The organism is Pyxidicoccus caerfyrddinensis (assembly GCF_010894405.1).
In the GTDB taxonomy this organism is placed as follows: domain Bacteria; phylum Myxococcota; class Myxococcia; order Myxococcales; family Myxococcaceae; genus Myxococcus; species Myxococcus caerfyrddinensis.
This window is the reverse complement of the sequence record NZ_JAAIYA010000009.1, coordinates 227,971-285,641: the sequence shown is the minus strand read 5'-3', so window position 1 is coordinate 285,641 and position 57,671 is coordinate 227,971. Positions and strand designations below refer to the sequence as shown.

General features: G+C 70.8%; 39 protein-coding genes (2 of these 39 only partly in view). 15 read left to right on the top strand and 24 right to left on the bottom strand.

The features are described 5' to 3' along the window. Positions 1–8,966 carry part of the coding region annotated (locus tag G4D86_RS53860) for a non-ribosomal peptide synthetase (protein WP_163996202.1) on the top strand (this coding region is incomplete at its 5' end). The annotated region extends 815 nt beyond the left edge of the window, so 8,966 of the 9,781 annotated nt are shown. On the opposite strand, the gene G4D86_RS23325 is transcribed toward G4D86_RS53860, so the two are convergent. Further along, positions 8,963–12,724: a type I polyketide synthase gene (locus tag G4D86_RS23325; RefSeq protein WP_163996201.1), complete on the bottom strand. Its 3,762-nt coding sequence runs from the start codon at positions 12,722–12,724 to the stop codon at positions 8,963–8,965. The two genes, G4D86_RS53860 and G4D86_RS23325, sit on opposite strands and share 4 nt — an antisense overlap. 219 nt (positions 12,725–12,943) lie before the next feature. Between G4D86_RS23325 and G4D86_RS23320 the strand changes: the two genes are divergently transcribed. Next, positions 12,944–16,876, top strand: coding sequence for an amino acid adenylation domain-containing protein (locus G4D86_RS23320; RefSeq protein ID WP_163996200.1), 3,933 nt, complete (start codon positions 12,944–12,946; stop codon positions 16,874–16,876). A 9-nt stretch (positions 16,877–16,885) separates the two neighbouring features. Here G4D86_RS23320 and G4D86_RS23315 read toward each other — a convergent pair whose 3' ends face one another. After that, a complete protein-coding gene (locus G4D86_RS23315; RefSeq protein ID WP_163996380.1) occupies positions 16,886–17,326 on the bottom strand; it encodes a winged helix-turn-helix domain-containing protein in 441 nt (146 codons plus the stop codon). Between the two features lie 125 nt (positions 17,327–17,451). Further along, positions 17,452–19,104: a GTPase HflX gene (gene hflX, locus G4D86_RS23310; RefSeq protein WP_205519695.1), complete on the bottom strand. Its 1,653-nt coding sequence runs from the start codon at positions 19,102–19,104 to the stop codon at positions 17,452–17,454. Positions 19,105–19,265: 161 nt separating this feature from the next. On the opposite strand from hflX, the gene proB reads away from it, so the two are divergent. Further along, positions 19,266–20,399 (top strand): glutamate 5-kinase, encoded by a 1,134-nt coding sequence (proB, locus tag G4D86_RS23305; protein ID WP_163996198.1) that lies wholly within the window; start codon positions 19,266–19,268, stop codon positions 20,397–20,399. Positions 20,400–20,424: 25 nt separating this feature from the next. On the opposite strand, the gene G4D86_RS23300 is transcribed toward proB, so the two are convergent. Further along, positions 20,425–20,895 (bottom strand): hypothetical protein, encoded by a 471-nt coding sequence (locus tag G4D86_RS23300; protein WP_163996197.1) that lies wholly within the window; start codon positions 20,893–20,895, stop codon positions 20,425–20,427. A gap of 313 nt (positions 20,896–21,208) precedes the next feature. On the opposite strand from G4D86_RS23300, the gene G4D86_RS23295 reads away from it, so the two are divergent. The 5 genes from G4D86_RS23295 to acnA all read left to right on the top strand — a co-directional run bounded on the left by G4D86_RS23295 (position 21,209) and on the right by acnA (position 29,096). After that, a complete protein-coding gene (locus G4D86_RS23295) occupies positions 21,209–22,231 on the top strand; it encodes a helix-turn-helix transcriptional regulator (protein ID WP_163996196.1) in 1,023 nt (340 codons plus the stop codon). Further along, positions 22,228–23,154 carry a helix-turn-helix transcriptional regulator gene (locus G4D86_RS23290; RefSeq protein ID WP_163996195.1) on the top strand — a complete coding sequence of 309 codons (927 nt, stop codon included), beginning with the start codon at positions 22,228–22,230 and terminating at the stop codon, positions 23,152–23,154. The genes G4D86_RS23295 and G4D86_RS23290 overlap by 4 nt, the downstream gene beginning before the upstream one ends. A 9-nt stretch (positions 23,155–23,163) precedes the next feature. Beyond that, entirely contained in the window at positions 23,164–24,774 is a 1,611-nt protein-coding gene (locus tag G4D86_RS23285) for an FHA domain-containing protein (protein WP_163996194.1), read from the top strand. A gap of 182 nt (positions 24,775–24,956) precedes the next feature. Then, on the top strand, positions 24,957–26,204 hold the full coding sequence (locus G4D86_RS23280; protein ID WP_240360428.1) for a phospholipase D-like domain-containing protein: 1,248 nt from the start codon (positions 24,957–24,959) through the stop codon (positions 26,202–26,204). 159 nt (positions 26,205–26,363) lie between these two features. Then, the gene (acnA, locus tag G4D86_RS23275; protein WP_163996192.1) at positions 26,364–29,096 is read left to right on the top strand and encodes an aconitate hydratase AcnA; all 2,733 of its coding nucleotides are present in this window, start codon (positions 26,364–26,366) and stop codon (positions 29,094–29,096) included. 66 nt (positions 29,097–29,162) lie between these two features. Here the strand turns inward: acnA and G4D86_RS23270 are convergent, their stop codons facing one another. The 6 genes from G4D86_RS23270 to G4D86_RS23245 all read right to left on the bottom strand — a co-directional run bounded on the left by G4D86_RS23270 (position 29,163) and on the right by G4D86_RS23245 (position 36,784). Further along, positions 29,163–29,585 (bottom strand): HD domain-containing protein, encoded by a 423-nt coding sequence (locus tag G4D86_RS23270; protein WP_163996191.1) that lies wholly within the window; start codon positions 29,583–29,585, stop codon positions 29,163–29,165. Between the two features lie 29 nt (positions 29,586–29,614). After that, complete coding sequence (locus tag G4D86_RS23265; protein WP_163996190.1) at positions 29,615–30,214, bottom strand: hypothetical protein; 600 nt, start codon at positions 30,212–30,214, stop codon at positions 29,615–29,617. 8 nt (positions 30,215–30,222) lie between these two features. Next, the gene (locus G4D86_RS23260) at positions 30,223–31,338 is read right to left on the bottom strand and encodes a PilW family protein (RefSeq protein ID WP_163996189.1); all 1,116 of its coding nucleotides are present in this window, start codon (positions 31,336–31,338) and stop codon (positions 30,223–30,225) included. Then, on the bottom strand, positions 31,335–31,934 hold the full coding sequence (locus tag G4D86_RS23255; protein WP_163996188.1) for a PulJ/GspJ family protein: 600 nt from the start codon (positions 31,932–31,934) through the stop codon (positions 31,335–31,337). Before G4D86_RS23255 ends, G4D86_RS23260 begins: the two co-directional genes overlap by 4 nt. Continuing rightward, positions 31,931–36,172, bottom strand: coding sequence for a pilus assembly protein (locus G4D86_RS23250; RefSeq protein ID WP_163996187.1), 4,242 nt, complete (start codon positions 36,170–36,172; stop codon positions 31,931–31,933). Before G4D86_RS23250 ends, G4D86_RS23255 begins: the two co-directional genes overlap by 4 nt. A 234-nt stretch (positions 36,173–36,406) precedes the next feature. Further along, entirely contained in the window at positions 36,407–36,784 is a 378-nt protein-coding gene (locus G4D86_RS23245; RefSeq protein ID WP_163996186.1) for a peptide chain release factor family protein, read from the bottom strand. Between the two features lie 237 nt (positions 36,785–37,021). On the opposite strand from G4D86_RS23245, the gene G4D86_RS23240 reads away from it, so the two are divergent. Next, positions 37,022–37,573, top strand: coding sequence for a YceI family protein (locus tag G4D86_RS23240; protein WP_163996379.1), 552 nt, complete (start codon positions 37,022–37,024; stop codon positions 37,571–37,573). A gap of 164 nt (positions 37,574–37,737) precedes the next feature. Then, positions 37,738–38,433: a pirin family protein gene (locus tag G4D86_RS23235; protein ID WP_163996185.1), complete on the top strand. Its 696-nt coding sequence runs from the start codon at positions 37,738–37,740 to the stop codon at positions 38,431–38,433. Between the two features lie 60 nt (positions 38,434–38,493). Here G4D86_RS23235 and G4D86_RS23230 read toward each other — a convergent pair whose 3' ends face one another. Beyond that, the gene (locus G4D86_RS23230) at positions 38,494–39,213 is read right to left on the bottom strand and encodes a hypothetical protein (RefSeq protein ID WP_163996184.1); all 720 of its coding nucleotides are present in this window, start codon (positions 39,211–39,213) and stop codon (positions 38,494–38,496) included. Between the two features lie 290 nt (positions 39,214–39,503). Here G4D86_RS23230 and G4D86_RS23225 point away from each other — a divergent pair, with 290 nt between their 5' ends. Further along, positions 39,504–40,736: a vWA domain-containing protein gene (locus tag G4D86_RS23225; RefSeq protein WP_163996183.1), complete on the top strand. Its 1,233-nt coding sequence runs from the start codon at positions 39,504–39,506 to the stop codon at positions 40,734–40,736. Positions 40,737–40,808: 72 nt separating this feature from the next. On the opposite strand, the gene G4D86_RS23220 is transcribed toward G4D86_RS23225, so the two are convergent. The 5 genes from G4D86_RS23220 to G4D86_RS23200 all read right to left on the bottom strand — a co-directional run bounded on the left by G4D86_RS23220 (position 40,809) and on the right by G4D86_RS23200 (position 45,113). Continuing rightward, complete coding sequence (locus G4D86_RS23220) at positions 40,809–42,464, bottom strand: hypothetical protein (protein WP_163996182.1); 1,656 nt, start codon at positions 42,462–42,464, stop codon at positions 40,809–40,811. Then, positions 42,461–43,285: an ABC transporter ATP-binding protein gene (locus G4D86_RS23215; RefSeq protein ID WP_163996181.1), complete on the bottom strand. Its 825-nt coding sequence runs from the start codon at positions 43,283–43,285 to the stop codon at positions 42,461–42,463. Before G4D86_RS23215 ends, G4D86_RS23220 begins: the two co-directional genes overlap by 4 nt. A 103-nt stretch (positions 43,286–43,388) precedes the next feature. Continuing rightward, positions 43,389–43,766, bottom strand: a complete 378-nt coding sequence (locus tag G4D86_RS23210) for a response regulator (protein WP_163996180.1) — start codon at positions 43,764–43,766, stop codon at positions 43,389–43,391. Positions 43,767–43,929: 163 nt separating this feature from the next. Further along, positions 43,930–44,799 carry an amidohydrolase family protein gene (locus G4D86_RS23205; RefSeq protein ID WP_163996378.1) on the bottom strand — a complete coding sequence of 290 codons (870 nt, stop codon included), beginning with the start codon at positions 44,797–44,799 and terminating at the stop codon, positions 43,930–43,932. Positions 44,800–44,882: 83 nt separating this feature from the next. Continuing rightward, a complete protein-coding gene (locus G4D86_RS23200) occupies positions 44,883–45,113 on the bottom strand; it encodes a hypothetical protein (RefSeq protein ID WP_163996179.1) in 231 nt (76 codons plus the stop codon). Between the two features lie 321 nt (positions 45,114–45,434). Here G4D86_RS23200 and G4D86_RS23195 point away from each other — a divergent pair, with 321 nt between their 5' ends. Beyond that, positions 45,435–45,713 (top strand): hypothetical protein, encoded by a 279-nt coding sequence (locus G4D86_RS23195; protein ID WP_163996178.1) that lies wholly within the window; start codon positions 45,435–45,437, stop codon positions 45,711–45,713. A gap of 111 nt (positions 45,714–45,824) precedes the next feature. Here G4D86_RS23195 and G4D86_RS23190 read toward each other — a convergent pair whose 3' ends face one another. The 3 genes from G4D86_RS23190 to ggt all read right to left on the bottom strand — a co-directional run bounded on the left by G4D86_RS23190 (position 45,825) and on the right by ggt (position 50,699). Continuing rightward, positions 45,825–47,876 carry a M3 family metallopeptidase gene (locus G4D86_RS23190; RefSeq protein ID WP_163996177.1) on the bottom strand — a complete coding sequence of 684 codons (2,052 nt, stop codon included), beginning with the start codon at positions 47,874–47,876 and terminating at the stop codon, positions 45,825–45,827. Positions 47,877–48,055: 179 nt separating this feature from the next. Beyond that, a complete protein-coding gene (locus G4D86_RS23185; RefSeq protein ID WP_163996176.1) occupies positions 48,056–48,838 on the bottom strand; it encodes a TatD family hydrolase in 783 nt (260 codons plus the stop codon). A gap of 4 nt (positions 48,839–48,842) precedes the next feature. Continuing rightward, on the bottom strand, positions 48,843–50,699 hold the full coding sequence (gene ggt / locus G4D86_RS23180) for a gamma-glutamyltransferase (RefSeq protein ID WP_163996175.1): 1,857 nt from the start codon (positions 50,697–50,699) through the stop codon (positions 48,843–48,845). Positions 50,700–51,138: 439 nt separating this feature from the next. Here ggt and glmU point away from each other — a divergent pair, with 439 nt between their 5' ends. Both glmU and glmS read left to right on the top strand, forming a co-directional pair. Then, positions 51,139–52,551, top strand: a complete 1,413-nt coding sequence (glmU, locus tag G4D86_RS23175) for a bifunctional UDP-N-acetylglucosamine diphosphorylase/glucosamine-1-phosphate N-acetyltransferase GlmU (protein ID WP_163996174.1) — start codon at positions 51,139–51,141, stop codon at positions 52,549–52,551. Positions 52,552–52,662: 111 nt separating this feature from the next. After that, positions 52,663–54,498, top strand: a complete 1,836-nt coding sequence (gene glmS, locus G4D86_RS23170) for a glutamine--fructose-6-phosphate transaminase (isomerizing) (protein WP_163996173.1) — start codon at positions 52,663–52,665, stop codon at positions 54,496–54,498. Between the two features lie 71 nt (positions 54,499–54,569). Here the strand turns inward: glmS and G4D86_RS23165 are convergent, their stop codons facing one another. From G4D86_RS23165 to G4D86_RS23145, 5 genes are all read right to left on the bottom strand, one after another. Continuing rightward, positions 54,570–55,505 carry a serine/threonine-protein kinase gene (locus tag G4D86_RS23165; RefSeq protein ID WP_163996172.1) on the bottom strand — a complete coding sequence of 312 codons (936 nt, stop codon included), beginning with the start codon at positions 55,503–55,505 and terminating at the stop codon, positions 54,570–54,572. 127 nt (positions 55,506–55,632) lie between these two features. Next, positions 55,633–55,884: a hypothetical protein gene (locus tag G4D86_RS23160; protein WP_163996171.1), complete on the bottom strand. Its 252-nt coding sequence runs from the start codon at positions 55,882–55,884 to the stop codon at positions 55,633–55,635. Next, complete coding sequence (locus G4D86_RS23155) at positions 55,881–56,378, bottom strand: DUF3106 domain-containing protein (RefSeq protein ID WP_163996170.1); 498 nt, start codon at positions 56,376–56,378, stop codon at positions 55,881–55,883. The genes G4D86_RS23160 and G4D86_RS23155 overlap by 4 nt, the downstream gene beginning before the upstream one ends. Continuing rightward, positions 56,375–56,851, bottom strand: a complete 477-nt coding sequence (locus G4D86_RS23150) for an anti-sigma factor family protein (RefSeq protein ID WP_163996169.1) — start codon at positions 56,849–56,851, stop codon at positions 56,375–56,377. The genes G4D86_RS23155 and G4D86_RS23150 overlap by 4 nt, the downstream gene beginning before the upstream one ends. Further along, on the bottom strand, positions 56,848–57,459 hold the full coding sequence (locus G4D86_RS23145) for an RNA polymerase sigma factor (RefSeq protein WP_163996168.1): 612 nt from the start codon (positions 57,457–57,459) through the stop codon (positions 56,848–56,850). Before G4D86_RS23145 ends, G4D86_RS23150 begins: the two co-directional genes overlap by 4 nt. A 151-nt stretch (positions 57,460–57,610) precedes the next feature. Between G4D86_RS23145 and G4D86_RS53855 the strand changes: the two genes are divergently transcribed. Further along, on the top strand, positions 57,611–57,671 hold the 5' end (the start) of the coding sequence (locus tag G4D86_RS53855; RefSeq protein ID WP_275899140.1) for a hypothetical protein. The gene runs 797 nt beyond the window's last position; only the first 61 of its 858 coding nucleotides appear in the window; it begins with the start codon at positions 57,611–57,613; its stop codon lies beyond the right edge, outside the window.

Here is a 57,671-nt window from a genome sequence, read left to right as displayed (position 1 = left end):
GGGTGGAGCTGGGCGAGGTGGAGGTGGCGCTCCGCGCGCTGCCGGGCGTGAAGGACGCGGCGGCGGCGGTGGACGTGGGGACGAAGCGGCTTGTCGGCTACGTGGTGCAGGGCGCGCACGATGCGTGGGATGCGGAGGCGCTCAAGCGGCAGCTCGGGCGCGCACTGCCCGAGTACATGGTGCCCTCCGTGCTGGTGCGGCTGGAGGCGCTGCCCCTGGCACCCACCGGGAAGGTGGACCGCAAGGCGCTGCCTGCGCCGGACATCACCCGCCAGGAACTCGGGAGCGGCTACGAGGCGCCGCGCAACGCGCTGGAGCAGCAGTTGGCGCAGGTCTGGGAAGAGGTGCTGGGCGTGCGTCCCGTCGGCGTGAGGGACGACTTCTTCGCGATGGGCGGACACTCGCTGCTGGCGACCCGGGTGGTGTCACGGCTGCGCGAGGCGCTGGGTCGCGAGGTGCCGGTGCGCCTGTTGTTCGAGTCGCCCACCGTGGCCGCCCTGGCGGAGCGACTGCACGAGCTGGCTCGGAGCGCGCCGCCTCCGCAGCGGCCTGCGCTGGTGCCCGCGCCGAGGCCGGAAGAGCTGCCGCTCTCCTTCGCGCAGCAGCGCCTGTGGTTCCTGGGCCAGCTGAACGCGGGCGGGGCCACGTACAACCTGCCCTTCATCCTGCGGCTGACGGGACGGCTGGACGTGGCGGCGCTGGAGGGCGCCATCGCGCAGGTGGTGCGCCGGCACGAGGCGCTGCGCACGACCTTCACGGAGGTGCAGGGCCAGCCGGTGCAGCGAGTCGTACCGGAGCTGGCGGTGCCCGTGCCGGTGGAGGACCTGGAGGCGCGGGACGGCGAGACGGTGGAGGACGCGCTGCGACGCCGCGTGGTGGACGCGTTCCACGGAACCTTCGACCTGGAGCACGGCCCGCTGCTGCGCGCGGTGCTGCTGCGCGTGGCGGCCGAGGAGCACGTGCTGGTGCTGGTGGTGCACCACATCGTGGCGGACGGCTGGTCCATGGGCGTGCTGTGCCGCGACCTGGAAGCGCTGTACGCGGCGAACGTGACGGGGCAGCAGCCGGCGCTGGAGCCGCCCGCGGTGCAGTACGCGGACTACGCGGTCTGGCAGCGCGACTGGCTGAAGGGCGAGGTGCTGGAGCAGCAACTGGCGTGGTGGCGTGAGCAGCTCGACGGCGCGCCTTCCGTGCTGGAGCTGCCTGGAGATCGGCCGCGCCCGGCGGTGCAGACGTTCCGGGGCGAGAGCCTTCCGGTGAAGCTGTCCCCCGAGCTCGGCGCGGCCCTGCGGGAGCTGAGCCGGCGTGAGGGCGTGACGCTGTACATGACGCTGCTCTCGGCCTTCCAGGTGCTGCTGGCGCGCTACAGCGGGCAGTGGGACGTCGTCGTCGGCTCGCCGATTTCAGGCCGCACGTCGAAGGAGGTGGAGGGGCTCGTCGGCTTCTTCGTCAACACACTGGCCCTGCGCGCGCGCATGGATGCCCGCTCCTCGTTCCGTACGCTGCTGCGCCAGGTGAAGGAGACGGTGCTGGGGGCCTTCGCTCACCAGGACCTGCCCTTCGAGAAGCTGGTGGAGGACCTGCGTCCCGAGCGCGACTTGAGCCGCTCGCCGCTGTTCCAGGTGCTCTTCACCCTGCAAGGGTTCTCTCCCACCGTGACGCTGCCGGGCCTCACCGCGCGCACGTGGGACTTCGCCAGCACCATCGCCAAGTTCGACCTCGAGCTGCTGCTCGTCGACGCCTCGCAGGACGAAATCGCCGGCCAGCTCATCTACAACGCGGACCTCTTCGAGCCGTCCACGGTGGGCCGGATGGCGGACTGTTTCCTCGCGCTGCTGCGGGGACTGGTGGCCGAGCCGAACGCGCGGCTGGGTGCGCTGCCGCTGCTGCCGGCCGCCGAGCGTCTGCGCGTCCTGGAGACCTGGAACGCCACCGAGGTGGACTTCCCGAGGGACGCCTGCGTCCACCACCTCTTCGAGGCGGAAGCGGCGAGGCGCCCCGACGCGGTGGCGCTGGAGTTCGGCGACGAGCGGCTGACGTATGCGCAACTGGACGCGCGCGCCAACCAACTCGCCTGGGCGCTGATGCAGCGGGGCGTGGGCCCGGACACGCTGGTGGCGGTGTGCCTGGAGCGCTCGGTGGAGCTCATCGTGTCGCTGCTCGCCATCCTCAAGGCGGGCGGCGCGTACGTGCCCCTGGAGTCCAGCTACCCGGCGCAGCGACTGGAGCAGATGCTGGAGGACTCGCGCCCGCGACTGCTGCTCACCACGCGCGCGCTGCTCGGGCAACTGCCGGCGCAGGCGCTGCCGGAGCTGATGCTGGTGGAGGAGGAGCGGTTGGCGTCGCGGCCGGAGATGGCGCCGCGCGCGGCGGTGGGCGGGCGGAACCTGGCCTACGTGGACTTCACGTCGGGAAGCACGGGGCGCCCGAAGGGCGTGGCCGTGGAGCACCGGGGCGTGCTGCGGCTGCTGTACGGCGCGCCCTACGCGCGGCTGGGCCCGGAGGAGACGTTCCTGCTCATCGCGCCCATCTCCTTCGACGCCTCCACGCTGGAGGTGTGGGGACCGCTGTGCCTCGGAGGGAGGCTGGTGGTCTTCCCGCCGCGCTCCCCCAGTGACCTCGACCTGCTGACAGAGGTGCTGACGCGGCACGGAGTGACGTTGCTGCACCTGACGGCGGGCCTGTTCAGCCAGATGGTGGACCTGCGCATGGAGGGCCTGCGGGGCGTGCGGCAGTTGCTGACGGGCGGAGACGTGGTGTCCGCGCCGCACGTGAGGAAGACGCTGGAGGAGCTGCGCATTCCAGTGACGGCCTGCTACGGCCCGACGGAAGGGACGCTCTTCACGTCCACCCACCGCATGACGCGGCTGGAGGACGTGGGGACGGCGGTGCCCATCGGCCGGCCCATCGGAAACACGCAGGTGTACGTGCTGGACGCTGGCTTCGAGCCGGTGCCGCCAGGCGTGGCCGGAGAGCTCTTCATCGGCGGAGACGGGCTCGCGCGCGGCTACCTGCGCCAGCCGGACGTGACGGCTGACCGCTTCATTCCCAATCCCTTCAGCCGGGTTCCGGGAGAACGGCTGTACCGCACCGGAGACCTGGCGCGCTGGCGCGGGGACGGAGTGCTGGAGTTCCTCGGCCGGCGCGACAGCCAGGTGAAGGTGCGCGGCTACCGCATCGAACTGGCGGAGGTGGATGCCGCGCTGCTGCGCTGCCCCGGGGTGAAGGAGGGGCTGGTGGTGGTGCGCGAAGGCGTCGGCGGCAAGCGGCTGGTCGCGTACTACGTCGAGTCGCCGGGACAGTCCCTGAGCGCGGCGCAGGTGCGGGAGGCGATGAAGGGGGCGCTGCCGGAGTTCATGGTGCCCTCGGCCTTCGTGCGGCTGCCCGCGCTGCCGCTGACGGCGAACGGGAAGGTGGACCGCAAGGCGCTGCCCGCGCCGGAGGCGGAGGGCTCGGGCGAGGCGGGCTCATCGGCGCCTCGGACGGCGATGGAGGAGGTGGTGGCGGGCATCTGGGCGCCGCTGCTCGGCCTGGAGCGCGTGGGGGTGGACGACAACTTCTTCACGCTGGGCGGGCACTCGCTGCTGGCGACGCGGGTGGTGTCTCGGCTGCGCGAGGTGCTCGGCCGCGCCGTGCCGGTGCGCCTGCTGTTCGAGGCCCCCACCGTGGCCGCGCTCGCCGAGCGGCTGGATGGACTGCGAGGGGAGCAGGACTTCAAGGCGCCACCCCTGGTGCCGGCGTCGCGGCAGGGCGCGCTGCCGCTGTCGTTCGCGCAGCAGCGGCTGTGGTTCCTGCGGCAGCTCGACACGGACGGCTATGCGTACAACGTGCCCTTCGTACTGCGGTTGAAGGGACGGCTGGAGGTGGCCGCGCTGGCGCAGGCGATGGCGCAGGTGGTGAGGCGGCACGAGGCGCTGCGGACGACGTTCGCCGAGGTGCAGGGCCAGCCCGTGCAGCGCATTGCTCCGGAGCTGACGGTGCCCGTGCCGGTGGCGGACCTGGACGTCCGGGACGGGGAAGAGGTGGAGGCCGCGCTGCGGCGGCGTGTGGTGGGGGCGACGCAGACGCCTTTCGACCTGGAGCACGGACCCCTGTTGCGCGCGCAGTTGCTGCGCGTGACGGCCGAGGAGCACGTGCTGGTGGTGGTGCTGCACCACATCGTGGCGGACGGCTGGTCCATGGGCGTGATGTCCCGCGAGCTGGAGGTGCTCTACACGGCCGCCATGGCGGGTGAGGAAGCCACCCTCGAAGCTCCGCCGGTGCAGTACGCGGACTACGCCGTATGGCAGCGCGCGTGGCTGAAGGGCGAGGTGCTGGAGCAGCAATTGGCCTGGTGGCGCGAGCAGCTCGATGGAGCGCCGGCCGTGTTGGAGCTCCCCCTCGACAGGCCCCGCCCCGCGCTGCAGACGTTCCGGGGCGCGACCCTGACGGCGAAGCTGTCACCGGAGCTGAGCGCGGGGCTCAAGGAGCTGAGCCGGCGCGAGGGCGTGACGCTGTACATGACGCTGCTGGCCGGCTACCAGGCGCTGCTGGCGCGCTACAGCGGGCAGTGGGACATGGTGGTGGGCTCGCCCATGGCGGGCCGCACGGTGAAGGAGACGGAGGGGCTCATCGGCTTCTTCGTCAGCACGCTGGCGCTGCGACTGCGAGCCACCCGGGAGCAGAGCTTCCGCGAGCTGCTGCACCACACGCGCGAGGCGGTGCTGGGTGCCTTCGCGCATCAGGACGTGCCCTTCGAGACGCTGGTGGACGACCTGCGGCTGGAGCGCGACTTGAGCCGCTCGCCCCTGTTCCAGGTGGCCTTCGCACTCAACGGCCCCGCGCCCATTCCTGCCTTCCCCGGGCTTACCGCGGCGACGGTGGACTTCGATCCGGGCATGGCGAAGTTCGACCTCGCGCTCTCGGTGCGGGAGGACGAGGACGGGCTGACGGGCCTCTGGGAGCGCAACACCGCGCTCTTCGATGAGGTGACGGTCGCCCGCATTGCAGAGCACTTCGCACGGCTGCTGGAGGTGGTCGTCGCGCGCCCGGAGGCCGTGCCCGGCACGCTGCCACTGCTCAGCGAGGCGGAGCGGCATCTCGTCCTCGTGGAGTGGAACGCGTACCGGACGGAGTATCCGCCGAACGTGCCCGTCCCCGAGGGACTCGAAGTGCCGGAGGAGCCGAGGCCGGAGGCACGCGTCTACGTGCTGGACGAGGCGCTGGAGCCGGTGCCCGTGGGCGTGTGGGGCGCGCTGTGGCTCGGAGGCGCACGGCTCGCGGGCGTGGCGTCCGAGGTGGAGCGGTTCGTTCCTGATTCGCTGTGGGGCGAGCCGGGAGCAAGGATGTACCGCACCGGCGTCTTCGGACGCTGGCGGCCGGGTGGAACGCTGGAGGTCCGCGAGCGCCTCGACGCACCGGTGAAGGTGAAGGCCCCGCGCGCGGGTGGCCGCCGCATGGCCCTGTCCGTGCTCGAAGCCGCGGCGTCGGCGCCGGAAGGACACGTCGCGCCACGGACGGCGATGGAGCGCCTGGTGGCCACCACCTGGGCGCCGCTGCTGGGACTGCGGCACGTGGGTGCGGAAGACCACTTCTTCGAGCGGGGCGGTCACTCGCTGCTCGTCATGCAGGTGGTGTCGCGGCTCAAGGAATCCCTGGGCCGCGACGTGCCCGTGCGGTTGCTCTTCGAAGCACCCACGGTCGCCATGCTGGCCGAGCGGCTCCAGGAACTGGTGAAGGGCGCGCCCGAGTCGCGACGGCGGCCGCTGATGCCCATGCCAGTGGGAGAGGACGCGCTGCCGCTGTCCTTCGCGCAGCAGCGCCTCTGGTTCTTCGACCGGCTCCAGCCGCAGAGCCCGCTCTACAACATCCCCCTGGCGCTGAGGCTGGAGGGCGCGCTCGACGTGCCCGCGCTGGAGCGCAGCCTCGCCGAGTTGGTGCGGCGTCACGAGTCGTTGCGGACGACGTTCCATCAGGACGTGGGAGGCGCCGTGCAGCGCATCGGCGCACCCACGCCGCTGCCGCTGCCGGCGGTGGACCTGCGCGACGTGCCCGAGGAGCTGCGCGAGCAGGAAGTCGCGCGGCTGAGCAGTGAGGACGCGCGGCGTCCCTTCGACCTGGAGCGGGGGCCGCTGCTGCGCGCCACGCTGCTGCGGGTGAAGGACGAGGAGCACGTGCTGGTGCTGGTGGTGCACCACATCGTGGCGGACGGCTGGTCCATGGGCGTGCTGTCCCGGGAGCTGGGGACGCTCTACGCGGCGCAGGTGAAGGGAGAGGAAGCGGGGCTGGCGGCGCCGCAGGTGCAGTACGCGGACTATGCGGTGTGGCAGCGCGCGTGGCTGAAGGGCGAGGTGCTGGAGGAACAGCTCGCGTGGTGGCGCCAGCAGCTCGAAGGCGCCACCGGGGTGCTGGAGCTTCCCATCGACAAGCCCCGACCGGCGGTGCAGACGTTCCAGGGCGCGTGGCACGCGGTGCGCCTGCCCACGGAGCTGAGCGCGGGGCTGAAGGAGCTGAGCCAGCGCGAGGGCGTGACGCTGTACATGACGCTGCTGGCGGGCTTCCAGGTGCTGCTGGCTCGCTACAGCGGGCAGTGGGACATGGTGCTCGGCTCGCCGATTTCAGGCCGCACGGCGAAGGAGGTGGAAGACCTCATCGGCTTCTTCGTCAACACGCTGGCGCTGCGCATCCGCGCGACGGGGACGATGAGCTTCCGCGAGCTGCTGCACCAGGTCCGTGAGACGGTGCTCGGCGCCTTCGCGCATCAGGACGTGCCCTTCGAGACGCTGGTGGATGCACTGCGTCCGCGGCGGGACTTGAGCCGCTCGCCCCTCTTCCAGGTGGTGTTCGCGCTGCAGAACGCGCCGACGTCGGGGCTGTCGCTGCCGGGGCTGAAGTCGCGGCTGGTGGACATCGACGCGAAGACGTCCAAGGTCGACCTCGCGCTGTCGCTGCGCGAGTCGCCCGAGGGGCTCGACGGCGCCATCGAATACAACACCGACCTCTTCGAGGTCTCCACCATCGAGCGGCTCGCGCGGCACCTGGAGCGCCTGCTGCAAGCCGTGGTGGCCGAGCCCACGCGAGGGCTGCGCGAGCTGCCGCTGATGAGCGACGCGGAGCAGGCGCGGGTGCTGGCCTGGGGTGGCAGCGAAGCGCCCTTCGAGGGTGACTGCATCCACCGCCTGTTCGAAGCGCAGGTGGCGAGGACGCCGGACGCCGTGGCGCTGGAGATGGAGGGCCAGTCGCTCACCTACGCCCAGCTCGACGCGCGCGCCAACGCGCTGGCCGGCGTGCTGCGCCAGCGGGGCGTGGGGCCCGAGGTGCTGGTGGGCCTGTGCGTGGAGCGCGGCATGGACCTGGTGGTGGGCATGTTCGCCACCCTCAAGGCGGGAGGTGCCTACCTGCCGATGGACCCGGACCATCCGCCGGAGCGGCTCGCGTACATGCTGGAGAACGCGCGCGCGGCGCTGCTGGTGACTCGCGAGCGGTACGCGTCCCGGCTGTCCTATCGCGGGCCCACACTGTTGCTCGAGGACGGCGTGGTGCCTGTCCCGGCGGAGCCCTGGCGGCCCGTGCGTGAAGTCACGCCGCGAAACCTCGCCTACGTCATCTTCACCTCCGGGAGTACGGGGCGCCCCAAGGGCGCGCTGCTCGAGCACCGGGGCGTGGCCAACCTCGTCGAAATCGCGCGCGAGAGACTGGGGCTCGGGCCGGGAAGCCGCGTGCTGCAGTTCGCGCCGATGAGCTTCGATGCCTCGGTGTGGGAAATCTATCCGCCGCTGCTGACCGGCGGGACGGTGTGCCTGGCCCGCCGCGAACAGGTGGCCCCGGGCGAGCCGCTGGCCGAGCTGCTGGCTCGCGAGCGCATCACCGTGGCGACACTGCCGCCGTCGGTGCTGGCGGTGCTGCCGGACGTGGAGCTGCCGGAGCTGAAGGTCCTGGTGTCCGCGGGCGAGGCCTGCACGGCGGACCTGGTGTCGCGCTGGGGCCAGGGCCGGCGCTTCATCAACGGCTACGGCCCGACGGAGAGCACGGTGTGCACCACGCTGGGCGAGTGCCGCCCGGGCGAGCGGCCGATGATTGGCACGCCGGCCCGCAACCTCGTGGTGCGGGTGATGGACGAGACAGGACACCTGGTACCGCCGGGCGTCTGGGGCGAGCTGTGTCTGGGCGGCGCAGGGCAGGCGCGTGGCTACCTGGGCCGTCCGGACCTGACGGCGGAGCGCTTCGTGCCAGACCCGTTCCGCGAGGGACAGCGGCTGTACCGGACGGGCGACGTGGTGCGGTTCCGCGATGACGGCCGGCTGGAGTACCTGCGGCGCGCCGACTCGCAGGTGAAGGTGCGCGGCGTGCGCGTGGAGCCGGCGGAAGCGCGCGAGGCGCTCGCGGAGCACCCGGGCGTGCAGTCCGTGGTGGTGATGGGGCGCGAGGACGTGCCCGGCGAGACGCGCCTGGTGGCGTACGTCGTGCCCGCGCAGGGAGAGACGCTGACGACCGACGTGCTGCGCGCGTGGCTGCGGCGCTCGCTGCCGGAGCCCGCGGTGCCCTCGGCCTTCGTGGTGCTGGACGCGCTCCCGCTGACGCCGAACGGGAAGCCCGACTGGAAGGCGCTGCCCGTACCGGATGCGAGCCGGCCCGAGCTGAGCAGCGGCTACGTGGCGCCGGAGGAGGGACTGGAGAGGGGGCTGGCGCTGCTCTGGGCGGAGGTGCTGAAGCTGGACAAGGTGGGCGCCGGGGACAACTTCTTCGACCTGGGTGGCAACTCGCTGCTCCTGCAGGCGGTGCACGCGCGCATGGATGCGCGGGTGGGCCGCAAGGTGCCGCTGGTGGAGCTGTTCCAGTTCCCCACCGTGCGTGCGCTGGCCGCGCACCTGGCGAAGGGCTCCGGGCCGGCGGACCCGCCTCCGGCAACGGCGGCCTCCGCCGAGGACAGGGCGGAGGGACGGCGCCGCCTCTCGCGACAGCGGCGCCTGCGTCCGGGCTCGGACTAGCGAATCAGCCGCGCCAGCCGCGCGCCGAGCCCCTCCGCATGGGGGGGCAGCAGCATGCTGGTGTGGTCTCCAGGGGTGACCTCCACCCGCACCGCCGCGCCGAATCGCATCCAGCCCCGCTCCGCGTGGTCGGGCTGGCCCGGGGTGGTCTCGTCGGCGAGGAAGTACTGCACCTCGCCGCCCTCCCAGCGCGGCGGCGCATACCGGCTCATGGCGACGCCATTCGCGAGCCACACGTCAATCTGCCGCCGCGCCTGTTCGAGGCTCGGGAACACGGGCTCGGTGCCCGTCTTCAGGGCGTGCTCCTGGAGCAACCGGAACTGCTCCTCCAGCGGCAGTCCGCGCAGCTGATCGGCGGAGATGGCACGGCGCACGAGGGACGACAGCAGCTCCGCGCCGTCCATGCTCCAGGAGCCGAGCTTGCTCGGCGCGGGCGTGTCGACCATCGCGCACAGGGGCACCGACTGCCCCTCCGCCGAGAGCCTGCGGGCCATCTCGTAGACAACCATGCCGCCGAACGAAGCACCCACGAGCAGGTACGGGCCGGTGGGTTGCACCTTCCGGATGACGTCGAGGTAGTGCGCCGCCATCTCCTCCACCGAGGTCTGGCACGGACGGCCCTCGGTCAGCCCCACGGCCTCGATGCCGTAGATGGGCCGCTCGGGGGAGATGCTCCGCGCGAGGTCACGGTAGAAGAGCACCTGACCGGCGGCCGCGTGCACGATGAAGACGGGCGTTCCGCGTGAGCCGGCCTGGAGCGTCACGAGGCAGTCCGGCTGCGTCTCCCTGGCTGGCGATGCGTCACGGGGGGCACCCACCCGCTGCGCGAGCTGCGCCACCGTCGGGCCCTCCAGGACCGCCCTCAGCGCGAGCCGGACGCCGAAGCGCTCCTCGATGCGCGCCGTCAGTCGCAGCGCGATGAGCGAGTCCCCGCCCAGCGCGAAGAAGTCATCGTGGATGCCCACCTCGTCGAGGTGGAACAGCTGCTGGAAGCACTCGATGAGCTGCGCCTCGGTGGCGTCGCGAGGCGGTACGGGTGCAGCCCCCTTCCTCGCTCTCCGGGGGGACGGAGATGCGGCCACGGGGCGGTGCTCGGTGGCGCGCGGGCTCGATGCCGCCGGAGCCGCCGCCTCAATCCAATACCGCTCGCGGTCGAAGCTGTACGTTGGCAGCGTCACCCGGCGGCGGCGCTCCCCGTCGCGGAAGTGCTCCCAGTCGACGGGGACTCCCGCGAGCCACGCCTCGCCGAGCGGAGCGAGCGAGCCCCCCTGCCGCGCCCCCGTGCCCGGCAGCGTGGCGATGACCGGCTGGGACGCAAGTGCCGGATGCTGGCGCGCCAGCGAGGTGAGGGTGGTGCCAGGCCCCACTTCGATGAGCGCCCGCTCTCCGGACGCGAGCACCAGGGACAGCGCGTCGGAGAACCGCACCGTCTCGCGCAGGTGCCGGCTCCAGTACGCGGGGTCCACGGCCTCGCGCTCGGTGAGCCAGCGGCCGGTGAGGCTCGACAGCAGCGGCACCGACGGAGCGCGCGGCGAGAAGCGGGAGACCAGTCGCGCGAAGTCCGCCAGGTGCGGTTCGAGCATGGCCGAGTGTCCCGCCCGCGCGTTGCGCAGCCGCTTCGACTCGAGGCCCCGTCCCGCGAGCGTCGCCTCGAAGGCCGCCAGCGCGTCCAGCGGGCCGGAGATGACACACGCCGACGGCGTGTTGATGGCGGCCACCGACAGCTCCGGGCCGAGCAGCGGCTCCACCTGTGCCACCGGCGCGAGCGCCGCCGTCATTCCTCCTGGCGGGAGCTGCTCCAGGATGCGACCGCGCGCCACGACGAGCTCCAGCGCCTCTTCGAGCGTGAAGACTCCCGCGAAGCACGCCGCCGCGTACTCGCCCATCGAGTGGCCGAGCAGCGCTTCCGGCTCGACACCCCATGAGCGCCACAGCTGTGCCAGCGCCCACTCGCAGGTGAACAGCGTGGGCTGCGCCCACAGGGGCCGGTCCAGCTCACGGCTCGCGGCATCGAAGCGCTCGGGGCCCGCGAACATCAGCTCGCGCGGGTCGCTTCCGAGGTGACGGCGAATCAGCTCCGCGCACTGGTCCACGGCTTCGCGGAAGGCGGGCTCCTTCAGCAGCTCGGCGCCCATGTTCACCCGCTGGGGGCCCATGCCGGGGAAGAGGAAGACGGCACCGCGCCGCTCGGTGTCGTCGAAGGTGGTGGGGGCCTTGCTGGCGTCGCTGGCGGTGAGCCGCGCGGCGGCCTCGTCCTTGCGGCTCGCGGTGACGAAGCGCCGCCAGCCGAAGCGGTTGCGCCCGACCTGGAGCGTGTGGGCCACGTCAGGCAGGGACTCGGAGGCGTGGCCCAGGTGCTCGGCCAGCTCGGAGCTCATCCGCTCCAGCGCTTCCTCGGAGCGGGCGGACAGGAGCAGCAACTCCTCTTCGCGGCGAGGCGGGTCGGCCGGTGGCAGGGCCGGTGCTTCTTCGAGCACGGCGTGGGCATTGGTGCCGCCGATGCCGAACGAGCTCACGCCCGCGCGCCGGGGCAGCGGCCCATTCCAAGGGCGCGGCTGGCTGACGACGTAGAAGGGGCTGCCCTCCAGCTCCAGCAGGGGATTGGGCCGGGTGAAGTGCAGGGTGGGCGGCAGCAGCTTGTTCTCGAGCGCGAGCACCGCCTTGATGAGCGCGGCGACGCCGGCCGCGGCATCGAGGTGACCGATGTTGGTCTTCACCGAGCCCAGGCCCACGGAGCCCGGCGCCACGCCCCGGAACACCTGCTTGAGCGCGGAGACCTCGACGGGGTCTCCCAGCGGGGTGCCGGTGCCGTGGGCCTCGATGTACGAGAGCGTCCTGGGCTCGACGCCGGCCAGGGCCTGGGCGTCGGTGATGGCGGCAATCTGTCCGGACACCGAGGGGGCACCGAAGCCCGTCTTGTTGCTGCCGTCGTTGTTGATGGCCGTGCCGCGGATGACGGCGCGGATGGGGTCGCCATCCGCGAGCGCATCGGCGAGCCGCTTGAGCACCACCACCGCGACGCCGTTGCCGGGCACCGCCCCCGTGGCCTTCTCGTCGAAGGCCCTGCAGCGGCCGTCGGAGGAGGAGATGCCTCCCAGTTGCGCGCGATACGCCTGGAGTTGCGGTGACCGCACGGCCGCCCCCCCCGCGAGCGCGAGGTTGCACTCCCCCGCGAGCAGCGACTGACAGGCGAGGTGGATGGCGGTGAGCGACGTGGAGCACGCCGTCTGCACGGTCATCGCCGGCCCGGTGAGGTTGAGTTTGTAGGCAACGCGCGTCGCGAGGAAGTCGGGGTTCGTCCCGAGCGCGCTCTCCATCAAGTTACTGGAGCGCTCCTCCATGTTCGGCAGCACGTTGCGGAGCAGGTAGGTGCTCAGTGTCGCGCCCGCGTAGACGCCCGCGTGCAGCGGGCTGGAGCGCACCGCGTAGCCGGCGGACTCGAGTCCCTCCCACGCGCACTCCATGAAGAGCCGATGCTGCGGGTCGAGCTGCTCGGCCTCGCGCGGCGAGTAGCCGAAGAAGGCGGCGTCGAAGAGCTCGGGGTTCTCGACGATGCCGGCCGCCGCCACCCAGCCCTCTTCCGCGGGCATGCCCGCCTTCGCGCGCTGCTCGGCGTCGAGGACGGTGACGGAGTCCACGCCCGAGGCGACGTTGGACCAGAAGCGGCGGACGTTCGGAGCGCCCGGAAAGCGAAGGGCGATACCTACGACGGCGATGGCCCCCTCGTCGGGCGACGCGTCGAGCGCGGTGTCGTGCATGCGCCTGATTAGAGCATACGTAGTTATCCTGGCTAAACGTGACTAGCGTGTGAGCTTTGAAAGTTATTCTGCGTGAACACACCGGAGGCTGACGGTGTGACGGGCAGGAAAGCCACCGGGACACGGAGTGCCGAAATGCACGCGCACGGGGTGAAGCGGTCGGGAGCGGGTCGTGGGTTGCCAGCGCTGACACCTGCTCCGCGAGGCGTCGCGTTGCCGATGTCCTTCGCCCAGCAGCGGCTGTGGTTCCTGGCGCAGGTGGACGCCGGTGGCTTCTCCTACAACGTGCCCTTCTTCGCGCGGCTGAAGGGGTCGCTGGACGTGGCCGCGCTGGAGCGCGCGCTCACGGAGCTGGTGCGCCGGCACGAGGTACTGCGCACCACGTACGCGGAGGAGGGTGGGCAGCCGGTGCAGCGGATTGCACCGGAGGCGGCGGTGGTGGTGCCGCTGACGGTGGAGCCTCTGGAGGGCGAGTCCGAGGCGGCACTGCGCGCGGAACAGGAGACGCGGCGGCCGTTCGACCTGGAGTCAGGGCCGCTGCTGCGCGCGAGGCTGCTGCGGCTGGGGCCGGAGGACCATGCGCTGCTGCTGATGCTGCACCACATCGCGTGCGACGGGTGGTCGCTGGAGGTGATGGAGCGGGAGCTGCGCGTGCTCTACGCGGCGTTCAGCACGGGCGCGGCCCCGGTGTTGCCGGCGCTGTCGGTGCAGTACGCGGACTACACGCTGTGGCAGCGCGGGTGGCTGAAGGGCGACGTGCTGGAGGAGCAGCTCGCATGGTGGAAGGCGCACCTCGCGGGGGCCTCGCCCGCGCTGGAGCTTCCGACGGACCGACCGAGGCCGCCGGTGCAGTCCTTCGTGGGAACGACGCTGCGGATGCCGCTGCCGCCGTCGCTGTCCGCCGTGGTGAAGGACGTGGCGCGTCGCGAGGGCGTGACGCCGTTCATGCTCTTGCTGGCGGGCTTCCAGGCGTTGCTGTCTCGCTACAGCGGACAGCGCGACGTCGTGCTGGGCACGCCGATTTCAGGGCGCAACCGGCGCGAGCTCGAGGGGCTCATCGGCTTCTTCGTCAACACGATGGCCCTGCGCATGGACGTGGAGGGCGAGGAGACCTTCCGGAGTCTGCTGGGTCGCGTCCGCCAGGCGTGCCTGGGCGCATATGCGCGCCAGGATGTGCCGTTCGAGTCGCTGGTGGACGCGCTGCAGCCCGCGCGTGACCTGAGCCGCTCGCCGCTGTTCCAGGTGATGTTCGTCCTGCAATCCGCCCGCCCCCTGCCGTCCCTACCCGGGCTGGATGCGAGCGAGGTCGACTTCGACGCCGGCATGGCGAAGTTCGACCTGACGCTGTTCATGCGGGAGACGCCGGACGGCTGGCTGTGCATCTGGGAGTACAGCACGGCCCTCTTCGACGAGGCGACGGTGCAACGGCTGGCGGGATACTACGTGCGCCTGCTCGAAGCGGCGGTAGCACGTCCCGAGACACGAGTCGGTGAGCTCCCACTGCTCGGGGCCGAGGAGCGCCGACAACTTGTGGAGGAGTGGAGCGGGCGCGTCGACGCGGAGTACACGCCGGGCCTGATGCACCGCTGGGTGGAAGCGCAGGTGGCGCGCACTCCGGATGCAGTGGCAGTGACGGACGGGCACGAGGCGCTGACGTACGCGCAGCTGGAGTCCGAGGCCAACCAGCTCGCGCACCACCTGGTGGCGCTAGGTGTGGAGCCGGGCGGCACGGTGGGACTGTGCCTGGAGCGCAGCAGCCTGAAGATGCCGGTGGCGGTGCTGGCGACGCTCAAGGCGGGAGCGGCGTTCCTCCCATTGGACGCGAGCTACCCGGCCGAGCGACTGGCGCAGATGCTGGAGGACACGGGCGCGCCGGTGGTGCTGGTGCAGGGGCGTCTGGACGAGGCGCTGCCTCGCGGGCTCCAGGCGAAGGTGGTGCGGCTGGAGGAGGAAGCGCAGGCGATTGGCGCGAGGCCCAGGCACGCGCTCGCGATGCGGCTCTCACCGGAGACGCCCTGCTACTTCGTCTACACGTCAGGAAGCACGGGCCGACCGAAGGGCATCGTCATGTCCCACCGGGCGGTGGGCAACATGCTGCGCTGGTTGCTGGAGCGCACGGTGGACCCGAAGGCGACGACGCTGCAGTTCGCCTCGCTGAACTTCGACGTGTCGTTCCAGGAGCTGTTCGGCACATGGTGCCTGGGCGGCAAGGTGCTGCTGGTGGGAGAGGTGCAGCGGCGAGACCCGGTGTACCTGCTGCGGCTGATGGTGGAGCACGGGGTGGGGCGGCTCTACCTGCCCTTCGTGGCGTTGCAGGCGCTGTGCGAGGTGGCGCAGCTGGAGCCGCGCCTCCCTCCGCTGAATGAGGTGCTGACGGCGGGAGAGCAGCTCCAGGTGACTCCAGCGCTGGTCGCCTTCTTCGAACGGCTGCCCGGGTGCGTGCTGGAGAACCAGTACGGCCCGTCCGAAGCGCACGTGGTGACGGCGTGGCGCGCGCGAGGCGCACCCTCGAAGTGGCCCGCGTTGCCTCCGGTGGGCGTACCCATCCGCAACGTGCCGGTCTACGTGCTGGACGAGCGCGGTGAGCCGAGCCCGGTGGGCGTGGTCGGCGAGGTGTACGTCGGAGGCGCGAGCGTCGCGCACGGCTATCACGGCCGACCGGACCTGACGGCGGAGCGCTTCCTCCCGGATGCACTGAGTGGACTGCACGGAGGGCGGCTGTACCGGACGGGCGACAAGGCACGCTGGTTGGGAGACGGCAACCTGGAGTTCCTCGGCCGGCTGGACGGACAGGTGAAGGTGCGTGGCTTCCGGGTGGAACTGGGCGAGGTGGAGGTTGCACTTCGCGCGCTGCCGGGCGTGAAGGACGCGGCAGCGGTGGTGAAGCAGGAGGAGGGTGGAGCGAAGAAGCTGGTGGGCTACGTGGTGCAGGGCGCGGGCGAAGCGTGGGACGCGGAGGTGCTCAAGCGACAGCTGGGGCGCCGCGTGCCCGAGTACATGGTGCCCTCCGTGCTGGTGAAGCTGGACGCGCTACCGCTGGCACCCACCGGGAAGGTGGACCGCAAGGCGCTGCCGGCCCCGGACACCAGTCGCCAGGAGCTGAAGGGTGGCTACGAAGCGCCGCGCGACGCGCTGGAGCAGCAGTTGGTGCAGGTCTGGGAAGAGGTGCTGGGCGTGCGGCCCGTCGGCGTGAGGGATGACTTCTTCGCGCTGGGTGGCCACTCGCTGCTAGCCATCCGCCTGCTGGCGCGCATCCGGAGCAGCCTGGGCCGCACGCTCCCCGTGGCGGCGCTGTTCCAGCAGGCGACGGTGGCGCACCTTGCGGGCCTGCTACGCGAAGAGGCCGCGCAGTGGTCTCCGCTGGTGCGGCTGAAGGCGGGACACCAGCGGCCCTTCTTCTGCGTGCACCCCGTAGGCGGCACGGTGCTGAGCTACACGGAGCTCGCGCGGCTGCTCGGGCCGGAGCAGCCTTTCTACGGATTGCAGGCGCGAGGGCTCGAAGGGGAGGCGCCACCCTGCGAGACCATCCCCGAGATGGCCGCGCTGTACCTCTCCGCGCTGAAGGCCGTGCAGCCTCGCGGGCCGTACCTCCTGGGCGGTTGGTCGATGGGCGCCAGCATCGCGTGGGAGATGGCCTGCCAGCTCCAGCGGCAGGGCGAGTGCGTGGAAGTGCTCGTGCTCATCGACGGCTTCGTCCGTCCCTTCGACGGAGGGGAGACGCCTCCGGACCTTGCAGAGGCCCTGCGCTTCGGCGCGCTGTTCTACAAGGACCTGCTGCAAGCCGCGGGGCACGCACTGCCGCTGATGGACGAGGCGCTCTCACGCATGGCGCCGGAGGAGCTGCTCCGCACCCTGGAGGAAGCGAGCCAGTCCCTCGCCACGGGCTCCCAGCCACTCCAGGCCCTGCGCAGGGTCTTCGAGCTCAACCTCCTGGCGGCATGGCGCTATGTGCCGCCGCCTTACGCCGGGCCCGTCCTCTCCATCCAGGCGAAGGGCACTACCCGCGTGCACGGCTGGGCAGAGGTGGCCACTGGAGCGCTCCAGGTCCACGAGATTGACGGAGACCACTACTCCATCCTGCGTGCTCCACATGTGGAGCCGCTGGCGTCGCTCTTGAGGAACTCACTGGCGCGGGACGCGGGAACGACCTGAGGCGCGCGGTCAGTACTTCCGCACGCTCGGCTCGGGCGACGCGCCACGGATGCGCCAGACGGTGAGCCGCTGGGAGTTGGTGTGGCTCACCACCAGGCCCTCCTGCTGCATCTGCTCCAGCAGCCGGTTCGTCTTCAACCGGTCCAGCCCCACGGACTTCGCCAGCTGGTCGCCGGGCATGCCGCTGATGTTTCGGCGCAGCTCGTTGACGATGGCGCGCTTGAACTCGTTCTTCTGGAGGCCGTCCAGGTCCTGCGTCCGCCACGCCTGGAGGATGCCCGCGGCGATGATGACCAGCGTCAGTATCGCTACCGCCGGGTAGATGATGTGGCTGTTCTGCTCCAGCACCTCGAAGTAGCTCGGGGACAGGGAGGAGTCAGGCTTCGCGTAGTCCGGCGCGGGCTGCTGCGTGAGCAGGACATTCAACAGCATCATCGACGGGGAGGTCATCGCCACGGCCCGGACTCTAGGGGGAGCCCTCCTCTGCCGCAACCGGCCGTAAACGCCGCGGCCCCGGCGTCCTCTCGTGGGAGGAGCACCGGGGCCTCGAGTCGATTCAATACCGTGAGTCCGGGTCAGACGGCGCCGATGGCCTCGGTGGCGCCCTCGGCGAACAGCGTGGTGTCCGCCTTGGCCAGCAGCGACGCCAGGCCCTCGCGCTTCGCCGCGCTGATGGCCACGCCGCCCCGGGTGCGCAGCAGCGACTCCACCTCTTCCGGCGTCAGCTTGTCCGCCTTGTTCCACACCATCAGGCGCGGCTTCTCCATCAGCCCCAGCGACTCGAGGATGTTCTCCACCGCCTCCACCTGGTCGTCGTAGCTCGGGTCCGCCGCGTCCACCACGTGCAGCAGCAGGCTGGCGTCGTACAGCTCCTCCAGCGTGGCGCGGAAGGCCGCCACCAGGTCCTTGGGCAGGTCGCGGATGAAGCCCACCGTGTCGGTGATGATGACCTCGCGCTCCTGCGGGAAGCGCAGTCGCCGGCTGGTCGGGTCCAGCGTGGCGAACAGCTTGTCCTCCGCCAGCACCTCCGCGTTGGTAATCGCGTTGAGCAGCGTGGACTTGCCCGCGTTGGTGTAGCCGACGATGGAGATGACCGGCAGCTCGCGCCGGTTGCGCTGGGCGCGCCGCACGCTGCGCTCGCGGCTGACGGCGTCGATGCGCTTCTCCAGGTTCGTAATCCTGTCGCGCACCCGGCGTCGGTCGATTTCGAGCTTCGTCTCGCCAGGGCCTCGCCCGCCGATGCCACCCGCGAGCCGGCTGAGCGAGTCGTCGCTCTGCACCAGCCGGGGCAGCCGGTACTTCAGCTGCGCCAGCTCTACCTGGAGCTTGCCCTCGGCGCTCTGCGCGCGCTGCGCGAAGATGTCGAGGATGAGCTGCGAGCGGTCCAGCACCTTGAGGCTGGTGGCCTCGCCGATGTGGCGCCCCTGCGACGGGGTGAGGTCCTTGTCGAAGATGAGCAGGTCCACCATGGACTGCATGGAGCGCAGGTTCAGGTCCTCCAGCTTGCCGCGGCCGATGAGGTAGCGCGGGTCCGCCTCGCGGCGCACCTGGAGCACGCTGTCGATGACCTCCACGCCCGCGGTGCGCGCCAGCTCCTTCAGCTCCGCGAGGCTGGCCTCGGCCTTGCCGCGGTTGCCGTCCAGGCACACCGCCACGAGGATGGCCTTCTCCCGGCCCCCGACGGTGCGGGCGGCCGCCTTGCGGTTGAACTCCTCCTCCAGCGCGCCCAGCGTGTCTGTCAGGTCCGGCTGCTCCCCGTGGACGGAGGGCAGCGTGCTGACGTGCCAGAACTCCCCGCTGCCGTTCTCCGGCACGAGGTACGCGTAGTGGAGCACGCCGGGCAGGCCCTCCTCGCCCACGCCGATGGCGGCCACGCAGTCCAGGCGCAGCAGCGCGAGGTCCGTCAGGTCGTCCTTCGTCAGGGGCTCGCTCTTGAGGTGCGTGTGGACCAGGCGAAGGCCACGCAGACGAATCTGGCCCGCGCGGGCGCGGCCGATGTCCGGCAGCTCGAGCTTGTGCGCGTTGCCCACCACCACATGCTCGATTTCGCCCTTGCGGTTGATGAGCACACCCACCTGCCGGTTCGTCTCACGCGACAGCTCGGTGAGGTGGCGGGCAAGCTCGGGCGACACGATTTCGTGCGGCGACACGCGTCGCCGGAAGGTGTTTCGCAGCCGGTGCTGCTCGCTCGACTTCAGGCCCAGGGTGTTGCCGTAGATTTCCTTCAAACCGTCTCTCCTGGCGGAGGCCTCCGGGCCCCCACGCATCCGGAACTCTATATGGCCACCCGCGCGGTGGGTTTCATGGCGCGGTTCGTTCCGAAAACCGCGACCGGTGTGAACGCACGGCTGACGCGCGTTTCTTCCATTTCTGACCTACGCTGCCGGACGTGAGTCCGATTTCCGCTGGCCGCACCGCCCTGCGAGCCGCCCGTCGCGTGGTGGTGAAGATCGGCACCAACGCGCTGACGAACGCCACCGGGCGCTTCAACCGCGACCATTTCGATGCGCTGGGCCGGGATTTGTTGTGGGCCGCGCAGGGCCGCGAATTGGTGGTCGTCTCCAGCGGCGCGATTGCGCTGGGCGTGGAGCGGCTGGGGCTGCCGGCCCGCCCCAAGGATATTCCCGGCAAGCAGGCGTGCGCGGCGGTGGGGCAGAGCCGCCTGATGCAGGCCTACGAGGAGACCTTCAGTGGGGCGGGGCGAGCGGTGGCGCAGGTGCTCCTCACGCACGAGGACGTGCAGGACCGGCGCAGGTACCTCAACGTGAAGCACGCCCTGGAGCGACTGCTGGCCGCGGGCGTGGTGCCCGTCATCAACGAGAACGACACCGTCTCCGTGGACGAGCTGAAGTTCGGCGACAACGACACGCTCGCCGGGCTGGTGGCGGGCGTGGTGGAGGCCGAGGCGCTCGTCCTCCTCTCGGACGTGGAGGGGCTCTACACCGGCGACCCGCGCCAGGACGACGGCGCGGAGCTGATGCTCGCGGTGGAGCAGGTGACACCCGAGGTGCTGGCCCTGGCCGGCGGCACCACCAGCGGCGTGGGCACCGGCGGAATGGCCACCAAGGTGCGCGCCGCCGCGCGGGCCACCGAGTCCGGCATCCGCTGCGTGATTACGTCCGGCGCCGTGCCCGGCCGCCTGCGGCAGGTGCTGGAGGGCGAGCCCGTGGGCACCCTCTTCGAGCCCATGGGCAGCCGCCGCAGCGCCCGGGCCGCCTGGATTGCGCATGCCCTGCGGCCGCGCGGGAGGATCAGCGTGGACGCGGGAGCGCGTGAGGCCATCGTCACTGGCAAGCGCAGCCTGTTGCCCAGCGGCGTGCGCGGCGTGGAGGGCGACTTCGGCCGGGGTGACCCGGTGGACCTGTCCGACGAGTCCGGCGCCGTGTTCGCCCGGGGGCTCGCCGCCTACGACGCGAATGAATTGCGACGCATCGCGGGCCGGCGCACGGGGGACATCGAGGCGGTGCTGGGCTACCGCTACCTGGACGAGGCGGTGCACCGCGACGACCTGGCGGTGCTCTAGGAAGCGGCGGGGCAGGGCGCCTTCGCTAGATGGAGGAGGTGGAGGAGCCCTTGTCGGAGTCCTCGCCCAGCTGCATCAGCGCGCGGAACTCCGGCGAGTCCACCTTCATCAGGAGCAGATGCACTTCGAGCTCGCCCGGCACCCGGCCGAGCTGGAGCTTGCGCTCCTGCCCGTGGAGGAGGGCCAGCTCCGAGTGCCCCGCGGCCTCCGGCAGCTGCAGATCCAGCTGGAGGAGGAAGGAGTCACCCGAGGCCTTCGGCGTGAGGATCAGCCGGTAGTCGGGAAGGGGTGCGCCCGGGCGGCGGCGCTCGGCGCGCAGGGTGCGGCCCGTCTCGCCCAGCAGCTTCGGGGTGGCCACCACGCGGCCCTCGCGGCGGACCTCCACCGCGAAGTAGAGCGGCTCGGCCCTGGCGGCGGCGGGACTCACGACGGAGCACAGCCCCACCAGCAGCGCCAGTCCGGCAACCATGTTACGGACGAGGGAGGTGCGGCCCATGGTGAGGTCCCTTCGAAGCACCCTCGCTGCGTCGGCCGCGCAGCGTCCGGCCGGACACCGCCTGCCACCGGTGCTTGTCACATCTTCAGACGTCCCAGGAATATCCCAGTCGCGCCCCGAGTGCGAGCCCCCCGTCCCGGGTTGTCCTCTTCCGGGCTGAGGACCTCCGGACATACAGGCGATTACCTGCTTGTTTGTTCAGTCGGGTCCGGATATCCGACCGGACGCGAGCGGACGCGCCGCCTGTTTCTCATCATCACGTTCACCGAATTGACCTCCCGGGGCTCGCCCGGCATCGTGGCCGACCTTCCGAATGGAACGCACCGAACGCATCCTCGACCTCGTGGCCCTTCTGCTCGACGCGCGCGAGCCCATCTCATGGGCCGAGCTGCGCGAGCACTTCCCCTCTGACTACGGAGGCTCCGACGACGCCGCCGAGCGCAAGTTCGAGCGTGACAAGGCGGAGCTGGTGGAGCTGGGCTTCCCGCTGACCTACGTGCAGGGCGACGACGAGCGGAGGGACGGCTACATCGTCGACCGCGACGCCTACTACCTGCCGGAGGCGGACCTCACCAAGGAGGAGCTGGCCGTGCTGTACGCCGCCGGCTCCGCCGCGCTCGCCTCGGGGGCCTTCCCCGGCCGGGACGACCTGGCACATGCGCTGCGCAAGATTGGCTTCTTCGCCGGCGAGTCGCTGCCCACGCCTCGCGTGCGCATGGAGCTGGGCGCCGTGCAGGAGGGCGAGGAGAAGGAGGTCTCCGCCCGCCTGGAGCAGCTCTGGGATGCGTGCGCCTCGCGCAAGTGGGTGGAGCTGACGTACGCCAGCCCCAAGCAGCCCACCACCACGCAGCGCAAGGTGGACCCGTATGGCCTGGCGCTCCGTCGTGGCGTGTGGACGCTGGTGGGCCACTGCCACCTGCGCGGCGGCCTGCGCACGTTCCATGTGCACCGCGTCCGCGAGCTGAAGGTGAACACCGCCCGCCCGCGCACGCCGGACTTCCAGGTGCCGGAGGACTTCACGCTGGACGCCCACGTGGCGTACTTCCCGTGGCAGCACCGCTTCCACGAGCCGATGGAGGTGACGCTGCGTCTGTCGGGCGCGCTCGCCTCGCGCGCCGGCAGCCTGTTGCCCGGTGCCATGCTGGAGCCGGCGGAGGAGGGCGTGGTGCGCGCCCGCATGCGGGTGTCGTTCCTGGACGGCCTGGTGCGCTTCTGCCTGGCGCTGGGACCGGACTGCCGCGTGGAGGGCCCGGAGAGCGCCCAGGCGCGGCTGAAGGACATGGCCACGCGCATCCTGGCGCGCCACGAGGACCCGCAGGAAACGGTGAGCGCATGAGCAACGTCCATGAGCGGCTCCGCCGCCTGCTGTTCCTCGTCCCCTACGTCTCCAAGCACCCCGGCGTCACGGTGGAGGCGCTCGCGAAGGCGCTCAACATCAGCCGGGAGGACCTGCTGGAGGAGCTGGACCTGCTCACCTGCGTGGGCCGGCCGCCCTTCAACCCGGACGACTACATCGACATCTACGTGGACAATGACCGCGTCTACGTGGACCTGGATCAGCGCCTCTTCGCGCCGCCCCGGCTGACTCCGGGTGAGGCCGCGGCCCTGGCCGCCTCGGCGGAGCTGTTGCGCCCGGCCGCCGGGGACGCGCTGCAGAGCGCCCTCCAGAAGCTCGAGCGCATCCTCCCGCCCTCCACCCGCGAGCGCTACCGGGAGATGTACCGGAAGATCGACGCCTCGGCGGAGGCGCCCCAGGCGCTGGCGCCCCTCACCCGCGCCATCATCGAGCGGCTGGAGGTGACGTTCGCCTATGCCACTCCGGGTCGTGCGCCCGAGTCACGCAGGGTGCGGCCATACGAGCTGCTCAGCCACCGCGGCCAGTGGTACCTCCAGGGCTTCGACCACATGCGCCAGGACGCGCGCCTGTTCCGGCTGGACCGGATGGAGGACATCGCCGTCACGGACACCGCCTTCCTCCCGCCGCCGGACGCCCGGGCGGACGTGCCCAACCCGGCGCGCAGCCGCACCGAGATTTCCGTGCGCGTGCGCTTCTCCCCGGTGGCCGCGCCCTATGTGAAGGAGCGCTTCGGCCGGGACGCCCGCCCGCTCGCGGACGGGGGCGTGGAGGTGCTGGTGGCGGGCGACAGCGAGCGCTGGCTCACCCAGTGGGTGCTGTCTTTCGGAGGCGAGGCCCAGGTCATGGAACCCGCCAGCGCGCGGGCCGCCGTTGCCCGGGCGGCGCGTGCCTCGGTAGGATAGTAGCCCCCCATGCCTTTCCAGCTGACGATCTCCGAGGGTAGAGAAGCCGGTAAGGAGTTCGTCTTCGACCAGGACTCCGTGCTCATCGGCCGGTCCACGGACTGCGACGTCGCCCTGTTCGACCCGGGCGTCTCCCGCAAGCACTGCCGCATCTTCCTCGACGGGGAGGCCTACTCCGTCGAGGACCAGGGCAGCGCCAACGGGACGCTCGTCAACGGCTCGCCGGTGTCCACGCACGTGCTGGAGGACGGCGACAAGCTCACGCTCGGACCGGTGACGTTCGTCTTCGTGATGATGACGGACGAGCCGTCCACGGGTGAGGAGGAGATTCCCGCCGGCGCGAAGGAGGGTGCGAACAGCACCCGCATCGTCTCCGTGGACGCGCTGAAGAAGCAGCGCAACAAGGGTGTAGCGCTGGCCCCGGAAGGCGCGGACGAGGAGGAGCTGGAGGAGCTGCGCCAGGGCGCCACCCGTCACAACATGCGCTCGCTGCGCCCCGTCACGCAGTCAGGCTCGCGTCCCGCCGTCGCGCCGCAGGCCCCGCCCCGGCCCTCGGGCCCCAAGGCCGCCATCGAGCGCGCGCCCCCGTCGACGCCCGCCCCGCGCCGTCCGCCTTCGTCCACGAACGTCCCCGTGCGGGCCCGCGCGTCGGGCCCCCAGCCCGCGGCCGGTGGGCTGTCCGCGGCGGACCGCGCCCGCATCCGCCGCGAGTCTCCCGGCGTCATCGCCAGTGCGAAGCTCTTCTGGGCGGATGCGACTCCGGCCATCCGCAGCGGCATCCTCGGCGGCGGCGCGGCGATGGTGCTCGGCATCTTCGGCCTGCTCTACTGGCTGGTGCTCAGCGATGGCGAGACGCAGCACAAGGGCGAGGAGCCCTCGGTGCTCAACGCGCAGCCCATCCGCGACTCGTTCGGCCTGGGGCCGGACGTGACGTGGGAGCGCGCGGACATGAAGGTCTTCTCCTGGGAGTACACCGCCGCCACCAAGGCGGTGGTCATCCTCCACTACCAGGCGCAGGGCATCTCCAAGGACGAGGTGGTGGTGAGCGTCAACGGCGTGGACGTGGGCAAGGTGCCGCCCGACACGCTGGCCAGCCAGGACCGCCCGCTGGAGCTGATGATTCCCGCCCCGAACCTCAAGAAGGGCGAGCCCAACCGCATCATCTTCGACAACACCAAGAACCCGCCGGGCGAGGAGCCCTGGGTCATCTGGAACGTGTGGGTGGAGCGCGCGCTGCTGCCGGACCTGCTGCCGGAGGAGCTGGCGCAGAAGGCCAACGAGTCCTTCAAGCGCGGCCGGAAGTACTTCGACACGCCGGACATCGGCGCGCGCAACCGCTACGAGGCCTGGAAGGCCTTCCGCGAGGCCTGGCTGATGCTGGAGGCCCACCCGGAGCCCAAGCCGGACCTCTACTTCGACGCACAGGAGCGCTTGAAGACGGCGCAGCAGGAGCTGGACCGCACCTGCGCCAAGCTGCTCCTGGAGGTCGAGGGCTACTACAACCAGGGCAACTACAAGGCCGCCTCCGCCACGCTGGACCACGTGAAGGAGTACTTCCCCGAGTACGACCAGCCGTGTGCCACGCGCGCGGAGAACAAGCGCTCCGAGTACGGGCTGTAGCCTTTCGCGCACCGCCGCCCGTCCCCCTCGGTGGCGGAAATCGCCCCCGCCCGGTATGACGGGGGCTTGCTCCGTCCGCCAACCAACGCTGTCGCCCGCCGAGCGGGCATGCGTTGGGGCCTCGGGTTGCCGCGTCGCTGGGGCATCCTCACCGTTGGGTGGCCATGCGCGACCCGGAGGTGATGAGAGAGCAGTCAGTCGTTTCGAGCGACGGTGAGACGGGGCTCGCACGCCCCCACTCCCCCGGTGTGGTGCCAGAGCACCCGCCCGTGTGGAGTCCGAATGTCTCCGGACTGCTCCTGTCGCGGTACTACCTGCCGCGCGGCCACGCGGTGCAGCGGGGCAATGCCTGTCAGCTCCTGCGCGACGGCGTGGAGGCCTATCCGGCCATGCTGGAGGCCATCCGCCGGGCGCGCCGCTACATCCGCCTGGAGACGTACATGTTCATCACCGACGCCGTCGGTGAGCTGTTCGGCCAGGCGCTGGCGGAGGCGGCCGAGCGCGGCGTGCACGTGAAGGTGCTCTACGACGCGGTGGGCTCGTGGACCAGCCGCCGCAGCTTCTTTGACGGGCTGCGCGCCCGCGGCGTGGACATCCGTGCCTTCAAGCCCTTCAGCCTGTCCCGGGGGCTGCGCCACCTGCTCCGCCGCGACCACCGGAAGATTCTGGTGGTGGACGGCGAGGTCGCCTTCACGGGTGGGGTGAACATCTCCGCCAACTGGGCTCCCGAAGGCCAGGGCTCGGCGTGGCGGGACGACGTGCTGCGGATTGAGGGCCCGGCGGTGCACGAGCTGGAGCGGCGCTTCCTGGCCACGTGGCGGATGATGTTCCAGGACCGCATCCGGCGGCTGGCCACGGGGCTGCGCCACTTCACGCCCCGGGCGCCCCGGCGCGGGCAGGTGGGCCTGGCGGTGCTGTCCAGCCGGCGGAGCATCCACCGGGCGTACCTGCACGCCATCCACCGGGCGCGCAGCAGCGTGCTCATCGCCGCCGCGTACTTCATTCCCGACCGGCGCATGGTGGCGGCGCTGCGCGAGGCGTCGAAGCGGGGCGTGGAGGTGCACCTGCTGCTCAACGCCCGCAGCGACCACCCCTTCCTGGAGTTCGCCACCCGCGCCTTCTACGAGAAGCTGCTGGCCTCCGGCATCCGCATCTTCGAGTGGCAGCGCGGCGTGCTGCACGCGAAGACGGCCGTGGTGGACGGGGTGTGGGGCACCATCGGCTCGTTCAACCTGGAGCGCCTCAGCCTGGCGTTCAACCACGAAGTGAATGCCGTCTTCGCGGACCCCCGCCTGGGCCGGCAGCTGGAAGAGTCCTTCCGCACCGACTGCGGGAATTGCCGCGAGGTGACGCTGGCGGACTTCCGCCGCCGGCCCCTGTGGCAGAAGGCCCTGGAGCGCGTGCTGTACGCCTTCCGCAAGATGCTCTGAGGTCATTCCCCCAGCGGGACGCATGGTTCCGATGAGCGGGACTGGACGCCTCGGGGGGGAACCGTCCGACCCTGGATGACCGCGCAGGAACCCTTTGCAACGCGTCAAAGGCGGGCCTACAAGTCGGCGCATCCCGCGCACGGAAGGACGGCAACGCACATGACCGACAGTTTCGGCACGAAGTCCCAGCTCAAGGTGGGCTCGGCCACGTACGACTACTACAGCCTGGCCAAACTGGCGAAGGCCCACCCCGCGGTGGATCGCCTCCCGTTCTCGCTCAAGGTGCTGCTGGAGAACCTGCTGCGCAACGAGGACGGCCGCGTCGTCAAGCGCGAGCACGTGGAGAAGATGCTGGCCTGGGACCCCAAGGCCACCCCGGACGTGGAAATCTCCTTCCACCCCGCCCGCGTCCTCCTCCAGGACTTCACCGGCGTGCCCGCGGTGGTGGACATGGCCGCCATGCGTGAGGCGCTCGCCTCCATGGGCGGCGACCCGGCGAAAATCAACCCGCGCAACCCGGCCGACCTGGTCATCGACCACTCGGTGCAGATCGACTCCTTCGCCACCACGGCGGCCTTCAAGGAGAACGCGGAGCTGGAGTTCGAGCGCAACCGCGAGCGCTACGCCTTCCTGCGCTGGGGCCAGAGCGCGTTCAAGGGCTTCGGCGTCGTTCCGCCGGACATCGGCATCTGCCACCAGGTGAACCTGGAGTTCCTCGCCCGCGTGACGTTCCGCGAGGGCAGCACCGTGTACCCGGACACGCTGGTGGGCACCGACAGCCACACCACGATGATCAACGGCCTGGGCGTGGTGGGCTGGGGCGTGGGCGGCATCGAGGCCGAGGCCGCGCTGCTCGGCCAGCCGATTACGATGCTCATTCCGCAGGTGGTGGGCTTCAAGCTGACGGGCCAGCTGCCCGCGGGCGCCACCGCGACGGACCTGGTGCTCACCGTCACGCAGATGCTCCGCAAGAAGGGGGTCGTCGGCAAGTTCGTGGAGTTCTTCGGCAACGGCCTGAAGAGCCTGTCGCTGCCGGACCGCGCCACCATCGCCAACATGGCCCCCGAGTACGGCGCCACCATCGGCTTCTTCCCGGTGGACGAGGAGAGCCTCAACTACCTGCGCTTCACCGGCCGCCCGGATGACGTCGTGGCCCTCACCGAGGCCTACGCCAAGGAGCAGGGCCTGTGGCGCAAGGACGGCGCGGCGGACCCGAGCTTCAGCGACACGCTGGAGCTGGACCTGGCCACCGTGGTGCCCAGCCTCGCCGGCCCCAAGCGCCCGCAGGACCGCGTGCCCCTCAAGGACATGAAGGCCGGCTACGAGAAGTCGCTCGTGGAGATGCTGGCCGCCGGCAAGAGCAAGGGCGAGGACGACGAGGGCGGCGGCAAGGCCAAGGCTCCCGCGGCCGAGGTGGCCCCGGAGCGCCTGGCCCAGACGTCCACCGTGAAGGCGGGCCGCTCCAGCTACCAGCTCGGCCACGGCGCGGTGGTGATTGCGTCGATTACGTCCTGCACCAACACCTCCAACCCGGCGGTGCTGGTGGCCGCGGGCCTCCTCGCCAAGAAGGCCGTGGAGCGCGGCCTCAACCCGAAGCCGTGGGTGAAGACGAGCCTCGCCCCGGGCAGCCGCGTCGTCACCGAGTACCTGCGTGACGCGGGCCTGCTGCCCTACCTGGAGGCCGTCGGCTTCCACGTGGTGGGCTACGGCTGCACCACCTGCATCGGCAACTCCGGCCCCCTGCCCGAGCCCGTCGCCAACGCCGTCACCGAGGCGGACCTCGTGGTGGCCGCGGTGCTGTCCGGCAACCGCAACTTCGAGGGCCGCATCAACCCGCACGTGCGCATGAACTACCTGGCCAGCCCGCCGCTGGTGGTGGCCTACGCGCTGGCCGGCGAGGTGGGGCTGGACATGGACAAGGAGCCGCTGGGCCTGGACCCCAACGGCCGCCCGGTGTTCCTCAAGGACATCTGGCCCACGGACGAGGAGATTCGCAACACCGTCCGCGCCGCCGTGAAGCCGGAGCAGTTCCGCAGCCAGTACGCCAACGCCATGGAGGGCGACGCGCTCTGGCAGCAGCTCCAGGTGACCAAGGGCTCCACCTTCAAGTGGGAGCCGAAGTCCACCTACGTGCGCAAGCCGCCCTTCTTCGAGAACCTGCCGAAGGAGCCGAAGGCGCCGCAGGACATCAAGGGCGCGCACGTGCTGGCGCTGCTGGGTGACTCCGTCACGACGGACCACATCTCGCCCGCGGGCAACATCGCCAAGACGAGCCCCGCGGCGAAGTACCTCATGGCCGAGGGCGTGGAGCCGAAGGACTTCAACTCCTACGGCGCGCGGCGCGGCAACCACGAGGTCATGGTGCGCGGCACCTTCGCCAACATCCGCCTGAAGAATCTGCTGGTGCCCGGCGTGGAGGGCGGCGTCACCGTCCACATCCCCACCCGCGAGCGGACGAGCATCTACGACGCCTCCATGAAGTACCAGCAGGAGGGCACGCCGCTGGTGGTGCTGGCCGGCGCGGAGTACGGCACCGGCTCCAGCCGTGACTGGGCTGCCAAGGGCACGCAGCTGCTCGGCGTGAAGGCCGTCATCGCCAAGAGCTTCGAGCGCATCCACCGCTCCAACCTCGTGGGCATGGGCGTGCTGCCGCTCCAGTTCGAGGCGGGCCAGGACGCGCAGTCGCTGGGCCTCACCGGCCACGAGAAGTTCGAGATTACGGGCATCGCGGAGAACCTGGCGCCGCAGAAGAAGCTCACCGTGAAGGCCACGGGCGAGGGCGGCACCAAGGAGTTCACCGCGCTGTGCCGCATCGACACGCCGAACGAGCTCGACTACTACCGCCACGGCGGCATCCTGCAGTTCGTGCTGCGCCAGCTGGCCAAGGCCTGAGGCGTCCGTCGCACGTCGCATCGCGGCCCGGCAGTGCCCTCGTGGCGCTGACCGGGCCGTGGTGTTTCAGGGCTCGCGCAGGCGGCTCCAGGCGGCGCGGTAGCGCGCCAGGCGCTCGGCGTCCTTGGGCGTCACCGCGGTGAGGCGGCGCACGTCCATGTTGTCCTCCAGGTCCGCCAGCTTCACCCGCCGGGCCAGCGCGTCCGGGCGCAGCCGCTCGATGAAGGCCTCGTACGTCTCGCCGTCGCGGCGGGTGAGGGCGTCCAGCGCGCGGAGCACGTCTTCGGGGTAGCCGGCCTCGCGCAGCCGCTCCAGCGTCCAGGGCGTGTCCTCCACCACGTCGTGGAGCATGGCCACGGTGCGCTCGGCGTCCGTCTCCAGCCGCATCATGACGCGCAGCGGGTGGAGGATGTACGGCTGGCCGGCCTTGTCCCGCTGGCCGCGGTGCGCTTCCACCGCGAGGGCGAGGGCGGCTTCGAGGGTGGGCATGAGGGCCTCCCGGGGGAGGCCCCCGGCTGTCAGTTGCAGTTGCCGGTGCCGTTGCCCGCGTTGGACGTGAGGCAGCCGGCGCTCTCGCCGTTGTAGCTGAGCAGCCCCTCGTGCGCGAGCAGGGTGGGGGACACGGTGTTCTCACTGCGGGGCGTCAGCGTGCTGGAGATGCAGACGGCCCCCACCACCACGTTGTGGTCATTGTCGCGGTTGCGCTCGGCGGGCAGCGGGAAGAGCTCGTCGTCGTTGTCGCGGATGTAGAGGAACACGTCCTGCTTGCCGTCGCCGTCCAGGTCCGCGAACAGCTCCGGGTGCGCCGTCTGGAGCGCGGGGTTGTTCGGGTCGGCCGGGTTGGCGTTGTAGCTGGAGCGCACCGGGTCATACGTGGACGGCGCGGCGACGTAGGTGTTCCAGTTGTGGAAGTTGCGCCCGTAGTAGCTGCGCGCCAGCTGGAGGCCGCTCTCCGCGCAGCTCTGGCGCTGGCCGTTGCGGCCGGCGGCCACGGCGCGCACGCGCTCCTTGCCGGCGTAGACGAGGATGCTGGCGATGAGCCCCATCAGCACCGTCACCAGGATGATGACCATGAGCAGGGTGGAACCACGGGCGTGACGGGAAGTGGAAGGACGCATGGCGGGGCTCACAGGCTGGCCGCGGCCAGGTTGGGCAGCTCCAGGCGGCGCGTGTAGAGGCTGCGGTAGAAGCCGTCCGCGACCACCGCGGGAGGACGCACGTTGTTCTCCACGTCCATGGGCTTGTCGTCGGACAGCACGGCGACGCTCTGGCTGTCGCGGCGGGGACTGCGGCCGGTGGCCACCACGCTGACGCGCACGGTGCGCAGGCCCATGGCGAACGTGGGCGCCAGGCCGTGCTGCCAGACGTAGTCCTTGGCGTCCCCGGTGTTGTTGACGTCGAAGCCGAACGCCACCTGGAAGTCCTCCACGAAGTCCTGCACCAGCTGCGGCGGCGTGGCGTTGTCCGAGTAGGGCCGGCCCAGCGCGTCCTGCGCCACCTGGCCCTCCGTGCGGTAGAGCGCCGAGCGCCCCGTCGCCGGATTGGTGGCGAGGAAGAAGTGCACCAGCCGCACCGGGTACACCCAGTCACCGCTCTGGAAGCCGCCCTTCTCCGGCGCGTTGGAGAAGCCCGTCACGCCCTGCTCGGCGTAGCTCACCTGGCCCGGGTTGCCGGGGTTCTCCGGCACCAGCTGGACGTTGGACAGCAGCGCGCTCGTCGTCATGTTGCTGGCGACGTGGAGGGCTCCGGCGCGCAGGCTGGCGGTGCAGTTGACGCTCAGCGCGCCCGTGCCGGCCCGGGTGACGGGCACCGAGGCGCCGGAGGGCTGGCCATTCACGGTGGAGCAGGGCTCGCCCATGTAGTTGGGGTCCGGGAGCACGAGCCACAGGTCATCACTGCCGTCGGCGGTGGTGACGTTGCCGACGGTGCCGGCGCCGGTGGTGCCGTCGCGCCCGAAGATGGGGTTGGTGCGCACGGGCACGCCGCCCTGGGCCACCCACAGGCCGCCGGGTGCGCCCGCGCCGGCCTGCCGCACCAGGTTCATGATGCTCTCCGCCGCGATGCGGGAGTTGTCGTGGCTGTCCGCCGTGTGCTCGGTGTTGTGCACCACGCGCCCGCCCGCCAGCAGCAGCGCCGTCGCGGCCGCGATGATGATGGACGCCAGCACCACGACAATCAGTGATTCCAACAGCGTCATGCCACGCCGCGAGGCGGGCACCCGCCACGAGTTTCGGAAGCTCATTGGACGAAGACCTCGCTGTGCACGACGGCGCTCGACGGGTCATCACCCTTGCGCCACACGCGCGTCCACACCGTGACGGCCGTCGCGCCCGGGGGAAGGACCGAGTTGGGGCCCGGCGCCGCGCCGCTCCGGAGCCCCCGGGTGATGAGCACCTCGCGGCAGAACGTGCCCGAGGGCACCGCCGTGTCGGTGCACGCCGTGCCGGCCGGAATCCCGGTGGCGGGCTTCACCTCTCCGGTGGCGGACAGCTCGAAGTACGCGCCGGAGCCCGCGTCGTTGGTCACCGCGGCCGTCGCGTCCACCCGCCAGGGCGCGGTGCCCAGGGGAATGGAGTACGGGTCCTGGCCGGGGTAGGGCACCGCCTGCCGCACCAGCTCCGTCTTGTTGACCAGCCACAGCCGCTGCGTGCGGGCCTCCGCCAGCAGCCGCTTCCCCTGGTAGAGCTGCCCGTCGCGCACGTGGCGTGAGGCGGACAGCATGCCGCCCACCGCGCCGGCGGCCGTCATCGCCAGCACCGCCATGGAGATGAGGACCTCCAGCATGCTGGAGCCGCGCGAGACAGCGCGGCGACCGGGAAGAAACGAGGGCGTGCTCATTCGAAGAACCTCTGGCTCCAGTTGAGGAGCCGGAACACCCAGCCGTCGCGGCCATTGACGCGCAGGGAGGCGTCGGGGCTCGACGCGCCCGTGTTGGTGGTGTTGCTGATGAGGGTGTTGGAGATGCGGCTCACGCCCAGGCCCACCACGTAGTCGGTGGACGTCGCGCCCGTGTCGCGGTGGTACACGGCGACGCCGCCGTAGTTGGCCAGCGACACGCCCGGCAGCGTCACCGCCGCGGCCGCCGCGGACGTCGAGGTGTCCCCCAGGTCCATCCGGTAGGTGGAGCCGGTGGTGAGCGCGCCGAGCGACATCAAGTCACTCACCGCGCCGTTGGCGGTGCTGAAGTACGCGGTGCGGCCCGCCACGGTGATGGAGCCATAGAGGTGCTTCGGCCCCGCGAAGCTCAGCGGGAAGGGCGGCGGCTCCTGCATCACGCCCTGGGTCAGGGCCATGCCGCGGGCCGCGGATGCCGTCACCGCCGTCCCGTTCAGCAGCTTGCCATCCACGCCCATGGGCAGCCGCCGGTTGGGGCCCAGCAGCGCGACGTGGAGCTGGCCGGCCACGGTGGCGGGAACCCACGGGACACCGCCGGTGCCCACCATCGCGAGCGACTCGCCCGGGTAGTTGGCGAACGCGCTGCCGGCCGTCACCGTCGCGGGCATCTGCGCCACGGCCACGTTGGTGGTGATGGGGCGGGGGTCGGTGTTGGTGGAGCCGGTGTCCAGCGCGGCGTACTTGCACGGCGAGGTGTCCGAGCAGGAGGGGCCCATGCGCACCACATTCACATTCATTCCGGTGGCGCCCTCCAGCTCCCAGACGCGGCCCTCCATGTCACCCACGTACACGCGCGCCGCGCCGCCGGTGTCCGACAGCACCGTGGGGGCGATGGGCGAGGTGTTGTCCACCCACGCCTGCGTGTACGGCTGCTCCCACTGCCAGAGCTTCTGGCCGTTGGCGACGTCGATGGCGAAGACCTCGATGCCCTTGGCCGGAGAGCCCGTGGCCCCCGAGCTGTTGGACGCGGCGAAGACGACGTAGGTGGGCTCCAGGCCCTGCCGCACCCGGCCCATGGACAGGCCGCGCGCGCCGCCCAGCTCGCTGTAGTCGTAGAGGCCGGTGGGCAGGCGGCCCACGTCCGCCTGGGGCGCCAGCTTGAAGACCGAGGAGGGCTCGTGCCACTTCACCGTCCACTGCGTGCCGCCGGTGTCCCGGTCCGTGAGCACCACCGGCGCGTGCGGCGGGAAGGCGCCCGTCTGGGCGTGGCTGCCCACCAGGTGCCACAGCAGCGCCGGCTTGAGCGGGTTGGTGACGTCCAGCGCGAACAAGTCCCGCCCCGTCCTCCCCACGTTGGCCACCAGCACCGTGCGCCACTCGCGCCGGCCGGTGCCCACGAAGTCCGCGAAGACGTCCCGGACGACGGGCGCGCTGTCCACCCGCGCGTTGTTGCTGCGCAGCCAGGGCAGCTGCGTGGCCGGCAGGAAGCTCCACAGCTCCGTGCCCACGGGGGGCGGGGTGCCGCTGCCGAAGGCCTGGGCATAGTCCGTCGGGAACGTCTCGCTGGCGGGGTTGTTGAGCGCCTCCCGGGCGGAAGCGGGCCCGCGGTAGCCGCGGCCGCCGGACACGTAGAAGGCGTGCAGCTGCCCGTCCAGGCCCGCCGCGTACACCACCGTGGGCCGGGGCGCGCCGCTGTCCGCAATCTCCGGGCTGGGAGGCACCACCGTCGGCGTGGAGTTGGCGAAGCCGCCCAGGTGCGCGCGGTTGTCCGCGTCCGGGTCGTTGCACTGGCTGTCGGAGGGCTCGAGGACGGGTTGGCCCGTACCGTCGACGCGGGTGGTGGTGGCGAAGCAGAAGCCGCGCACGCGCTGGAGCAGCTGCGCCACCTTGTTGAAGTCCGCCGTGAGCGCGGCCTTGTTGAGGGCCGCCGTGCTCACGCCGTAGTCGGCGCCCGCCAGCTGCGCGGTGAACTGCACCGCCTGCTGCAAGTCACACACGCCGTCGGAGCCCTTCACGAAGTCGAAGTGGGGCGAGCCGTCCTTCGCGGTGGCCTGGCCCAGCTTGAGCTCGTCCACGCAGTTGGGGTTGGGCGTCGCGCCGTAGCTGTTGTTGATGGCGGTGCCCGCCACCGCCTGCGGCTTCCAGCCCACCTGCATCACCCCGCGCGGCGCGCGCCGTCCAGGGCCGAGGTTCGGGTCCACCGTCACCTGACCGCCGAAGTACGTGAAGAGGTTGCGCGCGCGCGGCAGCGGCAGCATCGCGTCCGCGTCCCACAGCGTGGCGTCCTCCAGCGCGCTCTCCCCCGAGCGCAGCGCGGTGCCGCCGATGAGCGAGTGCGCGCGCAGGTGGCCGGGGAAGTACGGGTACACCCAGCTGGAGCCCTGGATGGGGTCATACGTGTCCACGCCGGGCGGGTAGCCCGACACGGCGTCGTAGGTGGCCGCGAACACCACCGCCCGCGTGCCATTGGCATCGGTGCCGTTGGTGTCGTCGAAGGCCACCGGCGCCGTCACCGCGCGCTCGCTGCCCACCGGCTCGGAGCCCAGGTTGAGCAGCGTGTTGAGCACGATGCGCGTGCCCGCGACGTCGCCTTTGAAGTCATGGCCCGCGAGGTAGACGATGGTCGCCTTCTCCGGGTCATTGTCCTTCTGGTTGAAGGAGAAGAAGTCGTAGCCGCGCGAGGCCGTCCGGGTGACGTCCGTGGCGTTGTCGTAGCGCTCGCCGTTCAGGTACTGGTACCAGCTCACCGCGAGCCGCCGGACGCCCGCCTTGTACGTGGCGGTGTAGTTCGTCGTGTGGCCCACCACGCTGTCGAACTTGAAGTTGCCCACCTGGGAGAACGGGTCGCCCGGGTTCGGGTAGATCATGCACTCCTCGCGGCTGCTCACGCTCTGGGCCAGGTAGTCCGGGTCCGTGCAGTTGCGCCCTTCCCAGGTGTCGTTCTGGCCGCCGAGCGGGTTGCGCTGGAAGTTGTTCGACCCCTGGAAGCGCGAGGTCAGCACCGGCGTGTTGTCCGGGCGCTTCGTCGTCTCGTAGGAGTTGATGCTCGCGCACTCGGCGAAGACGCCGTTGCCGCGCTGGTTGCCGAAGTAGGCGATGTTGTTCAACAGATTTTCGCGCTGCGTGGTGGCACCGTCGCCGTTGGGCCGGTACTCGCTGTAGGAGCTGTCGCCGAGCTCCCAGTGCGGCGCCCAGAACACCTTGTAGCGGGGCTTGCGGGTGGCGGGGTCCACCGCGTTGAGCAGGCCGTGGTTGAAGGTGGCGGTGGAGATGAGGTCCGCGTTGGCGTGGAGCGCGTCGTAGATGAGGCCGGGCTGGCCGCCGTTGAGCGAGCAGTAGGAGGTGGTGCCCTCGGGGCAGCCACCCGCGCCCGGGAAGTCCAGCCCCGCGTTGCGCAGGTAGTCGTCCAGCATGCCGCCCTTGACGTACGAGGCGCCGTTGCCGGGCTTGGTGTCGTCAGTCGTCTCGTCCAGGTCCAGCAGCGCAATCTTGGGCGGGGTGCGGTTGATGCGGCGGGCAATGGGCGCGGTGAACTCGATGGTGGCCTGGTGCATGCGCACGTAGTGGCAACCACTGTTGTTGGTGAAGGTGCCGCAGCCGCAGGAGGTCCGGAACTTCTCCGGGGACTGCGCGCCGCTGCCCGTGCGGATGAACTCGATGACGCGCCGGGCGTCCTCCGCGGCGAAGATGAACGCGCCGCCGCTGTAGCGCACCGTGGAGAAGCGCGGGGTGCTGACGGTGTTGTTCAGCGTCTTGTCAGCGAAGTACGGGCGCGCGTCGCTGCTGCCCGTGGCGAAGTCCTCCACGTCCCCGTACGGGTAGATGCCGCTGACGGGGAACGGGACGCCGTAGTTCACCTGCACCACCGGCTGCTCGGTGGCGTTGGTGATGGTGAAGTCACAGCCGTCGTTCCACTTCGGGTCGGTGCTCGGGTTCGGGGCGACGTGCCGGTTGGAGGGCGTGCACCGGTTGGGGGACTGCTTCTGGTCGTTGATGGCCAGGTACACCGTGATGGGGTTGGCCGCGTTGGGCCCGCCCGATTGGTTGGACTGGAGGATGCGCCACACCAGCCCGTAGGCCGACAGCGCGCCGCAGCCCTGCTGGAAGGTGGCGTTCTCCGGGATGATGAGCGAGCCGCGACTGAAGGTGACGATGTCCGTCGCCGAGGCCGGCAGCGCGCTCAAGAGCGCCAGCGCCAGCAGGACGCGACGGAACCAGGAAGGAGGCGGTGTGGAGGGCATGGGGGGAGCTCCGTACCGTGGGGGTGTGCCGACCCTGCCTGGGTCGGCCTCACACCACTTCGGTGCACGCTCTGTGCCCTGCTCAACCTGTCCGCCCTCCCCGGGGGCATTCGGAAAATCGCGGTGTCCCTGTAAGCCGGCGCAGGTTCTTGCTACGCAAACTTTGCGAGCCCGCAAACGGTTGCGTAGCGCACGCTGCCCCTGGAGGCGGCCGGGTGTTGACCCGTCAACACGTCACCAGAGCGTCTTGGTGTTGCGCAGGGTCTTCTTCTCGGACGTGCGCTTCTTGCCCTCCAGCCGCCGCCGCTTGGAGCCGGCGCTGGGCTTGGTGGCCCGGCGCACCTTGGGGACGAAGGTGAGGGCGCGCAGGCCCTCGCGCAGGCGGTCCAGGGCGACGCCCTTGTTCTGTACCTGGCTGCGGCGCTCGGTGGCGCTGACGGACAATTCGGTGGGCGGGTGGGTGAGGCGCACGCCGCTGGCGGTGGTGTTGCGGTGCTGGCCGCCGGGGCCGGAGGCGATGAAGTAGTCCACCTCGCAGGCCTTCAGCAGGGCCTCGTCATCCAGGGCGAGGGCAGCGAGCGCGGCCTGTCGGCGGGCGGGTGAGGTGCTCATGGCACCTCTCAACCTAGCCCTCGCGGCCGTCATCGTGGAGCGCTGTCTTGCGGCGGCCCCGCCCGCGCGGCCGCCCGGCCCCCGGCGCGGACTCTCTCAATGGTAGGGTTGTAGTATCAATATGAGATGATTCTTTCGCGGTGGCGAGAGACTCTTCAATGATTCCAGTGGGTTGGGGCGTGGCCCGGTGGTTGCTCAAGGAAGGGTCAGGACACGCTGAACATGGGAGACACGCACATGGCCATCCAGACCTGGAACCTCGACACGACGCACTCCACCCTCGGCTTCATGGTTCGCCACATGGTGGTGGCGAAGGTGCACGGCCGCTTCACCCGCTTCGAGGGCAAGGTGGTGCTGGACGGGGAGGACCTCACGCGCGGCTCGGCGGAGGTGAAGATTGAGGCGGCGAGCCTCGACACCGGCGTGGAGCAGCGTGACAACCACCTGCGCTCGCCGGACTTCTTCGACGTGGCGGCCTTCCCCAAGCTCATCTTCCGCAGCAAGCGCGTGGAGACGGCGGGCAAGGGCCACTACCGCGTGACGGGAGACCTGACGATTCGCGACGTGACGCGCGAGGTGGTGCTGGACGCGGAGCTGCTGGGCCGGATGAAGGACCCGTGGGGCAACGAGCGCCTCGCCTTCCAGGCGTCGACGAGCATCGACCGGAAGGACTTCGGGCTGGTGTGGAACCAGGCGCTGGAGACGGGCGGCCTGCTGGTGGGTGAGCGCGTGGACATCTCCGTGGACGTGCAGGCGGTGGCGGCGCCCGCGGGCGAGAAGGCGGCGTGAGCGCCAGCGGGCCGGGCCGCCCGCTCAGCCGGCGGCAGGTGACGGGAGGGCTGGTGGCCGGCGCGTCCGGCCTCGCGGGCGGAGCGCTGCTGTTCCGCCGCCCCGCAACGCGGGCGGCCCCTTCCGCATCTCAGTTGCAACAAGGAAAGGAAGAGAGGCAGGCCATGATCTACGTTCGCTCCGGTGAAGAGCGGGGCCATGCCAACCACGGTTGGCTGGACTCGCACCACACGTTCTCCTTCGCGGACTACTACGACCCCGACTTCATGGGGTTCCGCGCGCTGCGGGTCATCAACGAGGACACCGTGGCGGGGCGGCGCGGCTTCGGCATGCACCCGCACCGGGACATGGAAATCATCACCTACGTGCTGGGCGGCGCGGTGGAGCACCGCGACAGCATGGGCACGCGCGCGGTCATCAAGCCGGGCGAGGTGCAGCGGATGACGGCGGGCACGGGTGTGCTGCACAGCGAGATGAACCCCTCCGAGGAGCCGCTGCACCTGCTGCAGATCTGGATTCAGCCCAACGAGGCGGGGCTGAAGCCGGGCTACGAGCAGAAGGCGTTCGACGCGGGGGAGCGCCAGGGGCGCTTCCGGGTGGTGGCGTCTCCGGACGGGCGGGATGGCTCGCTGACGGTGCACCAGGACGTGGTGCTGCACGGCACGCTGCTGGGCCGTGGCGAGCAGGCGGAGTACACGCTGGCGCCGGGCCGGCACGCCTGGGTGCAGCTGGCGCGGGGCTCGGGCACGCTGAACGGGGTGAAGGTCAAGGCCGGTGACGGCGTGGCCGTCTCCGCGGAGGAGCGGGTGGTGCTCGCCGCGGCGGAGCCCATCGAGGCGCTGCTGTTCGACCTCGCCTGAGGGCTCGAGCGGCAACGCGGAGCGCGCGTGGAGACACGCCGCGCTCCGCGGGCACCGCGGTCAGCGGACGTTGATGGTGAGGCCGGTGGTGGCCTTCCGTCCGTCCTCGCTGGTGGCGGTGAGGGTGGCGGCCACCGGCAGCCGCGTGGTGGAGCGGTCCGTGTAGAGGTAGAGCTGCCGGGTGGTCTGGTCCGCTTCGATGGTCGCCGGGTCCACCTTGATGCGAGACGTGGCGGCCTCGAGCGTCAGCGACACCTTCCCGGTGAAGCCCTCCGTCCGCGTCACCGTCACCGGCACCTGGATGCTTTGGCCCGCGTAGATGTTCACCTGGCGGGGCTCCACGGCGATGGAGAAGTCCGGCTGGGGCGCGGGCTTGGGGAGCACGACGATGAAGAAGGTGGCGCCCGACGCGAACGCGTTGGTGGGGTCCTCCGCCAGGAGCAGCGACTGGACGAGGCCCGTGGTCGTCGTGTTCGAGGCCACCGCGAGCGTCGGGGTGGCGGTGATGCTGTCCTCTTCGGCGGGGAGCAGGACCTCGGGCAGGAGGGTGATGCCCTCGGGCGCTCTCGCGAGGGTGAGGCGGATGTTCCCGCGCTTGTCGGCGATGCGGGTGAGCGTCATTTCCACGGGGGTGTTCTCCCCGGGGGTGAGGCTGACGGTGTCCGGGGCTTCGACCTGGACGCTGTAGTAGGGCGTGTCGCCGGCGCACGACGCGGCCAGCGCGCTACCCAGGAGGAGAAGGCTCCAGCGGAGGGCGGACTTCAGGTTCGTGGGTTTCATATCAGGGCCCAGCATCCGCCGGTCGCGCCGCGCGAGCAAGGCGACCCCAGAGCAGGCGTGCTCGGCGAAACACCGCGAGGGCCACTTCGTACATGCCCACATGCGCGGCGAGCGGGTCCACGCCCGCCTGGACGAAGAGGAGGTCGGCGCCGGAGGTGTCCAGCACCTCGGGGGGCCCAGGGCGAGCAACCCCGTGCGTAGAACTTCCGGCAGGGTCGTCCGTTAACGAGTCGAACGCGCGCGCAGGACCCATCCGATAACCGCTGTTTCCGCCCCCCTTGGAGAACGCCATGGACCTCAAGTCCCTGTCGCGGGCCGTGCTGTCGGCCGCGCTCGCCACCACCCTGGTTTCCGCTCCGGCCCTCGCCGAGGCTCCTCCCGTCAAGACCACGAAGCCCATCGAGGCCACGAAGCCCGCCGCGCCGCAGGCGCAGGTCGCGCAGAATCAGGCCCAGGGCGCGCGTCCGGAAATCGAGGTCGTCTTCGTGCTCGACACCACCGGCTCCATGGGCGGGCTGCTGGAGGGCGCGAAGCGGAAGATCTACTCCATCGCCTCCCGCATCGCGCAGGGCCGGCCGACGCCGCACCTCAAGGTCGGCCTCGTGGCGTACCGCGACGTGGGCGACGACTACGTGACGAAGCGCTTCGAGCTGAGCGACGACCTGGACACCGTCTTCGCCAACCTCCGCCGGTTCGAGGCGGGCGGCGGCGGTGACGCGCCGGAGCACGTGGGCCGCGGCCTCGGCGAGGCCGTGTCCAAGCTGTCCTGGAGCCAGAACCGCGAGGTGATGAAGGTCATCTTCCTCGTCGGCGATGCGCCCCCGGCCGAGCGCAACGACGACTGGAACTTCAAGCACTGGGCGAAGCGCGCGAAGGAGAAGCACATCGTGGTGAACACGGTGCGCTGCGGCTCTGACGGCGAGACGGAAGTCGCCTGGCGCCACGTGGCGAAGCTCACGGACGGCACCTTCGACAGCATCGACCAGTCCGGCGGCATGGTCGCTGTCGCCACGCCGTTCGACGTCGAGCTGGCGAAGGTGAACTCCGAGCTGGCGTCGAAGACGCTCTACACCGGTCGCGCCGAGGTGCAGGCTGAGAACCGCGCCCGCGCCGATGCCATGGCGGGCCTGGCCCCCGAGGCCGCGGCGGAGCGCATCAGCTACATGAAGAAGACGCGCGCCGCTGCGAAGCCCTCCGCCGGTGCTGCCTCGGCCGCGATGGAGAGCAGCGCCCCGGAGGCGGTGGGCGGCGCGGTGGACCTCGTGGCGGCTCCCGCTGCGCTGGCGAGCGTGAAGGGCGAGGAGCTGCCGGCGGAGCTGAAGGGCCTGAGCAAGGAGGCGCAGGCCGCGAAGGTGAAGCAGCTCGCGGAGGAGAAGAAGGTGCTGGAGGCCAAGGCCGCGAAGCTGGCGGCGGACCGGGACACGTGGCTCACCAAGAATGTGTCCGAGAAGGAGGACACCTTCGACGCCAACGTGATGAAGGGCGTGAAGGCGCAGGCCGCGAAGCACGGCATCGCGTACTGAACCGCGCATCAGGTGGATTCGAGAGGCCGCGGTCCCACGAGCACGGGGCCGCGGCCTCACGCGTTGACGGCACTACTCCCGCGTCACCGCGTGCAGCACGCGCTCGCGCCGCTGGTCCAGCAGGCGCAGCGCCAGGGGCAGCACGCCCCGGTACAGGGCCACGTTGAGCCCGGCACACAGCGCAATCATCGCCGCCGTCTGCCACGTGGGCCCGTCCTTCCCCGCCAGCCGCAACGCCCAGCCGAAGGGCATGCACCCGGTGCTGGCCGCGAAGATGCCGAGCATCGACGCCGTCAGCGGCACCTTGTCCCGCCGCTTCAGGCTCGCGTGGAACTTCACGGGGAAGAGCAGCGACAGGAAGTTGCCCGCCGCCAGCAGCACCGGCACCACGGCCGCCACCGCCGCCATGGCGCACAGCACGTCCACCGTCGTCCCGAAGCCGAAGTACACCCGGTAGAACAGCGCCACCAGCACCGCCATGCCGAGCGCGCCCGCCGCCTGCACCCCGTTCTTCGCCCGCAGCACGTCCGCCAGGTCCACCGGCGCCGCCAGGAACACGGCGAAGCCCTGCCCGTCATAGCCGAAGGTGTTCTGGGAGAAGGTCGACGCAATCACCACCGCGCCGTAGATGCACAGGCCGCCCATCAGCCACGCATCCGCGGAGCGGCCCAGCAGGAAGACGAACAAGTCCCGCCCGGACAGCAGCTTCAGCAGAATCGCCAGGATGAAGGGCACCGACGCGAGCAGCCGCGCGCGCGGGTTGCGCCACAAGTCCAGCGCCTCGCGCATCACCAGCGTGGAGAACCGCGTCCGCGTCCGCGCGAAGGGGTTGGTGTCCCCCGACTCCGTTGCCCGCGCGCCCGCGCGCCCCGCCTGCCGGTGGAAGCGCATCAGCAGCGCGTACGCCACCGCCATGCCCGTCGCCGCGAAGAAGAACAGCCCGCCCGCCTCCATCAGTGCGATGCGCAGGCGCCCCAGCGCGAGCTGCCCCAGCCCGTCCCCGAAGAAGCCCGGCGGCACCTGCCCCAGCGCCACCGCCGCGTTGATGATGAGCGTCATGTCCAGCGCGCTCACCCCCGTCTCGCCCATCTCCGTCAGCCACGAGGTGTCGATGGGCGGGATGAACGACGCGGCGAGGAGGAACGCCACCATGCCCCCGCCCATGATGCGCGCGCTGTGCTTCGCGCGCAGCACGTTGATGACCGCGTACAGCGCCACCCGGCTCCACGCCGCGCACAACAGCGCGAACAGCACGTACAGCCCCACCGCCAGCCACGGCGCCCTCATCCGGTGCACCGACGCGAACCCCAGCGCCGCCCCCGTGAGTGGCGCGTAGAACACCAGCGCGCGCGGCTCGAAGAGGCTCGCCACCGTGGAGGCGATGAGCAGCCGGTACGGAGAGATGGGGAACGCCGCGTACCGGCTCAGCTCCGAGTGGTCATCCACGCCCGCCGACAACAGCGGCCACGTCACCCACACCGAGAAGGTGACGAAGCAGAGCAGGTTCAGGATGAAGTACGGCCACACGCCGCTGCGCGCGACGGGCCCCAGCCGCATCAGCGCGAAGAAGAACAGTCCCAGGAAGAGGCCGGGCGCGCTCGACGCCAGGAACACGCCCACCGCCAGCAGCCGGCTCTTCCCCGGCCCCCGGTTGAGCCCGATGTCGAAGCGCAGCCCCCACAACAGCACCAGGTGCCGCAGGAAGCCGGGCATGGCCGGGCGGCTCATGCGGACTCCCGGCGCGGCACCGGCTCCGGCGCGGGCACCGCTTCCCCGTAGAAGGACAGGCGCGCGTTGCGCGAGGTCGGCACGGCGATGAGCTTCTCGAACACCGCCTCCAGCGAGGGACAGTCATGCCGCTGCAGCAGCGTCCCCACCGGCCCCTGGTCCAGCATCTGCCCGCCTCGGAGGATGCCTGCGTGCGTGGCCAGCCGCTCCGCGATTTCCAGCACGTGCGTCGTCAAGAGCAGCGTCACCCCGCGCCGGCTCAGCTCGCGCAACAGCTCGCGGATGACACCCGCCGCCAGCACGTCGATGCCCTCGAAGGGCTCGTCCAGCAGCACCAATTCCGGCGCGTGGATGAGCGCCGCGGCGATGGCCAGCCGCCGCCGCATGCCCTTGGAGTACTCCGCCACCAGCGCGCCGGCCTTGTACGTCAGCTCCGTCAGCTCCAGCAGCTCCGTGGCGCGCGCGGCGGCCTCGTCGCCGTCCAGCCCGTACATGCGCGCGCAGAAGGTGAGGTACTGCCGGCCGGTGAGCCGCTCGAAGAGGCTCAGCTCCTCCGGCACCACGCCCACGCGCCGCTTCACCTCCAGCGGCTTCGCCACCGCGTCCACGCCCAGCATGCGGATGGTGCCCGCGTCCGGGCCATACACGCCCGTCAGCAGCGCGATGCTGGTGGACTTGCCGGCTCCGTTGGGCCCCAGGTACGCGTAGAAGGCGCCACGGGGAATCTGGAGATTCAGGCCATTGAGCGCGGTGAAGCCGCCGAAGCGCTTGATGAGCCCGCGTGCGTCGACGGCCAATTCATCGGAGGTGGGGGGCGACATGAAGTGCCCGCCATCAGACCCGAGCCCGGCACCCTGGTACAGCCCCCATCGGACGATGGGTGGATGGGCCTCCGCCCAGCCGAGGAGGTGGGCTTGTTGCCACTCAGTGGACGAACGCCATCTCCGGCGGGCCGGCGATCTGCTGCACCGTCATCCGCACCTTGTCCAAATCGACGGGCTTGGAGATGTAGCCGGCGGCACCCACCAGCTCGGCCTCCCACTCGAAGCCGTAGCCGGAGATGATGATGATGGGCAGGCCGCGCGCGCGAGGCATCTTCTTCAGCGCGTCCAGCAAACCCCAGCCGCTCATCACGGGCATCCGAAGGTCCAGCAGCACGGCGGAGGGCATGTCGCCCTCCAACAAGTCGAGCGCCTCGCGGCCGTTGGCCGCTTGAACCGTTCGGTAGCCCATCTCCTCGAGGGCATCGCAGATGAGCGTGCGGTGACTCGCGTCGTCATCGACGACCAGGATGTGGGACATGGCAGGGCCTCAGGGGATCAGCGGCTTGCAGACCGCGAAATTCTATGGGGGGGAAGATGGGAACTCCCATTCCATTCCGGAAGGGGCTCCGCCACTTTTCAACAGCCAACGACTCGCGCACGCGGGCCTTGCTCCGCGCCCCGCCGGCCACGGCTTCCCGGCCTCATTCCCCATACAACCGGAGTGCGTTCTGACCCAGGATGCCCGCCAGGACCTCGTCACCGAGCTTCAGGCCAAGCAGCGTCTTGAGCTCGCGGTCCCACGCGTAGGGGATGTTGGGAAAGTCCGTCCCGTAGAGGACGCGCTCGGGCCGCACCTGCAGCGCCGCGCGAGGCGGGGGGACGGGGAAGTAGCCGGACACCGCCATGGTGGTGTCCAGCCAGAGGTTGTCGTGTCGCTCGAGCAGGCGCGCGTAGGCGTCGAACTCGTCCGCCCCCATGTGGGGGATGCACAGCTTCAGCGTGGGGTGCGCTTGCAGCACGCGCTCGACGCGCTCGGCGCCACAGAGGGCGTACGTGTCGCATTTGTAGTTCGGACTCGAGGGCTCCCGGCCGGCATGCATGACGAGCGGCCGTCCCGCCCGTGCGCACGCGGCGTAGACGTCGTGGAGCTCCGGCGCGTCCGGGGAGAAGCACTGCACATGGCAGTGCAGCTTCACCCCCCGCAGCCCGAGCGCGAAGGCCTCTTCGAGAATCGACACGGCCCCCTCCTCGCCGGGCAGCACGGTGGCCAGCCCCAGCACGCGGGGCTCGGCGCGGGCCACCTCCGCCACGTACGCGTTGAGGGCGCGGGCCATGCCCGGCCGGTGGGCGTAGTGGAGCGCCACCACCCGGCTCACCCCTCGCGACAGGAGGAAGGACACCACCTGGGGCGTGTGCAGCTTGTAGCGGATGGGCCAGCCGTACTCGTCGAACCAGCGCCACACCGCCTCGAAGACGCGGTCCGGGAACAGGTGGACATGCGCGTCCACCACCGGGGGAAGCCCCTCGGGCAGGCGGGGCCCCTCCGTGTCGGAGAGCGCCGGCATGGGCATGCGGATGCCCGAGTCACGCCACGTGGGCGAGTGGGCGAGGCACGGCTCGGGTGCGTCGGTGGGAGGCGGCACGGAAGGAAGGCCTACTCCTTCTTCGCGCCGCCGTCCTCCCCCTCGCCATCCGTCCGCCGCAGGTACGTGTTGTGCGAATAACCCTGGCGGGCCAGCCGCTGGGACTCGATCGCGTCCGCGACCTTGGCGCACACCTGGCCGAGCACGCGCAGGGACTCGGCGAGCAGTCGCTCCGCGTGGTCCTGCGCGTCCGCGGCCTGGATGGTGGTGCGCTCTTTGCGGAACAGCCCGGGCAACTTCATCCCGGGCAATTTAAGGGACGCGCCGCCCACATGCCACCGGCCTCCTGGCGCCCGCCGCCCTCCCGTCTCCCCGAGGCGCCCTCCCGCCTGGCCGGGGAAATGATCGCCCAGCCGACCCGCGAGGCTGCTTGACTGGATTGACAACCCCGAAAATTTACACTTTTGGGCAGTCGTCGCTGGCGAGGGGGGCCTCCACCCCTGAAAGCGTCGTGCAAGTGACTGGATTTCGAGGTCATTGACGAATTTTCAAGAGGGGGGGTGACACGAAGTTAATTCGTCCCTACATTGCCAACCGTCGGATTTACGGCAGAGGAGCTGCGCATGGCTTACGACGGCGAGCTGGTGAAGATGGAGAACGGTCGCTGGGCGCGGTTCCAGCGGTGCCAGGTGTACCGCCCGGGCGTCGAGGACGCGGGCGAGACGATGCTGCTGATCGCCGTGGAGCTGGAGGAGCGCTACCAGCTTCTGCTCGACGGCGCGGCGGATTCCCTGGCCCAGTACCGGTTCCAGGGCGTGCCCGTGCAGGTGCGGTTGGACCCCGACGCGCAGGCCATCACCCTGCAGCCGGAGACGTCCACGCTCGCACCCCCGGTGCACTGACTCCGCACTCCGCGTTGGCGGAGCTGACGGGGATTGACCGATTCACAACACATGGGGCCTCGCGATTCACATCGCGGGGCCCCGTGCTTTTACAGCCCCTGGCGTGGAGCGTCAGGCGCCGTCCAGCCAGCGGGTGTAGGCAACGAAGCCGTAGTCGCGGCCGAGGAAGTCCCTCACCAGGTCGGCCGCGTCCTTGGAGCCGCCCGGCCCCAGCACGGTGTCCCGGTAGCGGCGCGCGGTGGCGGGGTCCATCAGCCCGTGCTGCTGGAAGGGTGTGAGCAAGTCCCGCGCGATGACGAGGGACCAGAGGTAGGCGTAGTAGGCGGAGGAGTAGTAGCCGTCGAGCTGGGTGAAGGAGAGGTGGACGTAGGAGTCGCTCTCGGTGCGGAAGGGCAGGTAGCGCTCCTGCAGCGCCTTCACCCGCGTGGTGGTGTCCAGGTTCGCCGGGTCGGCCGTGTGCAGCTGGAGGCTGACGGCGGCGTAGAAGAGCTGCTGGCGCAGCCACAGTCCCTTGCCGAAGGCATCCGCGCGCCGCATGCGGGAGATGATGTCCTCGGGCAGCGGCTCGCCGGTGACGACGTGCCGGGCGAAGCGCTGGAGGGACTCGGGGCGCCAGGCCCACTCCTCCAGCACCTGGGCGGGGGCCTCCACGAAGTCGCGCTCGGTGCGGGAGCCGGACAGGCCGGCCCAGCGCGTGCGGCCGCCGAGGATGTGGTGCAAGAGGTGGCCGAACTCGTGGAAGAAGGCGCGCACCTCGCTGTGCTGGAGCAGGGCGGGGTGGATGCCGGGCCGGGGGAAGTTGCACGTCAGCACGGCCTCGGGGAGCGTCTTCCCGGCGCGGCCGGTGGCCAGGTCCCACTGCGCCGAGTGCGTGAACTTGCCCGGGCGCGGGTGCATGTCCAGGTAGAAGCGGCCCAGCCGTGTGCCGCCCTCGTAGACGTCCCAAGCCTCCACGTCCGGGTGCCACACGGGCGCGTCCGTCACGCGGCGGTAGGTGAGGCCGAAGAGGCGCGCGGTGATGTCCAGCAGGCCCTGCTTCACCCGGGTGTATTCGAAGTAGGAGCGCACCTCGCGCGAGTCGAAGTGGTACTGCTCGGCGCGCACGCGGTCCTCGAGGAAGACCTGCTCCCAGGGCTCCACCTCGGTGGCGTCCGGCGTGTCCTGGCGCTTGCGCGCGAGCAGCACGGCGTAGTCGTCCTTCGCGCGGCCGGCGGCCGCGGTGGACAGCCGCTCGATGAAGTCCGCGGCGGCCTGGGGCCCGCGCACCATCTTGTCCTCGGAGGCGTAGGCGGCCCAGTTGGGGTAGCCCAGCAGCGTGGCCAGCGCGTGGCGCGCCTCGAGCAGGCGCGACAGCGTGTCGACATTCTCCGGGTAGCCGCGCCGCCGGTTGACGCGCCAGAGCGCCTCGCGGGCCGCGTCGCCGCGCGCGTACGCCATGAAGGGCAGGTAGTCCGGCGTCTCGGTGGTGATGCGCACGCGGCCGTCCGCTCCAGGCGGGTGCGCGCGCACGAAGTCCTCGGGCAGCCCCTCCAGCGCCTGGGGCGCCACGTCCACGTGCCGCACGTCCTCCAGGATGTGGCGGCCGAACTCCTGGCCCAGCCAGGTGAGCTGCTCGTGCAGCTCCCGCAGCTTCTGACGCGTGGCCGCGTCCCGGTCCACGCCGGCGCGCCGGAAGTCGCGCAGCACCCGCGCCACCCAGCGCCGCGTGGCCGCGTCCTGCCCGTCCAGCTCCAGCGAGGCCAGTGCCTCGTACAGGCGGTGGTCCAGCGAGAGGTCCGTGCGCGCCGCCTCCACCTCCTGCTCGCACGTGCGACCCGCCTCGCGGAAGGTGGCGTCCGGGTGTGCGTTGGCGGCGATGCCGGAGCGCGACACGGCGTCGTCCAGCAGGGCGATGGCGTCGTCGTAGGAGGTGAGGGCCACCACCGTGTCCCGCGGCGCGCGCAGGGCCAGCAGCGCGTCCACGTGGGCCCGGGCCCGCTGGATGTCCTCCGCGCAGGCCGCGAGGAAGCGCTCGGGGGTGGTGGCGAGCTGGCGCCCCGCGTCGGGCACGAGCCGCGCGTCTCCGGCGGCAAGGGCGCGGGGCGGCGCGGGCGGGAGGGTGGATGGGCGGCCGGCGCACCCCGTGAGCACCAGGGTGACGATGATGACGAGCTTCAGATGCAAATGCCCTCCCTGGACAGGGGCTGGGGCAACGGGTGGGGGCGTGGGGTATTTCCGCTGCGGGCTCCACCTGAAATGACGACGAGCGCGCCAATTCGTCGCAGATTTCTGCGGGAAGGGCCGGCGCTACCCGGGTTGGCTCTCTGGCTGTGAGAAGTTGGAGCGGGCAGGGAAGCAGGCGCTCAGCTGCTCACCTGGAAGAAGCGGATGGCGTTGTCGCGGGCGATGCGGTGGACGATGCGCTCGGAGAGGTTGGCCTTGGCCAGGAGGTTGGCCAGGCGCGCCAGGCCGAGGATGTCCCCCGCGCCGTCGCCCGCGTCGGAGTTGAGCACCAGCCGCTCGCTGCCCAGCCGCCGCACCACCGCCACGGCGCGCTCGGCCTTGAGGGCTTCCGGGTGCAGCGTCAGCCCCGCCCAGTGGCCCACCTCGAGGATGGTGCGCACCGTGCGCGCGTTGGCGTGGTCCACCAGCACGCGCGAGGCCAGCACGCCGGACTGGCGCAGCAGCGTGAGGATGCGCCGCGTGTGGCGCTCCTTGTCCACGGTGGGCGTGTGCACCACCACGCGCAGCTTGAGGCTCCGGGCCAGCGCGAGCTGCTCCAGGAAGGCCTCCTCCTCCTCCTCGCCGCCCACGTGCAGCCCCGTCTCGCCCAGGGCCACCACGCGGCCTCCCTGGAAGTAGTCGGGCAGGGCGGAGAGCACCTCGGACAGCCCGCGCCGGGGGATGCAGCGCGGGTGCACGCCGAGCGCGGCATAGGCGCGGATGCCCACGCGCTCCAGCCGGGGGAGCTGGCGCTCCACCAAATCATCGAAGTGGCGCAAGAGCGCCTTGGACGTGGGCTCCGGGAAGTGGTGGGCCACCACCAGCGCCCGCTCCACCCCGAAGAAGCGCATCGACTCCAGGTCCTGGTCCGTCAGGCCCTCGGGGTGCAGGTGCGCGTCGAAGATGGGAACGGGCTCTGCCAAGGCTTCAGTCCTGCCCCAGGGCCACGCCCTCGTTGCGCGGGTCGCTCGCGGAGTAGCGCAGGCCCGTCTTCGGGTCCACGAACACCGCCTCCGCGTCGCCCCACTGGTCCACCCGGCGAATCTTGTGGCCCTTCGCCTCCAGCACCGACAGCGTCGCCGGCTCCAGGCCCCACTTGTCCACCCAGAGCTCGTCCGGCATGTACTGATGGTGCACGCGGCCCTCGTTCACCGCGCGCGCCACGTCCATGCCGCTGTCCACCAGGTTGCTGATGACCTGGATGACGGTGGTGGGAATGGTGGAGCCGCCCGGGCTGCCCACCGCCAGCATCACCTTCTTCGGGTCCTCCTTGGAGAACACCAGCGTGGGGGACATGGAGGACTGCGGCACCTTGCCGGGCTGGATGGCGTTGGGCTCGCCGGTGATGAGGCCATACGCGTTGGGCACGCCGGGCTGCGCCGAGAAGTCGTCCATCTCGTCGTTGAGCATCACGCCCGTGCCCTTCGCCACCACGCACGAGCCGAAGCCGTAGTTGATGGTGGTCGTCATGGCCACCGCGTTGCCGTCCTTGTCGATGACGGAGATGTGCGTGGTGTTCTTTCGCTCTGGCTCCGGCGTCAGCACCGCGGGCTGGTCCGTCAGCGTGGAGCCCTGCGCGCCCGGCACTGGCGGCAGCAGCGACGCGCTCGCCGTGGCCTTCTTCGCGTCGATGGAGCCCGCGATGTCCGCGATGTGGCCTTGGGACACCAGTCGCGCCGTGGGCACGTCCGAGAAGTCCGGGTCGCCCAGGTACTTCGCCCGGTCCACGTAGGCCCGCCGCACCGCCTCCACATAGAGGTGCAGTGCCTCCGGGTCTCGGAAGGCCATGCCCTGCGGGCGCAGCTTCTCCATCGCGCCCAGCACCTGGAGGACCGCCACGCCGCCCGCGCTCGGCGGAGGCATGGTGAGGATGCGGAAGCCGCGGTAGCTGCCCTCCAGCGGCTGGCGGGGGCGCGTCTTGTATGCGGCCAGGTCCTCCACCGTCAGCACGCCGCCGCCGGCCTGCACCGTGTCCGCAATCGCCTTGGCCACGGTGCCCGAATAGAAGGCCTTCGCGCCGCCCCTGGCGATGCCGCTCAGCGTGCGCGCCAGGTCCGGCTGCTTGATGACGTGTCCCAGCGGGGGCATGTCCGGCACGCCCTCCGCGTTCTTCACCAGGAACACGCGCGAGGCCTCCGCGTCCTTGCGCAGGCACTCCAGCCGCCCCGCCCCCATGGAGTGGTAGCGCGGCGTCACCCAGATGCCCTTCTTCGCGGCGGCGATGGCCGGCGCCAGCACGACGGACGGGGGCAGCTTCCCGTGCTCCTTGAGGAGCTGGAGGTAGCCCGCCACCGCGCCCGGCACCGCCACCGCCAGCGGGCCGTCCGTGGACAGGCCCGGCACCACCTTGCCGTCCTTCACGTACATGTCCCGCGTGGCCGCCTTGGGCGCCACCTCGCGGAAGTCGAGCACCTTCGTCTCGCCGCTCTTGCCGTCATGCACCAGCGCGAAGCCGCCGCCGCCGATGCCCGAGTGGTACGGCCCCACCACCGCCGCGACGAAGGCCGCCGCCACCGCCGCGTCCGTCGCGTTGCCGCCCTTCTCCAGCATCTCCAGCGCCGCGGCGCTGGCCTGCGGGTAGGCCGTGGCCACCGCGCCGCCGCGGTACGGGCGCGCCGCGTGCGCCACGCACGCCAGCAGCACCACCGCCAGCGCCAGGCTCCGCGCCGCCAGGCTCCGTGTCCCACGTGCCGCCGACACCGCCACGCGTGCGCCGGGGCGCGCCGCTTCACTCCTGAAGCTCGTGTCCTTCACCGGTTCAGCCTCCTCACGGCGCGTGAACATCCCTGCCTGGCCTTCGTTCTGGGTATTGTGTTACCCAGGGGACAGAAACCCACCCTTCAGGGTCGGGACTCCGGAGCGCCTGACGGACTACAGGACTCCCGGTATGCACGAACCGACTCCTCAGAACCAGGGTTTCAACGGGGCAGCATTTTTCCTCTTGGATTGTGTCCTGTTTGGGTGCATCCTCTGGAAATCCTGAACCGTCATCGGGGGAGCAGCGTATGAGCACGCCCGTCGCGCCCGAGAAAAAGACACCACCCGGGTCCATACCGCCCTCGGGTCGGGTGACGGTCTTCCTGAAGCCCTGCTTCGGGATTTCCGTGCAGAGCAACTCGCTGAGTGTGGCGGTCAGCGCCCGGCCTCCGCCGGTTGACACCGAGGAGTCTTCTCCTGCGGGTGCGGTTGACGACTCGATTCCCTGTCCCTAATTCTCCGCCGCATGACAGCTCTGGCGGCGGTGGTGCTGTGCGCGGGTAAGGGCACGCGGATGAAGTCGGAGAAGGCGAAGGTCCTTCACCCCATCCTTGGCAGGCCCATTTGTGCGTATCCCCTGAATCGGGCCCTCGAACTGGGTGCTTCGTCCGTGGTGCCGGTGGTGGGGCACCAGGCGGAGGCGGTGGAGAAGACGATTCGCGCCTTCTTCCCGGACGCCCCGCTGCACTTCGCGCTGCAGCGTGAGCAGCGCGGGACGGCGGACGCGGTGCGCTCGGCGGAGGAGGCCCTGAAGGGGTACTCCGGCCGCGTCCTCATCCTCTATGGCGACGTGCCGCTCTTGCGCCGCGAGACGCTGCAGGCGCTGCTCGCCGCGCACGACAAGGCGGGCGGGGCGCTGGCGCTCGTGTCCACCGTGCTGGAGGACCCCACCGGCTACGGCCGCGTCATCCGCGAGGGTGGCAAGGTGGCCCGCATCGTCGAGCACAAGGACGCCACCCCGGAGCAGCGCGCGGTGCGCGAGTGCAACGCGGGCATCTACTCCGTCGACGCGGACTTCCTCTGGAAGGCGCTGGCGCAAATCAAGCCGGCGAACGCGCAGGGCGAGTACTACCTCACGGACCTGGTGGAGATGGCCGCGAAGCAGGGCCCGGTGGGCTCGGTGGGCTCGGTGGAAGCGGACGCCACGGAGACGGCCGGGGTGAATGACAAGGTGGAACTGGCGGCGCGCGCCCGCGTGCTCCAGCAGCGCATCAACGAGGCGCACATGCGCGCGGGCGTGTCCATCCAGGACCCGGCCACGGCCTACATCGAGGAAGGCGTCATCATCGGCACGGACACCGAGGTGGGCCCCTCCGTGACGCTCTCCTCGGGCACCATCATCGGCAAGGGCGTCACCATCGGTCAGGGGAGCGTCATCACCGCCTCCACCGTGGCGGACGGCACCGTCATCAAGCCCTACTCCGTGCTGGAGGAGGCGAAGGTCGGCGAGCGGAACGTCATTGGCCCGTTTGCCCGCCTGCGCCCCGGGACGGAGTTGGCCGAGGATGTGCATCTGGGCAACTTCGTGGAAACGAAGAAGGCGCAGATCGGCAAGGGCTCCAAGGCCAACCACCTGACGTACCTGGGCGACGCGAAGATTGGCGCCGGGTGCAACGTCGGGGCGGGCACCATCACCTGTAACTATGACGGGGTGAACAAGCACGTCACTGAACTTGGCGACGGGGTGTTCATCGGCTCGGACACGCAGCTGGTGGCGCCAGTGAAGGTCGGCGACGGCGCGTATGTCGGCGCGGGCACCACGGTGACGAAAAATGTGCCGCCTGGAAGCCTCGCTGTGTCTCGGACGCCACAGGTCACCAAGGAGGGTTGGGTGGCCGCGAAGAAGGCGCGCAAGGCGTCGAAGGTTCAGGCCGGCTGATTCTGATCGGCGCGGCTCTTGCTTGGTGGGCAGCCAGAGAACTGCCCACACGGGTTGTAGGGGAATGCCCCGGATTGCTCTAGCGGGCGTGGGCGTGAGAGAGAGGTCTATATGTGCGGGATTGTTGGTTACGTCGGTGACAAGGAATCTGCTCCCATCCTCGTGTCCGGGCTGAAGAAGCTCGAGTACCGGGGGTATGACTCGGCGGGTGTCGCGGTGGTGAGCCGCAACCAGCTCAACGTGGTGCGCGCCACGGGCAAGCTGCGCAACCTCGAGAGCCGGGTGGTCGCGGATCAGCCGCAGGGCACCATCGGCATTGGCCACACGCGGTGGGCCACGCACGGGCGTCCTTCCGACGAGAACGCCCACCCGCACACGTACAAGAACGTGGCGGTGGTGCACAACGGCATCATCGAGAACCACCTCGCGCTGAAGGAAGAGCTGCGCGGCCGCGGGCACGTCTTCTCCTCCGAGACGGACACCGAGGTCTTCGCCCACCTCATCTCCGAGGAGCTGGAGCGCGGGCTGGAGCTGCCGGAGGCGGTGCGCGCGGCCATCGAGCACGTGAAGGGCACCTACGCGCTGGCGGTGGTGTCGGCGAAGGACCCGAACCGCATCGTCTGCACCAAGAACGCGTCGCCCATGGTGCTGGGCCTCGGCGAGGGGCAGAACTTCATCGCCAGCGACGTGCCGGCCGTGCTCGAGCACACGCGCGACATCGTCTACATGGAGGAGGGCGACCTCGCCGTCGTCGCCGCCGCGAAGATCGACATCTTCAACCGCCAGGGCCAGCTCGTGAATCGGCCCACGCGCCGCATCGACTGGACGCCGATGATGGCGGAGAAGGGCGGCCACAAGCACTTCATGCACAAGGAAATCTGGGAGCAGCCTCGCGCCATCGGCGACACGCTGCGCGGCCGGATGCTCCTGAGCGAGGGCGACGTCCACTTCGAGGGCTGGAACCTCTCCGCGGAGAAGGTCCGCTCGCTGACCAAGGTCACCATCCTGGCCTGCGGCACCTCGTGGCACTCCGGCGTCGCCGGCAAGCACATGATTGAGACGCTGGCGCGTCTGCCCGTCGAGGTGGAGCTGGCCAGCGAGTTCCGCTACCGGGACCCCATCGTGGACGGCTCGCACCTGGCCATCGCCATCAGCCAGTCCGGTGAGACGGCGGACACGCTGGCGGCCTTCAAGGAGGCCAAGGCCCGTGGCGCCACGGCGATGGCCATCTGCAACGTCATCGGCAGCGCGATGACGCGCGAGGCCGAGTTCTCCGTGCTCACCAACGCGGGCCCGGAGATTGGCGTCGCGTCCACCAAGGCGTTCACCACGCAGCTCGTCGCCCTGTACCTGCTGGCGGTGAAGCTGGGCCGGATGCGCGGCACCCTCACGGTGCAGGCGGCGCAGGAGCACCTGACGCACCTGACGCAGATTCCGAAGATGATTGAGGACGTCCTCAAGTGCGAGCCGCAGGTGAAGCGCGTCGCGCGTGAGTTCATGAACGCGCAGGACTTCCTCTTCCTCGGCCGCGGCCCCATGCACCCGGTGGCGCTGGAGGGCGCGCTCAAGCTGAAGGAAATCTCGTACATCCACGCGGAGGGCTACGCGGGCGGTGAGATGAAGCACGGCCCCATCGCCCTCATCGACGAGAAGATGCCGGTGGTGGTGATTGCGCCGAAGCAGCCGCACGTCGCCTACGAGAAGATCATCGGCAACATCGAGGAGGTCCGCGCACGCGGCGGCAAGGTCATCGCCGTCATCGACGAGGACGACGCGCATGTCGCCGGCCTGGCCGACCACGTCATCCGGATTCCTCCCGCCTGCGCGCTGCTGGCGCCGGTGGTGGCCACCATCCCACTGCAGCTGCTCGCCTACCACGTGGCGGAGATGCGCGGGAATGACGTGGACCAGCCCCGCAACCTCGCCAAGAGCGTGACGGTGGAGTAGCGCGTCGCCTTCGAAGTGACGTGACTTCAAGGAGCCCGGGTTCCCCGCGAGGGGGCCCGGGCTTCGTCGTCTCAGCCGATGAGGCCGAGCGCTTCCGCCAGCCAGCGCCGCACGTCCGTGCGCGTGGGGCCGTGGCCCGTGTCCAGGGACCAGGTGAGGAGCGCGCCGGCGAGCTCGCCCGCGGTGCGGTAGCGGCTGGCCACGTCCGGCGCCAGCGCCTTGCGGAGGATGGCGGCGAGCGTCCGGTCCATGGTGAAGGGCAGGTGGAGGCGCGCCGTGCGGATGGCCGCCATCACCACGTGCACGTCCGTGGACTCGCGCTGGAAGGGGTGCGCGCCCACGAGCAACTCATGGAGGACGATGCCCATGGCGAAGACGTCCGAGGCGGGGGTGAGCGGCTCGCCGCGCGTCTGCTCCGGGGAGAGGTAGTGCAGCTTGCCCGCGGCCACGCCGTCCGCCGGGCCGATGTCCGCGCCGTGCGCCTTGGCCACGCCGAAGTCGCCGAGCTTCACGTCGCCGTCGCCGGAGAAGAAGATGTTGGCGGGGTTGACGTCGCCGTGCACCAGCCCCAGCGGCCGGCCGCTGCGCGTGCGCGCCTGGTGGAAGTAGGCCAGCCCGCGCAGCACCTCGATGGCCACGTGGACGGCCATGTCGGAAGGGAAGGGCTGACGCTGCTGGTGCAGCGCGCGCATCAGCCCGCCGAGGTCTCCTCCCACCAGCAGCTCCATGGCGATGAAGGGACGCCCGAAGGCCTCGCCCACCTCCAGTCGCTGCACGAGGTTGGGGTGCTCCAGCAGGCCCATCAGGTCCGCCTCGTCGGCGAAGACCTCCGCGGGCACGTCCCTGCGCATCAGCTTGAGCGCCACGCTGAAGGGCTGGCCGCGCACGTCCACCGCGTCCGCGAGGAACACCTCGGCCATGCCTCCGGTGCCCAGGCGCGTGCGCAGCAGGTAGTGGCCGAAGCGGCGAGAGGGCACCTCGACGGGGCGGGGGACCGCGACGAGCATGGCCCCGAGTGTACCGCGAAGCCCTCTTCCGTCACCCGCCCCACCGTCGCGCTCGACGCGCACGATGGGTGCGCATGCAACTCGGTTACATCATTCCGCCAGGCGTGGACGGTGGCGGTGTTGCGGCTCACTCCTTCTGGCTCAGCTCCAGCAGGACATCGAGGTCCTCGGTCGCATCCAGGCTCTCGAGCAGCTCCAGGTTCTCCACCACCTCGCGGTCCTCGTCGGTCAGCGTGGGCTGGGCGCGCGGTGTGCTCCTGGGCGGCGGAGGCTGGGCGGGGACGGACGGGGGCGGCGGAGGATGAGGAGCTTCCTGCGCGGCGGCGGGGAGCGCTCCCAGCAGCAGGGCGAGGAGGAACGGGGCGAGGGTTCGGCTCACCGGCGCCGCCTCTCGCGCAGGCGCTCGCGCACCTCCTGCCGCTGCTCGGGCGACAGCTGCCGCCAGCGCCGCATGTTCTCCATCATCTGCTCGCGCTTCTCCGGATGCTCGCGCAGGTACTGCCGCACGCGCTCGCGCATCTCCGCGCGCTCCTCGGGGGGCAGCTTCCTCAGCTCGCGCACGCGCTCACGCAGCGCCTGGCGCTCCGGCGGGGTGAGCCGCTTCAGCTCGCGCAGGTTGGCGCGGATGCGCTCGCGCTCCTCGGGGGGCAGCTTGCGCCAGCGCTCCAGGTTGCCGCGGATGCGCTCCTGCTCGTCCGGAGGCAGCGACTTGAACTCGCGCAGCTTCGCGCGCAGCGCCTCCTTCTCCTCGGGCGTCATCCGCTCGAAGCGCTCGGCCGCCGTGCGGGGTGCTTCCGTCTCCGCGCGCACCGTAGCGCCCGCAAGCAGCGTCACCACCAGCCCCAGCGCGGCCAGGTCCAGTCGCTTCATCATGGCGTCGCCTCCAGTTCGTGGAGGTTCGCGACGACCTCCAAATCCTCCGCGCTGTCCAGGCCGAGCACCTCGTAGTCCTCGGCCACTTCCAGGTTGGCGGCCAGCTCCATCACCGCCGGGTCCTCCAGCTCGGGCGGTGCGTCGGGGCCGGGGCCCGCCAGCAGCAGCGCCACGCCCACCGCGGCGGCGAGGCCCAGCGACGGCACCAGCACCACGGGCCGCAGCCACTTCCGGAGCCGCTCCCACCAGGGCACCGGCAGCGCGTCCAGCTTCGCCATCACCGCGCGCCGGGTGGCGGAGGAGGGCTCATACGCGGGCAGCTCCGCCAGCCGCGCCACCGTGTTGCGCAACAGCGCGTGCGTGGAGCGGCAGCCGGCGCAGGTGTCCAGGTGGGCCGTCACCTCCTCGCGCCGGGCCGGGGGCAGCTCCCCGTCCACGTACGCCGTCAGGTCCTCTTCGAAACCACAGCTCATGCCCTGCTCCTCGCGGGCGCGGTGCCCGCCTGCAGCTCTTCAATCCTTCGCGCCACCGCCAGCGTCGCGCGGTGGATGAGGCTCTTCACGGCGGCCTCGCTCGCCTCGAGCGCTTCCGCGATGTCCCGGTACGCCATGCCCTCGAAGCGGCACATGGTGAAGGCCGCGCGCTCCCGGGCGCTCATGTCCCCCAGCGCCGCGCCCACCACCTGCTCCAGCTCCCGCCCCGCCAGCGCCTGGTCCGGCCTGTCACCCTCCGGCCCCGCCATCTCCACCGCTCCCGTCTCTTCACCTTCCGGCGTCTCGGACGAGGTATGGGACACCCGGTACTCTCCTCGCCGCACCTCGTTGAGGCAGTGGTTGGTGGCCACCCGGAAGAGGAACGTCTTGAAGCGCGCCGTCGGCTTGTAGGCGCCCGCGTGGCGGTAGAGCTTCACGAAGATGTCCTGCGTCAGCTCCTCCGCGCGCTCCCGGTCCCCCACGAAGCGGAAGGCGAAGCGCGCCACGCTCGCGTGGTACCGGTCGAACAGCCAGGCAAACGCCTGGCGGTCCCCCGCGGCCACCTTCAGCATCGCCTGTGCGTCCGAATCCAGGTCCACGGCGGACATCAACCCCGTTGCCCGCAAGAAGTTGCGGGCGCCTTCGCTTTGAACCGCACCCGGGCCCGTGGCTACAGTTTCCTCCGTGCCGGACGCTCCTCGTCTACATCCACCTACGCACCGGCTCCCGGAGGAGGCCCCGGAGCCCGGGCCCCCCGACGTGGCGGCCTGGGAACCTGCCCCGGCCGGCGCCGTGGAGGGGGAGGCTCCGCCCGGGGACG

Coding starts and splice junctions, on each gene's coding strand:
- G4D86_RS23210 (WP_163996180.1), bottom strand. CDS start 43,766: ATGTCCCACATCCTGGTCGTCGATGACGACGCGAGTCACCGCACGCTC.
- G4D86_RS23155 (WP_163996170.1), bottom strand. CDS start 56,378: ATGATGAAGCGACTGGACCTGGCCGCGCTGGGGCTGGTGGTGACGCTG.
- G4D86_RS23240 (WP_163996379.1), top strand. CDS start 37,022: ATGGCCATCCAGACCTGGAACCTCGACACGACGCACTCCACCCTCGGC.
- G4D86_RS23220 (WP_163996182.1), bottom strand. CDS start 42,464: ATGAGCCGCCCGGCCATGCCCGGCTTCCTGCGGCACCTGGTGCTGTTG.
- G4D86_RS23225 (WP_163996183.1), top strand. CDS start 39,504: ATGGACCTCAAGTCCCTGTCGCGGGCCGTGCTGTCGGCCGCGCTCGCC.
- G4D86_RS23300 (WP_163996197.1), bottom strand. CDS start 20,895: ATGGGCCGCACCTCCCTCGTCCGTAACATGGTTGCCGGACTGGCGCTG.
- G4D86_RS23235 (WP_163996185.1), top strand. CDS start 37,738: ATGATCTACGTTCGCTCCGGTGAAGAGCGGGGCCATGCCAACCACGGT.
- G4D86_RS23150 (WP_163996169.1), bottom strand. CDS start 56,851: ATGAGCTGTGGTTTCGAAGAGGACCTGACGGCGTACGTGGACGGGGAG.
- G4D86_RS23270 (WP_163996191.1), bottom strand. CDS start 29,585: ATGCCCACCCTCGAAGCCGCCCTCGCCCTCGCGGTGGAAGCGCACCGC.
- G4D86_RS23325 (WP_163996201.1), bottom strand. CDS start 12,724: ATGCACGACACCGCGCTCGACGCGTCGCCCGACGAGGGGGCCATCGCC.
- G4D86_RS23285 (WP_163996194.1), top strand. CDS start 23,164: ATGCCTTTCCAGCTGACGATCTCCGAGGGTAGAGAAGCCGGTAAGGAG.
- G4D86_RS23255 (WP_163996188.1), bottom strand. CDS start 31,934: ATGAGCACGCCCTCGTTTCTTCCCGGTCGCCGCGCTGTCTCGCGCGGC.
- glmU (WP_163996174.1), top strand. CDS start 51,139: ATGACAGCTCTGGCGGCGGTGGTGCTGTGCGCGGGTAAGGGCACGCGG.
- G4D86_RS23200 (WP_163996179.1), bottom strand. CDS start 45,113: ATGAAGTTGCCCGGGCTGTTCCGCAAAGAGCGCACCACCATCCAGGCC.
- G4D86_RS23145 (WP_163996168.1), bottom strand. CDS start 57,459: ATGTCCGCCGTGGACCTGGATTCGGACGCACAGGCGATGCTGAAGGTG.
- G4D86_RS23295 (WP_163996196.1), top strand. CDS start 21,209: ATGGAACGCACCGAACGCATCCTCGACCTCGTGGCCCTTCTGCTCGAC.
- G4D86_RS23205 (WP_163996378.1), bottom strand. CDS start 44,799: ATGCCCATGCCGGCGCTCTCCGACACGGAGGGGCCCCGCCTGCCCGAG.
- acnA (WP_163996192.1), top strand. CDS start 26,364: ATGACCGACAGTTTCGGCACGAAGTCCCAGCTCAAGGTGGGCTCGGCC.
- glmS (WP_163996173.1), top strand. CDS start 52,663: ATGTGCGGGATTGTTGGTTACGTCGGTGACAAGGAATCTGCTCCCATC.
- G4D86_RS23195 (WP_163996178.1), top strand. CDS start 45,435: ATGGCTTACGACGGCGAGCTGGTGAAGATGGAGAACGGTCGCTGGGCG.
- G4D86_RS23215 (WP_163996181.1), bottom strand. CDS start 43,285: ATGTCGCCCCCCACCTCCGATGAATTGGCCGTCGACGCACGCGGGCTC.
- G4D86_RS23165 (WP_163996172.1), bottom strand. CDS start 55,505: ATGCTCGTCGCGGTCCCCCGCCCCGTCGAGGTGCCCTCTCGCCGCTTC.
- G4D86_RS23315 (WP_163996380.1), bottom strand. CDS start 17,326: ATGACCTCCCCGTCGATGATGCTGTTGAATGTCCTGCTCACGCAGCAG.
- G4D86_RS23280 (WP_240360428.1), top strand. CDS start 24,957: ATGAGAGAGCAGTCAGTCGTTTCGAGCGACGGTGAGACGGGGCTCGCA.
- G4D86_RS23230 (WP_163996184.1), bottom strand. CDS start 39,213: ATGAAACCCACGAACCTGAAGTCCGCCCTCCGCTGGAGCCTTCTCCTC.
- G4D86_RS23250 (WP_163996187.1), bottom strand. CDS start 36,172: ATGCCCTCCACACCGCCTCCTTCCTGGTTCCGTCGCGTCCTGCTGGCG.
- G4D86_RS23265 (WP_163996190.1), bottom strand. CDS start 30,214: ATGCGTCCTTCCACTTCCCGTCACGCCCGTGGTTCCACCCTGCTCATG.
- G4D86_RS23245 (WP_163996186.1), bottom strand. CDS start 36,784: ATGAGCACCTCACCCGCCCGCCGACAGGCCGCGCTCGCTGCCCTCGCC.
- G4D86_RS23290 (WP_163996195.1), top strand. CDS start 22,228: ATGAGCAACGTCCATGAGCGGCTCCGCCGCCTGCTGTTCCTCGTCCCC.
- G4D86_RS23320 (WP_163996200.1), top strand. CDS start 12,944: ATGTCCTTCGCCCAGCAGCGGCTGTGGTTCCTGGCGCAGGTGGACGCC.
- ggt (WP_163996175.1), bottom strand. CDS start 50,699: ATGTTCACGCGCCGTGAGGAGGCTGAACCGGTGAAGGACACGAGCTTC.
- G4D86_RS23260 (WP_163996189.1), bottom strand. CDS start 31,338: ATGAGCTTCCGAAACTCGTGGCGGGTGCCCGCCTCGCGGCGTGGCATG.